This is a genomic window from Candidatus Poribacteria bacterium (genome assembly GCA_026706025.1).
Taxonomy (GTDB): domain Bacteria; phylum Poribacteria; class WGA-4E; order WGA-4E; family WGA-3G; genus WGA-3G.
Window position 1 is genome coordinate 1 of record JAPOZO010000103.1, and the last position, 55,317, is coordinate 55,317.

A 55,317-nucleotide genomic window follows, 5' to 3' on the forward strand; every position below is an offset into this window, starting at 1 on the left:
TTGGCAAGCTCTTCAACTCATGAAAAAAGTACATTATGAAAACTGAATGGCTCTGGACAAATTCTGGAATGTATGGAATTATAATAGCATATCTATTAAGAATTCGTATCCATAATGCAAATTCCAGACTACTATCAAATCTTAGAGATCAAGCGGAACGCCACCGCCCACGAAATAAAGAGTGCCTATCGGAAACTCGCAAAACGCTACCATCCTGATAAAAATCCGGAGCAGACCGCTTTTGCAGAAAAGATGTTTCGCGAAGTCTGTAATGCCTATAACACGCTCCACGATGAGAAACAGAAATCTGATTACGACCGGACGCTACAGACGATTGAACGGCAGCAGAAATCAAACGGCGCGTATTTCGACAGACTGAGTAGACTTGACCAGAACTATGCCAAGTTAGAATTGCTGTTGCATGCGCTGCTCCATCAAAATTATGAAACCGGTGTTTCTATGTATGAGCAGCTACGCCATCACTCCCAAGAAATCGGGGAAGAGTGGTGTATTGACGAATTCCTCAGTTACGAAGAGAGCCGTGATTGCGAGTTTCTCATCGCCGAAGCCTATCAGAAACTTGGATTTTCCAATGGAGACGCGTCTTCCACCCTTGAGCGGCACCGAAAAATTGAGCAAGCAATGCTAATGTTTGAGTCTCTGTTGTCTGCTGAATCAAGACGTCCGTGTTTCAAGCACTTCATTCGAGAAGTTAAAGAACGCCTCAAATTCATTTATCTTTATCATTTTAGTGTTAAAGGTTACGAGGAAACGAGTCACATTCCGTTGACGAAAATTCGCGCCCTAAAACTTCCCAAACGAGAAACTGCATGGATGTACAAAAAAATAGCCGAATTTTATGTTGAGATCGACCAATTTCCAGAAGCGCGAACTGTTCTGAAAATGGCATTTGAACTGCAACCCCGCCTTACCGGTGCCAAAAAAATCTGTAAAACCTTGAATATGGTATATTAGTCATCAGTTGTCAGTTGCCAGTAAGAGATGATTTTCAAACGAAAGCCATCATCCTTTAACCGAAACCTTTTTAACTGATAACTGGAAACTATTGATAACTGACAACCACTCAAAAGGGAATCTGTATGCGAAAAGAGGTACGCTGGGAACGGATGTTCCCTGACGAATTAGAAGCCGCGTTCAACGAATGTCCCGCCGTCTATTTCACCTATGGACTCTGCGAACCGCATGGACCACAAAATACGGTCGGACTGGATGCGCTGAAAGCACACGCGATTGCTTGCCGTGCGGCACATACGCACGGTGGTATCGTCGCGCCGCCTGACTATTGGCACATCCACGAACACGGCATGTATGCGAATTGGGCACATCAGAATGTCGGCGAAGCACGGAGCTGGCTCACTGCCATGCCAACGTGGCAACACTTCAAAAATGTGTGTTATCACGCCCGCGCTGCTGATGCACTCGGATTCCACGCTGCTATCTTTCTCACCGGACACTACGGACCGAATTGGCAGGACCTCAAGACCCTTTTATCTTTAATCCAACCGTACTTCGCTATGCGACTTTATGGACTGCCTGACTTCGAGGCGAATACACCCGGGTTTGATCGTCAGGGTAACGGTGGCGATCACGCTGGCAGAGTTGAAACTTCGCTCCTCTGGGCATTGGAACCGGAATGCGTTGATATGTCGCGGATGCCTGCTGCGGATGCAGAAGGACCACACTTTGCGATGGGAGCAAACGCTCCTGACTCAGATCGGCGCATTGGAGAACGTATGGTGAACGATGAAGTCAAATGGCTTGGCGAAAAGATGAAAGCGTTGCTGGCTGATTACGCAGAACTGGATATTTCTGAACGCTGCCCTGTAACCTTTCAGGAAGTCGAACAGATATGGACAGAGACAGTATCACCTGCCTTGAAGACCTTTGAGACGATGAAAAATCCGAATGAATCACCACCGGAAGATTCACAATGGTTTCGACAGTGCGAACTTCCGAAACTCCCTTAAAAGAGGATATCTCATGGAAACGACAAACGGACAACTCCTCGAAAACTACCAAAAAGACGGATTCTTGACCGGTATCCACATTGCCGACGAAACTGAAGCAACACGCTACCAGGGTGCTTACAATGCATTAGAAGCAGAAGTTGGCAAAGAAAAATGCGAAATCGGTCTCATTGACTGGCATTTCGACTATCAATTTATCTGGGAACTCGCCACACACCCGAAGATCGTAGATGTCATTGAGGCACTCATCGGTCCCGACGTGATGTTGTTAGCGACGCATTTTTTCTGTAAATACGGACCTCGTGAGAAGTTCGTCGCATGGCATCAAGATGTAACGTATTGGGGACTTGAACCCCCAGATGCGATTACCGCTTGGTACGCCATAGACGACAGCGACACAGGCAACGGCTGCATGCAGGTGATCCCCGGCAGCCATCAGCGTGGCATACAAGAACACGGAAAATCTGAACAAGAAGGCAACCTACTGAGTATCAATCAGGAAGTACCTGTTACCGAAGCGGAAGCAGAAACCGCATTTGATTTGGTGTTGAAAGCGGGTGAAATGTCCATCCACCACGGGCAAATGATACACGGCAGTCTCCCGAATCACTCGACCCGCAGGCGATGCGGTTTAACCGTTCGCTACATAGACCCGTCAGTGAGGCAGGCAGAGGATAATTCATTGAAACGTCCTTGGAAACCGATTCTGCTGCGCGGTGAAGATCGCTACCAGAATTTCACGACTGTGCCAAATCCTTTTCCACTTCATGGGTAGTACACCCGTAGGTTGGGTAGAACGGTGTTAAGAGAGCAGATGTTGGTGTTTCAAACACACTTCAAATCCAATAGTCGGGATATGGACGCAAGAACATAGTGAAACCCAACTTCATACCGTCAGAGTTCCCAGCAGCTCACAACAAAGCGTTGGGTTTCACTCGATCTCTGGTTGATGGACGTGTATGAAGAAAACTCCGTTTTTCTATGACCTTCACGGCTTTGGTGGCATCCGTTCAACCTAACCTACGGAAATTTTACGGGTACCCAAAGCAAGAGTAAACAAGGAATAACATGAACGCTCACATCTACGATGTAATCGTCATCGGTGCTGGCGGGATGGGCAGCGCGACCGCATATCATCTCGCTAAATCGGGTGCCAATGTGCTCGTTTTAGAACAGTTTCAACGCGGACACACATTCGGTAGTTCGCATGGCCCAACCCGCATTATCCGTTTCTTCTATGATAAAGTTTTCTACACTGAATTGATGAAAACCGCCTACGCTGAATGGCGTGATCTTGAATCCGTATCGGGGAAACCGCTGCTGTTCATCACAGGGAGCGTGTGTCTCGGTGTCAGCGGGAATCCGTACGGACGCGCTGCGCGGCAGAGTTTAGATACCGCTGGCGTTGAATCCGAGTGGTGGAGTGCGGCGCAATTGAGGGAACGTTTTCCGCAATTCCGAGTGTCGAAGGATATGGACATCCTCTATCAGAAAGACACCGGTTTCCTTCATGCTTCCGAGTGTGTCGCTATGCACTTGCAATTGGCTGAACAGCACGGTGCAACAGTCCGAGAAGATACCACCGTAACCGACATTAATTGGCAGACAGATGTCCCAACCGTCCGTACCGAAAATGAACAATTTCACGGTAGAAAGGTCGTTGTAACCGCAGGTGCGTGGACAGGGAAACTCTTCTCAGAACTGAATCTTCCTTTCACCGTTACAAAACAGCAGGTGTGCTACTACCAACCGACAGACATGAACCGTTTCCAAGCAGACAGGTTTCCAGTCTTCACAGAAGCAACCGAAGACGGCGAATTCCTCTACGGCATCCCCGCATTTGGCTCTGGCGTAAAGATGGCACGTCACGGAAGGGGGCCAGTCGTTTCTCCGGATACATGCGAACGCACACCGGACACGGACTACATTGCCCATATAGATGCATACATACAGGAACGCATTCCGGAACTTGGAAAAACCACGCACGCCGAGGTCTGCCTCTATACTGAAACCCCCGATGAGGACTTTATTATCGACACACATCCCGACTGTCCAGATTTACTGATTGCGGCAGGTTTTTCAGGCCACGGCTTTAAGTTCTGTTCTCTTGTCGGACGCATTATGAGCGAACTTGCCTTGGACAGCGAAACCGTTTTCGACATTCACCCGTTTCGTATTGATCGGAAACCAGAAACCCCAAGTGGTATTCCAAGGTTACAGTCATGACGGAACGAAAAAAATAATTGTTGGTGCGGTTCCAGTTGGCTGAGATAAGTCTTAATTCCTCACAAGTTTCGCATTAAGGAGAGTAACCCAATCAAGAACACCAAAAACCAAGCCTGAAACGAAGTGGAGGGCGATTCAAACACGGAAAATGTTAAAGCCTCAGATTCCGTTGTTTATCCGCAAGGAAAGTTAAAAAAATGCAAACAACTCTTAAAGCAGGGAGCGCGACCGCGAATATCACACCGTCGCTCGGTACAAGGATACCCGGAGGTTTCCGACCGAGATACGCCGAAAATGTTGATGATGAACTCTTTGCAAAAGCCGTTGTCATCGATAACGGGGCAACGCGTATCGCAATCGTCACATGCGATCTCATCGCTATACCGGAGAAGGTAGCAAACGCAGCTAAAGCACGTATTGCTGACAGGTGTGGCATCCCGGCAGCGCACGTTATGGTGAACGCGACGCATACCCATACCGCCGTCGCTGTTGCCGATCTGCTCGGCGTTGATGAGGATACAGGTTACACCGAATGGGTGCCACTGAAAATCGCCGATGCGGTTGAACTCGCAGTGTGGCGACTCAAACCTGCCCGCATAGGATTCGCCAGTGTCAATGAAGAACGTATCACCTTTAATCGACGGTGGCACATGAAAGATGGTACCGTCCGTTTTAACCCTGGTGTCAATAACCCAGATCTTGTGGAACCTACCGGCACAATTGATCCAGAGTTAGCGATGATGTTCGTTGAAGCTGATGACGGCACGCCTATCTCCGCCGTCGCTAACTTTTCACTCCACTACATCGGTACGGATAACGGCAATGCCCTCTCCGCCGACTATTTTGGGCATTTCGACCGGCTCATGCAACACTATTTGGGGGATACATGCATCTCACTTCTCTGGAACGCCGCATCGGGACAGATTAACAATACCGACTTCAGTGGGCAGACGAAATGGACAGCGAGCGGACATCGACAAGCAGTGAAAATGGCGAACGTCCTTGCGGGGCATTTTATCACTGAAATGCAGTTTATGGAGATGCACGACACGCTCAACCTCAGTGGCAACCTTGCCACGCTGACATTTCAACCCAAACAGATTACCACTGGAGATCTTGAAGTTGCCGAGCAGGTGCTGTCCGTGCCGCAAGGAACTTACGATGCCTACGAGACAGGTCCATTTAGTTGGGTCGTTGGGCAGCCGATACCGCAGGCACTGGTTGATGTCTATGCGCGTGAATGCCAACGTCTGGCGAAGTTACCAGCGCAGATGAGCGCGCCTGTTCAGGTGATACGTCTCGGTGAAGCGGCGATTGTCGCACTGCCCGGAGAGGTATTCGTTGAGACGGGAATGAACATCAAATCGGTATCTAATGCGAATCCGACGTTCCTCGTCAGCCTGGCGAACGGGTATATCGGTTATATTTGCACAGACAAGGCGTTGACAGAGGAAGGTGGTTATGAAACTTGGGCGGCAATGTCATCCCTACCGGCTGTCGGAACAGTAGCAGCAATGGAAACGCTCGTGGCTTCGTTATTGGATTAGTGCGCAGCGGGAGTATGCCTTAAAAAATAAAGAGACGGGCATGGGGACCCGCCTCCAGGGGAAAATAGAATAGAGAGTTAAACAGCGGCAGGCCCTCTTTCACCTGTACGGATACGGATAGTTTCATCGATGGGCAGCACGAAGATTTTGCCGTCCCCGATCTTGCCGGTGGAGGCAGCCTGTTGCACGGCTTCGACGACTTTGTCAACATTTTCTTCCGCGACAACGATTTCGATTTTTAATTTCGGGACAAATTCGATCGTGTATTCGCTACCGCGGTACAATTCGGTATGCCCACGGCTGCGCCCGAATCCACGAACTTCGCTGACTGTCATGCCCCGAACACCCACACTGCTGAGTGCCTCTTTTACCTCCTCCAACTTGAAGGGGCGGATAATACATTCTAGCTTTTTCATGCGGTTCTCCTTGGGAAAAATGAACAGTTGTCAGTTATCAGAGGAATAGTTGTCAGTTGTCAGTTGTCAGTTACAAGAGACCTCTTAACTGAAAACTGATAACCGATAACTGATAACTATTAAAACCGATAACCACTTCTTAATCAGGGCTTACAATCTTTGCCCTCAAGGTTATAATACAAGTAGGATGGGCGGATACGCGATCCGCCCTATAGAGCGTTCTCAAAACCTCGTTCACACGATCTAAATATCGTGATAGAGGAAGAATTCATACGGATGGGGCCGCATGTTTATTGCATCGACCTCATTTTCACGTTTATAATCAATCCAAACATCCAAAACATCTTGGGTGAACACGTCGCCCTTGAGGAGATATTCGTGGTCTTCCTCTAAGGCATCCAAGGAATCGCCGAGGGAGACTGGCGTGGACTCAATGTCTGCCAACTCTTCCGGCTCGAGGTCATAAAGGTCTTTATCAAGCGGATCACCCGGATGGATGCGGTTCTGTATACCGTCAAGCCCTGCCATGAGCAGTGCGCTGAAAGCGAGGTAAGGATTACAAGATGGATCCGGTGTCCGGAACTCAACCCGTTTCGCCTTCTCACTCTTTGAGTAGACAGGAATACGGACACATGCGCTACGGTTCCGTTGCGAGTAAGCGATGTTCACAGGTGCTTCATACCCTGGGACCAACCGTTTGTAAGAGTTCGTTGTTGGCGCGATGATTGCACAGAGCGAGCGGGCATGCGTCAGCAAGCCACCGATGTAATAGAGAGCGTCTTCACTGAGAAGCGAATATCCCTGTGGATCGTAGAAGATATTCTTTCCATCTTTCCAGAGACTCTGGTGGACGTGCATCCCGGAACCGTTGTCTTGGAAAAGCGGTTTCGGCATAAAGGTGGCGACCAAATTGTTCGCACGCGCCATATTTTTGATGATGTACTTATATAGGGCAAGCTTATCGCCTGTGTCCGTGAGGGTACCAAAGCGAATATCAATCTCACCTTGACCTGCGGTTCCCACTTCGTGGTGGTGAACTTCTACATCAACGCCAGCTTCCATGAGCTTAAGGCAGATCTCCGAACGGAGGTCTTGAAGCGTATCTGAAGGCGGCACTGGGAAGTAACCCTCTTTATAGCGCGGTTTATAACCGAGGTTCGGATTCTCTTCGCGGCCCGAATTCCAACTGCCTTCAACGGAATCAACATGATAGAAACCAGAATTCTGGTTCTGTCCATAGCGGATATCATTCAGGAGATAGAATTCTGCTTCAGGTCCCCAGAAACTCGTATCAGCAATCCCTGTGGACTGTAGATAGGCTTCCGCCTTCTGTGCGATATGCCGTACGTCGCGTGTGTAATTTTCCAATGTGATTGGGTCTTTAATGTTACACGTGATACTGAGCGTCGGCACCTTGCAGACTGGATCAATCAGCGCAGTTGTTGGATCCGGAAAGAGCAACATGTCGCTCTCGTTAATCGCCTGGAAACCACGGATACTCGAACCATCAAAACCTGCTCCTTCTTCAAACAGGTCTTCGGTCAACTCCTCTGCCATCATGGAAAAGTGTTGCCACATGCCCGGCAGATCCATGAATTTGAGATCGACGATCTTTATATCATTCTCTTTTGCAAGTGCAACCACCTCACTTGGTGTCATTCACATATCCTCCTATTTCGGCATAACTTGGGAGCCGAAATTTGCTATCAAAACTCAAAACTCCTCGATCCAGAGACCGAGACTACAATCTGATGAAACGGCACAGGAAAACGAGGCATAAAAGTCCAGAGGCTTCCCTGAAATCCCGCTTCAATAACTCAGAAAAATGTCCTTGATTCGTCAATTGAATGCGCAACTCATACCATTTGACGAGTGTCTTACCGAATAGGTAAGCAAAATTTATGCCAATCAACAGTGATTAAACATAGGACAGCATTAATTGACGAAAATAGACAAATTTTCGTGTAAACCTACGAATTACAGCGACCTAAGACGGAAAGGTGGCGTGAAATGGTCTGCTGTTACGATGTTTTGTCACGCCGTATATCAAAAATTCCGAAATCTTGCTAAATTATTAGGCATAGCATTGCACATTTTTTGCGCATAGCCCCCTACATCCATCAAAACCGCGACTTTGGAGCTATTCCTCCGAGAATTCAATATCTCTGGCGAATCGGCTCGTTTCAGGACCGTCCTGCCCGGCATATTTGTTCGCCGGTTTGAGTTGATACGGTACACGTGCAGGTGAAGAAAGCCGCGCAAAGGTAAACGCACAGATCCGCATACCTGGGTATAATTTGACCGGCATACGCCCAAGATTTCCTAACTCCAAAGTGGGAATACCAATCCAGCCTGGGTCAAAGAGACCGGCAGTACTATGGACAATAATGCCGAGCCTCCCCAAACTACTTCTGCCTTCAAGCCGTGCCATCACATCATCTGCCAACTCAAGTTTCTCCTGCGTTGCTGCCAAGACAAACTCACCCGGTTGCATTGTGAAAGCATCACCATCAGGAACATCAACCTTCCGCATCAAATCGTCGGTATCAATCTCTGTGCCGAGATCAATATACGGGTACTTGCTATGTTCAAACACACGGAAAGTATTGCTCAATCTGAAATCAATGGAACAACTACCGAGTTGTGTTTCCAAATCAGGCGCGGGGGAGATTTTAATCTTCCCTTTGTCCATATAATCAATAATATCTTTATCTGATAAAAACATTCTTTTTAAATTACTTTGCAGTTCGGTCAGATGAATTTGAAGCGTCTCTTCCGTATATCCGCCCGCGCCTGCTTCGCAGTGAGAATGCAGGCTACGTTTTCGCGGCTAATTTTAACACAAAACAACTTATATTGACGTTCTCTCACATAGAACACTTCTTTCACTACTGCTCAGGCAAAAAATCCTCCGGGGCGATACCACGATAGGCATAGTCTAAGAGATTCACAGGATGCATCGCCTTCATAGACAATCCATGTTTCTGAATACCGAGTTGAATCTGGAGCAAGCAGCCTGGGTTCCCCGTTGCAACGATATCCGCATCGGTTTCAGCGATGTGCGCCATCTTACGTTCCAAAATCTCTTGCGAAAGTTCCGGTTGTGTGATGTTATAGATCCCTGCACTTCCACAGCACCATTCGGATTCGGTTAACTCAATTAACTCAAGCCCCGGTATCGACGCAAGGACTTTACGAGGCTGGACCTTCACACTTTGTCCGTGAAGGAGATGACACGGTTCATCATAAGTAACACGCTTTTCGATTTTTCCTGTCGGTGGTATCATCTCAATTTCGGCTAAGAATTCACTGATGTCACGCATTTTATGACTGAAACGTTCCGCTTTCGCCGCGTAGGCGGTATCGTTTTCTAAGAGTGCGTCATATTCTTTAAGGGTTGCCCCACAACCGGCAGAGTTAATAATAATCGCGTCTAAATTCTCCTCTTCAAATGCATCAATGTTCTGTTTAGCGAGAGCTGAAGCGACATCTCGCACGCCGTTATGAAGGTGTAGCGCGCCACAACAGGTCTGCTCTCGTGGCGTAACGACCTCGCAACCGTTCTGTGCTAAGACCCGAATAGTTGCGAGATTCGTCTCCGTGAAAACCTGATTCATAATACACCCCGGTATGAATCCGACACGATACCGGGTTTCACCTTCGGCGGGTGTAATGTCCCGTATTGTATATTTTAGGTGCGGCGGTGGGATCTTCGGCAGTAACGATTCCATTTGTCCGAGTTGTCCCATCAGTTTCAGGATACCTGTTTTCTGGACAAGCCATCGGATACCGAGCCGCTGATAGAGCCACATCAACTCAAAGATTAGGTCCAATCGTTCTTTATTGGGCAGAAGTTGTTTGAAGACGAGGTTCGTCCAGAAGCGATAAACCGCTGAGCGGGGGGCATTCTGTTCATAGATGGCACGCGCCTGTTCAAGAAGTTCGCCGAAATGGACCCCGGAAGGACAAGCGGTTTCGCATGCGCGACAATCTAAACACCGGTAGATGTATTCTGACCATTCTTCGCTGAGTGGAGTGGCATCCTCATCTTTGAAGGCACTCCCCATGAGGTATAGCCGACCTCGTGGTGAATCCGTTTCTAAACCTAATTCTCGATACGTTGGACAGGTGGGTAGACAAAGCCCGCAGTGCGTGCAGGCATCCCATTTCTTCCAACTGAAGGAATCTACGCCGATAAGTTGTTGTGTTTGTTGGTTGGACATGTTAAATTTTTTACGGTTTATGAGTTTTCTTTACAGCTTGGGCAGCACCCAAAAAACTCCAAGAAAGAAGATCAAAATCAAACAGATCATAACTAATGTTACGTAAACAGGATTTGCTTTGCCTGCAAAACTTTTCTTCAGGCTTTCGGTACCACTGTCCCGAATTTTTCCTGTTAGGACTGCTTTTTCGCTTTGTGTTAACCCTTTCTTTCCAAAGAGGGGTTCAGTCGAAATCAGAGGTTGCTTACGCTGCCGCCGCCATCTTGGTAGAACAAGACCAAGAAGTAAAATAGAACCCACAAAACTCATTATATGGACCGGATATGCCACTATAACCGCTATAACACCTTTCAGGTCGTACATTTCTGTGCCTCCGATGTTTTAGTTAGTCCACTGCTTGCAGGTTTCTGATATTACGAAGTCGTGACTCCCTCGTTGAGGCTTCCAGAACGATACCCCTGCAAGTCAAGCGTGATATGAGAATATCCGAGTGTTTTAAAGTGTGTACTGATGTCGTGGCGTACGGTTTTTGAAAGCAATCTCGAAATTTCCTGCGCCTCCAACTCAATTCGGGCGAGGTCACCGTGGTGTCGGACACGGAATTGTCGAATCCCCAAATCGTAGAGAAATTGCTCGGCGGCATCTACCTGTCGTAGCAACTCACGAGTGATACGCATGCCGTAAGGAAACCGAGATGAGAGGCAGGCAAACGCCGGTTTATCCCATGTCGGGAGCTCCCACGCCTTTGAAATCTCGCGAATCTCTGCTTTCGCCAAGTTGACATCAATCAATGGGGCTTGGATACCCATCCTCTTTGCGGCATCCATTCCGGGGCGATGGTCGCCGACATCGTCTGGGATCGCGCCGTAGACGATCGTTCCGACATCATATTTTTCAGCGATGGGACGCAGCTTATCGAACAACTCCGTCTTACAGAAAAAGCAGCGATTGGTCGGGTTGCTTGCGTACCCCTCAAGGTCTAATTCTTGCGTGTGAACGGTCTCGAAGCGGATCCCGATCTGTTTGGCAATATCTTGCGCGGCTCTCATTTCCCGGATCGGATACGAGTCAGAAATGGCGGTCACAGCGAGTGCATTATCCGCTAAGGCATGCTGTGCTGCCTCCGCGAGAAATGTACTATCAACGCCACCAGAGAAAGCGACGATAACCTTTTCATAACCACGCAGACATGCATAAAGTCGGTCAAGTTTCGCCTGTAGGGTAGGTTCAAGTTTCTGTTTTAACATAAATTTACCTCCGCAGACAGTGCGCAGGTTTTAGCATTAAGTGGGGCGTTCAGCTTGTTGTATTCTCAGCAATTCGTCTTTCAGCAATTGCCGTTTTAATCCACTAATCCGGTCAATAAAAAGCACACCGTTAAGATGATCAACTTCGTGTTGCAGCACACGCGCCAACAAGCCATTGGCTTCAATGCGAACTGCTTTGCTCTGGACATCAATTCCCTCAATGACAATCTTCTCGGGACGTTTCACCTCCGCCGTCACATCAGGAATACTGAGACATCCTTCGTCAGCGACGATTTCTCCCTCAGAACTCAGAATTTCCGGGTTAAATAGCACTAAAGGCTCGTATGCCTCATCGTCTTCTTCACCTATGTCAACAATGATAAGCCTTCTCAAAACGCCGACTTGTGTTGCCGCAAGTCCGATACCGTTGCCTGTCGCGTATAACGTCTCTAACATCTGTACAGCGAGTTGGCGTTCTGCCTCTGCGATCTCGGGGACCGGTTCGGCTCTTTTGCGGAGGACCGGGTCACCATAATAACGCAGCTGCAAAGGTGTTGTTTCGCGCAGCACAATATCATCTTCGTTGCTCACGTCCGAGGTAGGTATGTTCTTGGGCTTTCTTTTCCGTTTTGGCATGTATCAGGAACTTCTCCGATTTCTAAGAAAATAACCTTTAATAGGTTAACACTTATTGCAAATTCTGTCAAGAAAAAGTTTTGCGCGTAGAGGCATTCAGTTGTCAGTTCCATCAGCGGTCAGTAATCAGCGGTCAGCAAAGCACCGAGTATTATGACTCGGCAAGTGTGCACGCCAAGCATTAGTATCAAGGAGATGGCATTAAATAGAGATAGAAACCTTCGTCTCTAACGGTTGAACCGGTAAATTTAACTAAGAACGTGAGATTGTGCTGTTCACGCCGTTTAGCACTTAAAGAGCGATTCAAAATAATTAGCACGTCCTGAGTATTCTGACGACTCAACTTCAGTGCTTCTTCAACGATAAGTTTACTGGGCGCACTGTGGGAGCGCGCTTTGTCCCATCTGACAAAAGAGCCAAGTCGACTCCCGCGTGGATAGTAGACCTGCCGTTTCGGTAGATAGCCGACAACAGTGCTCGCAGCGGAATCCTTGTCAGCAACTATCGGATGGTCCTGCATGCCTTGCGACTTGATATATTCGGCTGTGAGTTTGCCGTACGAGAAAATATGGCGGTGCTCCATTCTGACGGCTGTAATACCACCAAGCGCATGGCAGATAAGCAGCACCGTCACAAACACCGTCCCTGCCTTATTGAAAACCCGATCTATCAGAGAATCCGTATCCTGTTGCTCAGCCTTACCGAGATTGACCGCAGAACTGTTTCGGTAAATCCAACAGCACATCAGAAACGTAAGGAACAGAAAACCGTGATGTCGGATACTGCCGTGATACTTGACATAGAAAAACGTCAAAAGCCCAAATGTCGAGATGAGATAGGTAAGCAACGCAGTCGGTCGTTTAAAAAATAATAGCATACTGAAGAGCATCAGGAAATAGCAAAGCAGCACTTGAATTGCTTGGAAAAAGGGATCGGTTATTAATATGTTTGAACCCCAAAAACTGCGTGTGGGTATGGTAACTGGGAAATACGCACCGGAAATCAATTTGACAATATTATTCACACGTTTCACTTCAAAGTTAAAATTCCACGCAACGGCGAAACCTGTATCCGAGGGCGGATTGAGTTGTAAAACCGCTGTAATAATGCCGACACCGATCAGTGCGAACCCGATCCAGATGGGTCTTTTATTCTCTATAGCCTCAATCTCTTGGTTAAGAGGTTGAAAGAATCGACCGCCAAAGAAGTATTCGCAACAGAGGGCGATGCCTATCGCTATGGCAACGATCAACGCATGGACACTTGTATGCGCAAGCAGAAATAGCACACAACCCACCGAAATAAAGCGTTTGTAACGTTCCCTGAAAAGCACACAAAAGACGGTTATCAGCAGCAGCCCAAGGGCGTAGTTTCGGGCGACAATCGCGTATTCATAGATGACAAAATATCCGAAACAGAAGAGAAGTTTCTGGAACCAGTTGAAAGGCGCGTAGCGAACGAAAAGGTAGACGGTAACACCCGTAATCAGGAGATGGAACATCTGCATAATAACAGGTGAGTGTGTTATACGACTCAGCGGCATGAGGCAGAGATGCCATAAACCGGGATGGCCTTCATATTTGAGATTCGCGAAGAGATTAAAGATTGAAGTGCTGTCTCGTGCCAGAAGCCACGCCTGAATCTCATCGCGCCACATCTCATGGTGGCTTGCAGTAAACGCACCAACTGTGAGAAAAAGGAATGTTAAAACAAGAGCGTAGCGTTTATCCTTTCTGTCCATCGTTTACATCGCAACCTTATGAACTGTGTCACGGTGGAGGCATTAGATAGAGATAGAAACCCTCATCACCAACAACTGAACCGGTAAATTTGGCTACGGAAGTAAGATTATGCTGCTGACCCAGTTCATCACCCAAAGCGCGGTTCAAGATGATTAGCACCTGTTTATTTCTCTCGGCACCCAATGTTTTCGCTGCTTCAATAACGAGGGCATTGGAAGCATCGTGCGTGCGTGCCTTATCCCATCTGATAAAAGAACCGAGTCGGCTGCCGCGTGGATAGTAAACTTGCCGAGGTTTTTCTAAGTACCCGACAACTGTACTGGCAGCATAATCAATTTCGCCAACCATCGGGAGGTCTTGCATACCTTGCGACCTGATATATTCGGCTGTCAGTTTGCCATAAGAGAAAACATGGCGGTACTCCATCCTGACGGCTATAATACCACCGATCGCATGACAGATCAGGAGCAATGTTACAAGCACCGTCCCTACTATACTTAAAACCCGATCTATTGCTGAACCTGTCTCCTGCTGCTCAGCCTTACCAAGATTGATCGCCGGACAGTCTCGGTAAATCCAACAGCACATCAGAAATGCGAGGAACAGAAAGCCGTGATGCCGGATGCTGCCGTGATACTTGACATAGAAAAACGCCAAAAGCCCAAATGTTGAGATGAGATAGGTAAGCAACGCAATCGGTCGTTTGAAAAATAACAGCACGCTGAAGAGCATCAGGAAATAGCAAAGCAGCACTTGAATTGCTTGGAAGAAGGGGTAAGTTGTTAATATGTTTGAACCCCAAAAACCGAGTCCAGGTCTCGTAACTGGGAGATACGCCCGGGAAATTAGCTTGGCAATATCGTTCACACGTTTCACTTCAAAGTTAAAATTCCACGCAACGGCGAAACCTGTATCCGAGGGTGGATTGAGTTGCAAAACTGCTGTAATAATGCCGACACCGATCAGTGCGAACCCGATCCAGATGGATCTCTTATTCTCTATAGTTTCAATCTCTTCGTTGAGAGGTCTAAGAAACCGACCACCAAAGAGGTATTCGCAACAGAGGGCAATGCCTATCGCTATGACAACGATCAACGCATGGACACTCGTATGCGCAAGCAGAAATAGCACACAACCCACCGAGATAAAACGTTTGTAACGTGCCTTGAAAAGCACACAAAAGACGGTTATCAGCAGCAATCCAAGGGCGTAGTTTCGGGCGACAATCGCGTATTCATAGATGACAAAATATCCGAAACAGAAGAGAAGTTTCTGGAACCAGTTGAAAGGCGCGTAGCGAACGAAAAGGTAGACGGTAACACCCGTAATCAGGAGATGGAGCATCTGCATCATGACTGGGGAATGTGTGATTCGACTCAGCGGCATGAGGCAGAGGTGCCACAAGCCTGGATGCCCCTCATACTTCAGATTCGCGAAGAGATTAAAGATCGAGGTGCTGTCTCGCGCCAGAAGCCATGCCTGAATTTCATCGCGCCACATCTCGTGATGGCTCGCAGTAAACGCGCCGACTGCGAGAAAAAGGACCGTTAAACCGAGAGCGTAGTGTTTATCCTTTTTCCCCATCGTCTGTAGCCGCAATCTTTCGATCAAGACTCTCCATTGGGTTACTGGACCGTGAGACTTGAAATCGGCAGCCATAAACCACCGGTACTTTTCGCTATGAATTTCTGGAAGGGTTCATCACGACCGATAACATCTACTTTGATTCTGGAAGTCTTCATCTTCATCACCACATCCATAGAGGAATACGCGCCACTTACATACTCATCTGTGACAAAAATAAAGTGGACTTCAGCGGCGCGTCGGAATTTCACCTCATCAGCGGCGCGAATCAGAGCGTCCAACCCATTCTCATCGCCCCGGAATTTCAATTGCGACAAGACTTTTTTAACTTCAGAAATAGAGCGCGTCTGCGGAATTACCTCAAAGTCCAACCCGAGAAGACCGTACCCGGTACCGGCGCGAAAGGCAACGACCCCAATAGTGAAGTCCATCCCGGCATTATCAAAGAGACCCGTCATATTATTGAGATGTTCTCGTACAGCATCAATATCGTTTTTCATACTGCCACTACCATCAACAACAAAAACGATATCAACGAGATCAGTGCTACGGTTTGCGACGATATGTTTGCCAACCTTGGTCAGGGCTAAGTCCGGGAGCGTAAGTCCTTCAAGATTGGACTGAGGTTCACCGCCTGTTCCGTCTAAGAACCCGCGCCCAACACCTCCGAGCCTCCCATTCCCGGAGACGCGTGAACTTAATCCAGCACCAGTGCCACCGGTGCCTGATCCACCCACAGGTTTAGCCTGTAAGCCTGTCTCATAGGCACCTTCGTCTGAAGGGACGGGTGAGGAAAGTTCCGGTGTCTGCAATTCGACCGTCGCATCTGGATACGATACAAGTGTTGCCGATGTCTTAAGCGATGGGGGTTCAACCTTAACAGTCTTCATCTGCTGCACATTCTCCGCGGATGCCGAGGGTTGAAAGGAAAAACGGGGGAGTCTTCTGTCTATATGCAGGGACTTTCGTGAGTGGATCTTGAGGATCTCAATCTCAGTAACCGGCTTAGCATCCCAGTCAGTTCTGTGTCGATACAAGGTCCCAAGCAGAAGAAATAGGAAGATATGAAGCCCAAGAGAAATAATTAGAGCATTTGGGATATTCTTCTTAAAGAGAGTTTTCATTTCTACATGTTCCCCAACTCAATAATGCACTAACACATCACCTGTAAGTCCGTAGTGAGAATTATTATACCACTACGTCTATGTTCATTTCAAGTATAGAAAAAAAGTTGACGAAAATGTAAAAATCTGGTATCCTATAGAATTAGGATGGATGGAGGCTAATTTAAAAAATCGCTCCATTCAAACAAGCATAATGTTTTGTTATGATTATCCACGTCCCGCCGTTACTGTTGACATCGTTGTTTTCAGTGGCGATGCCTCGGATGTGCTATTGATCCAACGTAAGCATCCACCCTTTGAAGGGCACTGGGCACTACCGGGCGGTTTTATTGAGATGGAGGAATCTCTTGAGACCTCGGCACGTCGCGAGTTAGCAGAGGAAACAGGGGTTACCGATGTAACACTCACTGAGGTGGGTGCTTTCGGGGCAACGTTCCGCGATCCACGTGGACGGGTGATTACCATCGCCTACGCTACGGTCATTGAAAAGTCCACAGTAAACGTTAAAGCCGGTTCTGATGCATCAGCAGCCGCATGGTTTCCAAATACGGACCTACCGAAACTCGCGTTTGATCACGATGAAATCATCCGAAAAGCACTGGAAAAAGTAAAATGAAACACTACGGTCTAACATTGAACCTAAAAAACGATCCGTCCGTTATAGAAAAATACAAAGCATATCACCGAGATGCCTGGCCTGAGGTCCTCGCTGCGTTGAAATCTGTCGGTATCACAAAGATGAATATTTATCTGCTCGGGTGCCGTCTGTTTATGGCGATGGAGACTGTTGACACATTTGATATAGAGCGCGACTTTCCACGCTATCTTGAAGAAAATCCAAAGTGTAAAGCCTGGGATGAATTGATGCGCACTTTCCAAGAACCGGTGGCAGAAGCACAACCAGACGAATGGTGGGCACACATGGAACCCGTTTTTGAATTATACTAAAATGAATACATCCCCCCAAAAGTCCACAACCTTTCTGTCAATTGGTCACTTCTGTTACGATGTCTCGCCAAAGGGTTACATTCTTGGTGGATCCGCCTCATACTCAACATTGACTGCGCGGAACCTTGGTCACCGTGCCCGCGCGGTTACGGCTGTCGGTGCCAACTTTGACCGGCGAAATTCGTTGTTAGACGGAATAGAAACGGTTTATCATGAATCCCCTGACACAACGATTTTTGACAACCAATACGACGAAAAGGGACATAGACAACAATTTATCTTAGGAATCGCGCAGCAACTCAAAGGGAACGATGTCCCTGCTGAATGGCGTAGAAGCAATATCGCGTACTTGTGTCCGATCGCAGATGAAGTTTCTGCTGAAGTCGTTCACTGTTTTAGCGCGGACACATTAATAGGTGCAACACCACAAGGTTGGCTTCGGCAATGGGATGCCAACGGTAGAGTCACAGCAAAGCGGTGGGAAACAGCGAAAGAGATTTTACCTTATATTGATGTACTAATCCTCAGCGATGAAGACCTTCGGAGCTATCCCGATGAATTAGAGAAATATATTGGCTTAGCACCTATTGTTGTGCTAACGCAGGGCGCACGAGGGGCAACACTTTTTCAAAACGGCACACAGTTTGAATCCGAGGCATACCCTGTTACGGAGGTAGACCCGACGGGGGCAGGTGATGTTTTCGCCGCCGCTTTTTTAATTAACTATTATCAAAACCGCTCAGTAGAGGCAGCCCTTAACTTCGCACACTGTGTCGCATCCTTCGCCGTAGAAGGTGCTGGCACCTCTTGTATTCCAAAGTTCGTAGAAGTTATGTCAAGACTACAAATATAGTGCGTCAGAGCCTTTCAACTTCGGTTTTCCGGTGCTTTTGTCAAGGAAGTCGCTATTCGGAGCGTGCTTCTACAGTGAAGAATGTAGAACCGACAGTCTAAAATTTCGGAAAACTAAATGGCCCTGCATAGTTCGTGAAAATTAGAGAGGATCGCTCTTAAAGAAAAAACACATTCGTGGGAAAAATTTATGGCAATTAACTACGACTTCATTGCATACTGCAGTAAAACATCACCGACGCATTGGATCATCGGGATGAAAACTATTCAGGGAGAAGTGCCCCTGGATATCGTGATACCTGACGAACAGGCACCTCCGGAAGATCCTGACAACCCCGAAATCATCGGTGTGTTGACGGCGGAGGGATTAGAACGAGAGAGCACCGATGGATTTGAACTCTACCGATACCTTCGACAGTTAAACCCGAAAAAAAGTGACGCATTTGGCTACAACGAGGTCGTAATTCGGAATATACATAGTCGTCTAAGAGCCCTGCGGGTTGGTGAAGAACTCCAAGCGCAAGTCACATACACCGAGCGGAAAGAACCGTATAGATCGTTTTCGTACCATATTAAATTAATAGGCACCTTTGCAACCTCAGATGCGGAGTCGCCTAATCTCGCCGGAACTGAACTTGGTACGTCACACACTCCAGACGAAGATACGCAGCCTCCAGAACAAATAAGTCCGGATAACCGTTCAGAGCAGCAGGTTCATAATTCAGAGCAGCAGGTTTATAAAACGACCAACACCTTAGAGAAACTCATCGCCTTCACGCAAAACCTACAACAAGAATTGAAACAGACAAAAAGAGATCTCGAGTCAACGGTAGATAAGGTTGAACAATTAGAGAACGAGTACCAAAATTTTCGTGAAATGCAAGAACTGATTCAAGAGGTACTTGATCGGCTGACCCGCTTAGAAACTATGGATTCGCGAATTCAATATCTTGAGGCGGATCGACAGCGACTCCAAGACCTGCAACAACTCTTACGGAAATTCTTTGTAGCCTTGAATCAACAGACCAAGACCCTGCTTCAAGAACATGAGGATCAGACTCCAATTCAGTAAATAACCAGACTTGAAAAACGCCAGTAGATGATTTCGTACGCCACTCGGCGAAAAGGAGAAAATTTTCATGATGAAATTGGGGACCATGTCTCTGAATGTGAGAAATACGACTGCGACTGCTTTCGCACAAATAGTCTACGATCTCGGTTTTGACGTTATCGAACTGCATTCAAGCGCGTTTGAATCCACCGACGCTGACTACCTACGAAACCTAAAAATGAATCTCATGCGGAAAGGGCTGCCGTTAGGTTACATCGGTGTTAGCAATAACTTTGGGAAGCCTGTTGCTGAACATCCGGAACAAATTGCACTCATCAAGCAGTGGATCGACGTTGCGGCTTTTATGAGCTGCCCGATCGTCCGAGTGTTTGCCGCCTATGTGCCGGAAGATTGTGAAGATGAGGAAACTTTGTGGCCACCTATGATTGAAGCTTTCAAGGAGGTCGCTGAGTACGGTTATGAATCCGGGATTCTCGTTGGACTTCAGAACCACAACCACAACAATGTTACACGCGACGGTGAGGCCGTCCTGCGTGCTTTGAATGGAACGGATCATCCTTACTTCACACACATTTTGGATACCGGTCAGTATGCAGGGTCTCCTGGCGCGAGTGGACACCGCGGGTCTTCACATCCGGGCTACGACTGCTATGCCAGCATTGAACAGACAGCACCGCATGCTGTTTATGTCCGAACCAAGTTTTATGAAATAGATAGCGGTGTTGAGGAATGGCTGGATTACCCGCGCGTCTTGGACATCCTGCGGGGTGTCGGCTATAACGGCTGCCTCTCAGTCGTATATGAAGGTCAGTCTGATCCGATTGAATCAATGCGTAAAGCGAGAAGTTATCTGGAGTCTTTGTTGTAGACGTGAAGGGAGCGAAAAATGAAAACGCTTGCCGCTGTTATGTATGAACATAACGAACCGGTCGTCGTTGAGGAACTTGAATTAGATGAACCGAAGGCAAACGAAGTCCTCGTCCGCACTGCTGCGAGTGGGGTCTGCCACTCAGACCTGTCAGTCGTCACGGGTGCTATCTATTACGATGCCGCTGTCGCCCTTGGACATGAAGGTGCGGGGATTATTGAACGGGTTGGCGCGGATGTAACAGATTTTCAGCCGGGCGACCATGTAATCTTGTCTTTCGTCAGCTATTGCGGCGGTTGTCGCATGTGTCAGATGGAAAAAGTCTGTCTGTGCGAAAGTTACGATGTCCCGCGCGGGTTCCAATTGGACGGCACGTATCGTCTGCATAACGGATCGGGAGACGGTATCCTCCAGATGGCACGAATTGCGACGATGGCGGAATACATGGTTGTACCACAACAAAACCTCGTGAAAATCGACAAGGATTACGCGTTAGAAAAAGCAGCACTCGTGGGTTGTGGCGTAACAACAGGCGTTGGAGCAGTACTCAATACCGCGAAGGTAGAACCCGGCAGCTCCGTAGCGGTTATCGGGACAGGGGGCGTGGGTCTGAACGCTATCCAAGGCGCGGTACTCGCACAAGCGGAACAGATTATTGCCGTCGATATTGCTGAGAAGAAACTTAACTTTGCGAAAAGTTTTGGGGCAACGGCTGTCGTCAACGCGGCAACGTCTGACCCAGTCGAAGCGGTTCGCGAATTGACCGATGGTCTTGGGGTAGACTACGCCTTTGAAGTCATCGGAAATCCGAAGACCATCGTGCAAGCGTATAAGATGGTGCGGGCGGCTGGCACTGCTGTTATCGTCGGCATGGCACACCACGAGATGGATGTTAGTATTCCGGCACAGCACCTCGTCTCAACGGAGCGGCAACTGATCGGTTCGTTTTACGGTTCGTGCCACCCACGGGTGGATATGCCAAAACTTTTGAGATTGTACACGGAAGGCAAACTGAAATTAGACGAACTCATTACACGGCACTATCGGCTTGAACAGATTAACGAGGCGTTCGCCGATATGGAAGCCGGCGAAAATGCGCGCGGTGTTATTGTTTTCAATTAACCCTTCCTATAGTCCTACAGGCCGGTTTGAAAGCAGCGAAACTCAACACATCGCATTTCGGAGACAGGTTATAACTCTCAACAATTGGTTTTTAGAAAGAAATCGTCTTAACTGACAACTGATAACCGACAACCGAAAACCAACTAACATGAAGTCCATCCACACAGCCGTTCGAGAACAGTTTAGCCAGCACGCAGACTATTACGCACAGAGCAGCGCGCATGCGAAAGGGGATACGTTAGATGTCATCCTCGACTTTGCGGAGCCGACAGGGACAGAGCGGACGTTAGATGTTGCGACAGGTACAGGTTTCACAGCGTTCGCGCTTGCACCGAAGGTTGCATACGTAGTCGCCACGGATCTGACCCCAGAAATGGTGGCAAAGGCAGCTGAATTGGCGGAGGCACAAGCAATAGAGAACATTACGTTTTCTGTCGCTGCTGCGGAGTCTCTGCCGTTTGCGGCTGCCTCGTTAGATTTGGTGACCTGTCGGCTTGCCCCCCACCATTTTCAAGATGTCCCGAAATTTTTGAGCGAGGTCCATCGGGTGCTACGAACAGATGGACTTTTTTGCCTCGCAGATTCCGTTTCCCCTGAATCAGAAAAGTTAATAGCGTGGCAGAACCGTGTAGAGGCACTTCGGGATGATTCGCACGTTTATGGCCGTCCACCCTCGCAATGGGATACGATGATTACGGATGCTGGGTTCTCACTTGAAAAGACAGCACACGTCCGCAACGCCCAGATGTCGTTTCTGTGGTGGGTACGTCCAGAGCAAAACCCACCGGAGGTCGTGCAGGGGATCCGTGATGCATTTGCACAGCTCTCACCTGATGAGGCACGAGAGCATTACACATTTGAACCTGCCGGTGATGATTTCTATTTCTCCTGGCCCATGTACGCCGTTAAAGCGAGGCGTGTGTAAAATCTGTCAGCGGTAGACGTTATTGCGGTCTATTTTTGACACCTTCATAACGGACCATCAGTTGGCCTCCAATTATTCTCCCGGGACCCATAGACCAACTTAAATCACATTATAATCAGGACCTATGCAAACTTCTTCGCTGGCAAGGTTTGTAGCCTCGCCAGCAGCCGTAATATGTAAGTCTCATGGAAAAATTGCGTAAGTCCTTGTCTAAACTTCTTTACGCTATAGTGTTTAAAAAGCCTGGGTCAGACGTACCATTGACAAACGTCCAATTTCTGGAGATCCGATAAATTGCTGGTGCTTACGGTTCAGAAGATTTTGCACAGTGAATGAAAGCCGTGGTCTGGGACCGATCGGTATTTCATAACCGGCATTTAAATCAATCGTATAATACGATTCAATATCACCGACGTAAACCCCTGATCTCACAGGGAAGCCTGCCACAAAACGCGTCCGCAGTCCTACCCCGAATCCAAGATCGGTATTAAGGTACTGAACGTTTGCCCCAAATTTATTTTTAGGCGCGTTGAGCGCGATATCGCCGAGTCCATCAACATCTTCAAAAAGATCTTTACTGACAAACGAATAATTTGCACCGAAACTCAAACTCGGATTGAGGTAATAGGTAAATGTCAGATCTAACCCGTTGAGCGAAATATCGCCATAGTTTCGATAGGTCAGCATAATCGCATTTGGATCTGCTGCCTGTTCGGGTGTGACCGTGCCAAAGGGTATGAAAGCAGAACCGTTGTTTTCAGTGCCCGCTACAAACAATTTGACCAACTCATCAACAGGCGAACCATTGCCGTTACCACCTTGAGCAGGCGCGTCAAACGCAAGCAGTGCTTGCTTAAGCCCTGCATTTACTGGATCCGCTAACGCCACTATCATCTGTTCACCTAAGGAGGCACCTAATGTTACTGGATCCAAAAAAACATTTGGGGTTTCGACGACCAACGGACCGACGAAATCGTTAATTCTTGAATGGTAGACATCGGCGGAAAACGCCAACTTATTCATGAGAATCCCTTTGTAGCCGATCTCATACGTCTGCGTAATCGTCGGCTTAAGCGGGTTAACATCATTTACACCTTCAACGTCAATAAAGTCTCCTGCCTGCGGATCAAGCGAGCGTAAAACATTTTTCACACCCGTCACCTGTTTTGGAATGAGATTATCAAATCCATCGGCGAGGGCTGCGATTACGGGGTCTTGGAACCCTCCTGCGGTTAAACCTGCTTTAAAAGTTGGGAGTGCTGCACTCATGACAGCACTTCTCCCGACGTTCCACATAACGTTAGTAAAAACTGGATCATCAAGTGGAATGTAAGCCTCTGCTGGCAAATCCGCTAACGGTGAGAAGGGAGAACGAAACTCCGGGCGACCATCCGTACTTCTTTTGAAGGTGAACCCTGTTTCGGAGCGGACCCCTTGTGCCCGTATATCAATATTCGGACTGAAGCCTAACGCTGGTTGAAAGTTAGCACCTAACTGAAATGGGTCTTTTGCCGATAAAATATCAAGAAATAGGTCGGAGGTTCTCGGCGTATTGAAGGCACGGTTATAGGTTATTCTAAAGTTATGGTCGTCATTGGGTTGCAACGCAAGTGCGACGCGCGGGGAAAGGACGTAGTCTTCAAGTTGATTGTGGTCATCAATCCGTCCGGCAGCAATGAACTTTAATTGTGGAAGGAGTTTGGTCTCTGACTGCAAATAGGCACCTATCTCGTTAATGTTGTCGTCCTCCTCATTGATACCATTAATTGTCATTTCCGTATCGGGACGGGTCAACAACACATCCAGCCCATAAGTAAAGCGTTGCCGATTGCCAAAACTATAGCCGTGCTGAATCTGCCCGACATACAGGTCAGAATTGTCAATAGTCGGATCACCGCTCCGCACGACATAAGTATCCCCAGCGTTGCTCCGATTCCAAAAGGCTTGCGCAAAGAGATCTTTATGAACGAACCGTCCTTGGAGGTAACCGTATGTCCAATTTTGGGCTTGACCGGCACCGATCCCTGTCAGTTCAATACCGGTGGCTTGCGTGAAACCGCTGGCAATAATGGCAGTTGTGTCAGCGTTTGGACTATAATCAACCCGAAATTCGCCACTCGCTTTGTAAGTGTCAAATATCAGTCCACCTGCCCCTTCAATATCCTCTTTTGCGCGTCCCTCTTCCCAATCGCTTCCCCGAAAATAATTGCCCGAAAACTTATAGCCGATCGTCTCGTTGATAACGCCCGCATGTCGAAGCGATCCCATAAGTATACGCCGTTCACCACCGCCAATACTAACGGTTGTACCTTGGGATGTAAATGGTGAGCGAGTGATGATGTGCATGACCCCGTTGGCACTATTTGGACCGTAGAGTGCCGCACCAGGCCCCGAGACGACTTCAATCTGTTCAATATCTTCGCTTGTAGTAGGAATGAAACTGTAACTATTGACCCGCAGTGAAGGCACACTTGCAATCCGATTATCCACAAGTGACAGGAGTGACCCCGAAAAGACATTGTTGAAACCACGGACAACAACATACGATGCCCCGAGTCCGGCACTAACAACATCCACCGCACGCACTGATTTTAAGTGCTCGGTAACACTCGGTGCGACTCGATCCTTTATCTCCGAATCTCCTACAAGGGCAACTGATGCGGGTGCCTCAAGTACCTTTTCTTGACGGCGCGATGCCGTAACGGAGACCTGCTCAAGTTGGATAACCTTTGAAGAGAGCGCAATTTCTATAGACTTCGTTTCGTCGGCGGCAAGCGCGATATTTGTCACAACTGCATCGGCATAACCCGGTGAAGATGTTGTAATTGTGTAGACACCTGCAGCTAAATCTGTAATTTCAAGCGTGCCTTTTGTCCCGCTCACGCCTGTAGTGGCATCACCAGTCTTGGGTGTGACGGTAACGGCAACACCGTTCAGTCTATTACCCGTTTGGGTATCTCCTACAGTGATGTTCAAGGTAGCGGCTTCCACCGATCCCACAGCGACCAAAAAAATAATGCATAAGGATAAGACAACAAATAGGCTTAATGATTTCACGATATGATCTCCTTTATATATAAATAGCATTTACTTTTTACATGCGCCAAACAATATTGTTTAAAGGTAGCGACTTCGGTTACTTATAGGAAATTTTCAATCTCAGAATGCGTTGGCAGCGAAGGAATCACGCCGACTTTCTGGATCGCTAATGCGCCAGCAGTGTTCGCATATCGCATGATAGGATCCAACTGATCTTTTTCAAGCGCAGTAAGGTCCATATACTGCCTTAATTGTGTGAGCATGGCAGCGACGAAGGCATCCCCCGCCCCAAGTGTATCCACCACGTTAACTGTAAAGCCGTCGACAAAACCGTCAGCAAAACCGTTTGTGTAATAACATCCGCGTTCACCCAATGTAACAACGAGCAACTTCACACCGAGTCTAAGGATACGTTTAATGCCTCGTTCCAAATCTGCATCACCTGTAACAAATTCCCACTCCTCATCTGAAATTTTGACGACATCGGCGTAGGGCATCACCTCCCAGATCCAACGTTTGGCATCTTTGGCATTGTCCCAAAGCATCAATCGCAAGTTCGGGTCATAGGAGAGGCGTGCGCCGCCCGCTTTTGCTGACCGGATCGCATGGAGCGTTGCTTCTCGGCTCGGTGAATGACTGAGGCTAACAGAGCCGTAATGGAACAGTTTTGCAGATTGAACATAACCGGTATCAATTTCATCGGGAGAGAGTTGAATATCGGCACCCGGGTGCCGATAGAAGGTTATGTCCTTCATACCGTCGGAACGCGTGGCAACGAAGGCTAAAGTCGTCCGAGAGGTTTCGCCTGCGATGAGATGAGCGGTATCAACACTGTTCTGTTGGAGGGTTTCACGTAGAAAATCACCGAACGCATCCGCGCCGACTTTGCCGATGAACCCAGCATCCACGCCAAGTTTGGCTAAACCGACGGCAACATTGGCGGGCGCGCCACCGGGGGCTTTGACGAATCCAGGTGCTTCGGCGAGTGTTACATCAGGTGTTGTAGAAACAAAATCGATAAGAAGTTCACCAATACATAAAGCTTCTGGCATAAGGTTATATTCCTTCAAAATACGTGTCTGGGTACCGCTGGCGAGGTTTCCAACCTCACTACTTTTGCCCGCGTTCTAACAGTTTAAAATGTAGTGCGCAAGTCTTGTGCTTGCCCTGCTTCTGCTGACCGGTAGCCAGCATCAAAAATCTCTATGACATGCCGGGCATGCTCTGCAGTGACAATTGTCGGTTTATCCTCGCGTATCCAGTCTACGAGCTGCATAATATCCTCATAGACGTGTGATTCCTGAATGTTACGATGCGGTCCCACGACGTGCGGTAGCTCCCTTTTTGGAGCATCAATTGGTTCTCCATTAAGGGCACTGCCTTCAATTGCTCCGGCTGTTCCATGAATCGCTAACCCGCCTTTGATAGCGTGTCCTGCTGCGGCACCGTAGATAAAACCGAAGAAGGCATCGCCGAAATCAAGGAGAATAAAGGTGTTATCGTCCATATCGCAGGGAAGCATCTCACCTCGGAATTCACGTTCCTTGACGCGAACGCCAGAGAACGCGGTTACACGCTTGGCAGGTCCGAGGATACCCGTCATCGTGTGCAGACCGTAGACAGTCATATCGTAGAGCGGACCGCCGCCCGGTTTGCGGAAATACCATGCTGGATTGATATTAGAAAGCATGTCGTCGCCGTGTCTAACGGATTCGTTTTCGTGGTATCGTCCGAAAGAGGAGCCCGTGGCGGCCCATGTCAATGTTCCGATGGCACCCTCGTTAATGAGTCTGCGAATTTCTTGATGGATTGGACGGAGCATCTGCCCAGGGGAAGCGACTAACTTCACGCCTTTACGTGCTGCTGATTCAATCAGGTCGTCCGCTTCATCGACGGTAGTTGTCATCGTCTTGTTGAAATGCGCGTGCAGCCCGTGTTCAATTGCGAGTTTGCCCTGTTCGTAATGCAAACCGATGGGTGAAGCAATCGTAACGGCATCTACATGTCCATCCGCTAAGAGTGCTTCGTAGGTTTCATACGCGTATGGGACATTGAATTTTTCAGAGGCGGCTTGTGCCCGACCCGGAACAGGGTCACAGACAGCGGTTACCTGTAATCTATCTTGCACATCGTCTTGTGTGAGATGCGGAAGGATGCCACGCACCGAGATACTTCCTACACCGATGACACCGATGCGTACTCTGTCACTATTTGACATAATATTTCCTCCAATTTTGGCTTTCGGCTGTCAGCAATCGGATTTCAGCAATTAGCCATTGGCTATCAGCCTTCAGCCTTCAGTAAAAGAGGTTTCTGATTAAATCAAACACTTCTTTGCTGTCTGCTGATGGCTGACTGCTATTTACCGCCATGATGTTTCGTGTTGCCATCCTACAGCATTTTTGAGTTTGTCGCAATTGATAAACGATTGATGCCCCTGAAGCGCTCTCACTTTTGGAAGGAATTCGGGTTTAAAACGCGCAACGAGTTCTTGAGAAGGTTCCAATGCCGAAGTATCATCTGCGTTTAGAAAATAGACATCGTGCGGCGACAGCATGTCTGCCTTTTCCATAATCAGGCGGTGCGCGCTGGCAACATCTTCACTGCCTACCCAACACCAGAGCCACGGTGTCCAAGCAGTTGTCGGTTTGGCATTTTCAGCCATCTGCTTTCGCCGTTCCTCTGGACTGATACCTGCCGGACGTGTAATATATGTTCGGATACCGTACGCACGGGTATAACTCGCCAACAAATCCTCGCCGCAGCGTTTAGAGAAACTATAAGAATCTTCAGGGTAACACGGATGGTCTTCATCTATCGGCAGATAGTCTATGGGAATGTGGGTTTTGCTGATCCGAAACCCGTGTCCTAATGCGCAATTGCTGCCGGACATCACGACCGTTTGGACATCTGCCTCAATCGCGGCTTGCATGAGGTAGTAGGTGCCGAGCATGTTCGTTTTGAAGGTTGCATCGAAGGGGATACCCCTCTCTTCAGCACTTGCCCGTAAATCTGGGTGGTCTACGGGGCCCGGTTGTGCCCCGAGGTGTTGGATAGCGTCCACACCTTCAACGGCACGCTGACAGTCCTCAAAGTTGTTCAGATCGCCTTGAATAAAGGGCAGATGTGAGAATTCGTCGGGTGGCGTTCTGCGCGACATTAGTACCAGCGAGTGTTCTGTTGCCAATTCTCGGATCACATACTCGCCGAGTCTACCGCTTGCACCAGTTATCAATACTTTCATAAAACATCCTTTCATTATCTTATTTCGGTGTGATGTCCCACAATAACACTGTGCCGTCCCAACCCCCGCTGGCAAGCGTCTGTTCATCTGGACTAAACGATACGCTATTGACCTGACTGGTATGCCCGGTGAGCGTTCGCAGGACATAACCAGTTTCGACATCCCACAAACGGATCGTGTCGTCAAAACTCCCACTGGCAAGCGTCTGTCCGTTCGGACTAAACGATACGCTTTTAACATCATCCGTATGCCCGGTGAGCGTTCGCAGCAGCCCGCCACTTCTAACATCCCATAAACGGATCGTATCGTCATCGCTCCCGCTGGCGAGCACTTCACCATCAGGACTAAACGATACGCTACTGACACAATTCGTATGCTCCGCGACGGTACGCAGAAGATTCCCAGTCCCAACATCCCATAAACGGACAGTTTCGTCCTTACCCCCGCTGGCGAGCACTTCACCATCAGGACTAAACGATACACTAATGACATAATCTGTATGTCCGGTGAGCGTCCGCAGGAGATCGCCAGTCCCAACATCCCACAGACGAATAGTTTTGTCAAAACTCCCGCTGGCAAGCGTCTGACCATCCGGACTAAACGATACGCTATTGACATGATCGGTATGCCCGGTGAGCGTCCGCAGGCGGGTACCAGTCCCAACATCCCATAAACAGACAGTTTCGTCCCAACCCCCACTGGCGAGCATTTGATTATCAGGACTAAATGACACACTAATAAGACTACTCGTATGTCCGATGAGGGTCCGCAGGAGGGTACCAGTCCCGGCATCCCATAAACGGATAATTTTGTGATAATTCCCGCTATCTGCGAGCATCTGGCCATCCGGACTAAACGATACACTACTGACATGATACATATGTCCGGTGAGCGTCCGCAAGAGATTACCAGTCCCGACATCCCATAAACGAATAGCTTGGTCACCACTCCCACCGGTGAGCAACCACTTGTGTTTGCTGACAAGCGTCTCACCATCCGGACTAAACAAAACTCTAACGACACTTCCTGTCTGCTCCGTGAGCGTCCGCAGGAGGGTGCCAGTCCCAACATTCCATAAACGAATAGTTTTGTCAAAACTCCCGCTGGCAAGCGTCTGACCATCCGGACTAAACGACACACACCTGACCTGACCGGTATGCCCGGTGAGCGTCCGCAGAAGATCGCCAGTCTCCACGTCCCATAAACGGATAGTTTTGTCTTTATTTCCAGCACTGGCAAGCACCTCACCATCAGGACTAAACGATACGTTTCTGACCCAATCTTTATGCCCCGCGAGGGTGTGCAGAAGGTCCCCGGTGCCGACATTCCATAAACAGACAGTTCCATCTTTACTCCAACTCGCAAGCACCTCACCATCAGGACTAAACAACATGCTTATGATTGAATCTGTATGCCCTGTGATTGTCCGCTGGAGGCCGCGCCTTTTTACATTCCATAAATGGATAGTTTCCGCACTATTACTGGCGAGCATCTGCCCATCCGAACTAAACGAGAGACTAACGATACTACGTAACGAATACTCAGTGAGCGTTCGCAAGGGACCACCATTCTTTACATCCCATAAACGGATAGTTCTGTCCTCACTCCAGCTGGCAAGCACCTCACCATCCGGACTAAATGATACACTTCTGACCCAATCCTTATGCCCCGTGAGCGTGTGCAGGAGATGCCCACTCTGGACATCCCATAAACGGACAGTTTCGTCAAGACCACAACTGGCAAGCATCTGACTATCCGGACTAAACGAGATGCTATTGACATAATCTGTATGACCTGTAAGCAGGTTGCGTTCTTCACCGGTGTGTGCATCATATAGCCAAATACCAATGGTCCCCGATACCGCAAGGAGCGTGCCGTCCGGAGAATACTCGACATCAATTATTGAGCCTTTATTGAGGCGCGCTTTGACCCCTTCGGGTAGACCCCACGTCGTATGGGAAGCGCGAGCTTTCATAACACCCTTCTGTTCCTTGTGGACCGAAACGGGACCCACACAACCCACAAAGTGAAACAGTATGAACAAAAGGGGTAATAACGCAACTAACAACCTGCTTGATTTCAGATAGCGTGCTCGGATTTTCATAAAATTTCCTTTAATGTTTTTTGGTGCGTTTGAGCAACTTCGTCAACTCCAGTTGCGAATGATACCAATCTGCGTATTTACCGTAGATGCGGTAGTATCGCTGCTCCAATGCGATAAAGCGGTTACGAACATCGCCAAGTTCATCAAACAGGTTACCCAAACGTTTGTTTTTCGGATAGATATGTATCTTATACTTGTTGGTTCGTATACTATCAGTATATCATATTATCGACTGAATCACAAGTCATAAACACAATGGCAACGCGCTTTTCTTCGCCTGTTAAAGCAGAGACTCCAGTCCAAAGAAGCTGATGAGTCGTTTGTGTTTTTTGCAGAACGGTTTTGCGAATTGAATTGACAAGGATAAGAGTGTCGTCTATGATTGTGGCATTACAGCAACATTGCAAATATTATCAATCGGATTGAAATTTTTTATGGGGGACCAAACAGTGTACAACGCTGAAACACATTTCAAGAACCTATATGACACCGTTCCGAGGCAGTATGAATTTCAGGCGACTACACAAGAAGAGTTGGTGGCATGGCAAGCCAACTTTCGTCCAGAATTGAAGAAGATCCTCGGTTTAGATAATATGGAATCCGATTTAGCAGGGTATGTCCCGAAAGCCGAACAACTCGAAGTCTTGGATATGGACAACCACTTCCGCGAAAGCTGGTATCTGTGGGTAGAACCGACGGTCCCGCTGCCGTTTTATCTGCTTCGTCCGAAAACGATTGAAGGCAAACTGCCGTTGATTCTTGCACCACATGGACATAATCATCCGCATATTTATGCAGGTATCGCTGGCACAGAAGCAGAAGAAAAACATATGCTGGAAGGTGAGCGCGACATTGCACGGCAGGCGGTTGTTGAGGAAGGTTATATTGCCATTGCACCGACAACGCGGGCGTTTGGTGAAACACGCACTGATGCCGATAAACAAGCCGATAATACGCACTCCTGCCGACACCAGTTGGTTCATAGCATACTTGTTGGGCGCACCCCAATCGGTGAACGGGTGTGGGACATGTCGCGCCTCATTGATTGGGCAATCAAAGACCTGCCGGTAGATGCCGAACGGATCGCGATTACCGGTAATTCTGGTGGCGGGACAGTCTCGCTTTTCGCGGCGGCATGCGAGACGCGCATCTCAGTTGCCGTGCCGAGTTGCTATTTCTGCACATTTGAAGGGAGCATCGGCATGATCCGCCATTGCGAATGTAACTATGTGCCGGGAGTCATGCGGCTTGGAGAGATGTATGATGTCGCAGGTTTAATCGCGCCGCGTCCATTTTGCGCGGTTGCAGGACGCGATGACGGAATCTTCCCAATAGACCACGTTGAATTCGCTTATGAACGGTTAAAAGAAATCTATACAGTGGCAGGTGTCGAGGATAGGTGTGAACTTTTTATTGGGGACGGTGGACACCGCTATTACAAAGCGGGTGCATGGCCCTTTGTGCGTCGGTACTTCGAGAAATAAACAGAAGCTATCGCTAACCTTTTTTGATTGCCCATAACGTTTTCAAAATGATCTTGATATCCAAGGCGAGCGACCAATTTTCGATGTAGTACCGGTCATAAGAGATCCGCTCTTCAAGAGAGGTGTTGCCCCGCAAACCGTTGACTTGTGCCCAACCGGTCATACCCGATTTGACGCGCTGCCGTGCGAGATAATGCGGAATCGATTCACTGAACGTGTCAATCAGACCCGACATCTCTGGTCTCGGTCCAACGAGACTCATATCGCCCTTGAGGACATTGAAAAATTGAGGCAATTCATCTAAACTCCAGCGTCTGAGAAATTTGCCGAGCGAGGTCTGTCTCGGATCGTCGGTTTCTGCCCAGACATGCCCCACTTTGTACTCGGCATCGGCGCGCATAGAACGGAATTTGTAGATATTGAAAGGCTTTCCGGCTCTGCCGACCCGTTCCTGCCGAAAAATCGCTTTGCCGGGCGATGTCAGGCGTATAATAACCGCGATTGCTAACATGAGCGGACTTAACACTATCAAGGCAAACAGACTGAAAACGATGTCTATCAGACGTTTGACGATACCGCTCACGCCCTGCATCGGTGTCTCCCGCAATTGTAGCACCGGTATACCCTCAAAAAGAGTGATAGCGTTACCGCCGATGATAAATTCGGAGAGTTCCGGTAGAACATTAATTTGGATAGGGACGCCTTCGCAGACGTGGAGGATTTGGAGGATAGCGTCATTCGGCACCGCAGGCGATAAAATAAAGAGTGTGTCAAGCCTATGTTTTTGCACGATTTCAAGTATATTCTGACCTTCAAGGTACTGGACACCCAAATCGTCAGCGTCTGCTGTTTCGGTGACGATCCCTACCAATTCGTATCCACTATTCGGTTTCGTCTGCAAAGTATTGATAAACTGCTCAGATCGTGCGTCATAACCGATGAGTGCTACACGACTCACACCGACACCTTGTGCATGAATTGCCTGACGAAAACGATGGAGAACGAGTCGCCCGAAAAACAACCAAACGAGACTGAAACCAGCGGCGAGCAGCATGACCCAACGTGAGTAGGCATCATGGTGATAGATGAAAAAGAGGGCGGCTAACGTGGCAATGAGCGCGATACCAGAGGCTTTGCAAAGTGTCCAGAACGCTGAAACGGTCGCGTTGCTTTCGAGTCGATAGAGTCTTAATGCCTTCAGCGTCGTCAACCAGATAATCGCCATCAACGGAATGAGTCGGAAATAGTCATCAAGTGGCGGGGTGCCGCCTTTATGTAACGCGAGGGTTTCAGGTATCCAACCGGATTCAAACCGAACCCAATACGCGACAACAATTGCGGTGGCAACGAAACAGAGATCAAATAAAACTGTAAGCGCGATTAGCAAATGATCGAGCGTTTTCTTGTTCATTGACGGAATATAGGTTGGAATTTGCAAACCCATGTTGAAGTATGGGCTGCCTCAAGTTACCTCTCATATCTATTGGGCATTGACTCTCTGAAAACTGGTTGAAGTCCGCAACAGTGGTGCGCTTGCAGACGGGTTAAAGTATAGCAGATTTGTGCTGCGTTGGCAAATTAAAATAGGCACTATCAAGGATTGAGACAACATCAAAGTTGATGATAAATTATACATAACGTGCTATGCTATCATTATAGACTTTGGGAGCGCAAGTTTTGGAAGTTCGGAAGTTACGCCGAAATCGGAGGAGATACACAATGGCGAATCAACTGAAAGTGGGGATTGTTGGTGCACATCGCGGCAGTTCTTATGTCGCGCCTTTTAAAGCGATCGCAGAAACCGAGGTGACGGCGTTCTGTGACCTCAATGAAGACACGCTTCAGGGCGTCACTGAACGGTTTGATGTCCCGCAGCAGTTTACAGATTATGGAGCAATGCTGGACGCGGTGGATCTTGTCGTGCTTGCAACACCGGAAAATCTGCACGTACCGCAGTCGATCGAAGCGTTGGAAGCCGGAAAACACGTCATCAGCGAAGTAACTGCCGCTGTCAACTTAGAGGAATGCTACGATTTAGTGCGGGCGGTTCGGAAGGCATCTGCGAAGTATACGATGGCTGAAAATACGTGTTATTCTAAGTCCAATGTGCTGATCCGCAGCATGGTAGAGGCGGGTATGTTCGGGGATGTCTATTTCGGAGAAGGCGAATACCTCCACAACATTAAGTCGCTCCATCACGATGCAGAAGGCAATCCAACATGGCGTTATTACTGGCAAGTCGGTATTAATCGGTGTAATTATGCAACGCATAGCCTCGGTCCAGTACTCCAATGGTTTGGCAGTCGTGTTGCGAGTGTTTCTTGTCTCGGTACTGGCGTTAACACTGACCCTGAGCATGCGATGGAAGATACGGTGATGATGCTGTGTAAAACGGACTGTGGTGGGTTAATTAAGATTCGGATTGATATGCTCTCGAATCGCCCAGCAAATTCCTATTTCAGTTTACAAGGGACAGACGGGTGTTATGAGAGTTCGCGTGGACTCGGTGCAGCGCCGAAACTCTGGTTAAGCGAGTTCGGCATAAGTGAACAGTGGCGACCACTCTCCCAATTTGAAGACTGCCTACCCGAACGGTGGAAAAATCCGCCTGCTGAGGCTGAAAATGCTGGCGACCTCGGCGAGTATTTCAAGGTGCGGGACTTCGTTGATAGTATCCTGACTGATACAAATCCGCCGCTGGATGTTTATACGGCGATGGATTTCACGGTGCCGGGCTTGGTCTCAGAGCAATCTATTGCGAACGGTGGTACGCCGATAGAGGTTCCAAATTTCCGAGAGATTGAATGATAAATGGCAATTGATCAGCGTGCATCGTCTGCATCACGTCTGCGCCGAAGAGGTAGTATTGCAAAAGATGCACTATGATTATTTTCACTGGTGTGGCAATTTTTTCAAGATGGCTTCAGCGGATTGAATATAATTTTTATTTTTCCCTTGTTCAGCGACCCGCTGTAGATACATTTGTGCCAGTCCCGCTTCACCACGATAATAGAATGTTAAGCCTATGTAGAATTCATAGGTCTCAACATGGATGTCGAATGCTCCATATTTTTCTCCTTGAATCAGTTTATCGCGCCACTTTAACCTACTTCTTTCATACAGCAGATGACGATTATACAGCCGCAATAACTGAATGAGGAACTCGTCATTGTCGACATAGAATTTTGCGTTATTCAAGACATACGCGATGCCATCCCAGGCATAGCAATTTATCCATGTCGGACGCTCCAATGTAGTGTCCAGATAAATTCCGTGGGGAATTTTGATTTCGTAAATGCCGTCGTTATCCAAGTCAACGTAGCCTTTAGCCAGATCTCCATGATACCCGTAGCGGCTGAAGACTACCCGGAACTCGCCTTTCTGAAACGAAATCACAGCAACGGCATTACCGGCAAATTTAACCCATAAGTCTAAAGTGCCATCACCTGTCAAATCCACAACTTCAAAGGAGGCACCCCTATGTCCGTGACTATCTTTCGGCGGTTCTCTGAAAGTGAATGCGGGACTATGAAGTTCAATGGCTTTCGTTGGCACCTCAAAATCATGCTTACTCGTCTCAAAAAATGTAAAAAAATCTTTTTTCTTCGGAATCCCGCCCGTCCCAGTTTCATCAGCAATCAGCAGAAAGGCTTGGCCCCAGTCGTCCGTGTCTCCGCTCGTTCCTGTCTCAGCAAGGATTAGAACAATGGTTTCTTTTTCGGGGGTGTCATCAATATTCGCGGTGGCTTTCATCCAGGTATTGTAAAAGTGTCCTTTTGGTGCTGGGGTCGGAAAAAAGCGGTGATACTCTCGACCTTCAGAAAAATTCCATCGCGGATATCGTTGATACTCGACATCAGAGGTTTCGGGCGTTGAGGGGGCAGCACTGACTGCCCAACCGCTCAGCATCAACGCGATAGAAAGCACCCAAAGGCAGCTTTGAGTATGTTTCTTCATAATTATTGGCTCCCATATTTTCATTTTGGTGGTGACGGCAATTTTTTCAAGATAGACTCAGCGGCTTGAATATAATTTTCATTCTTGCCTCGTTCAGTGACATGCCATAGGTACGCGCGCGCCCTTGCCTCATTGCCACCATAATAGTGCGCTAAGCCCATGTAGAATTCACACGTCTCAGCATAGAAGGCAAATTTTCCAGACTTAATGAGTTCAATCCGTTGAGGCGTCCACTTTGAGATCTCTCTTTCTCGCCTCAGCCAAGCGTTATAGTGTATCATGAGTTGAATCAAGATGTCATTACCACGTGTATAGAATTTGGCGTTATTCAAGACATACATGTTTCCATTCCACTCATAGAGGTTTATCCATGTGGGACGTTCCGTTTTAGGATCGCGCGGGTAAACACTGTAGGGCATCTTGATTTCATAGATGCCATCATTATCCAAGTCAACGTATGTCTTAGCCAGATCTCCATGATCCCCGTAGCTGCCGAAAATTTGCCTGAACTCGCCGTTCTGAAACGAAATCACAGCAACAGCATAGCCAAATTCAACCCATAAATCTAAGGTGCCATCGTCCGTCAAATCAATGAGTTCAAAGGAGACACTCTGAGCTTTATGAGAATCTTTCGGTGGTACCCAGAAGACGAACGGAGGGTTCTGAAGTTCAATGGCTTTCGCGGCTGGCACCTCCAACGCATGCGTCCCCGAATCAAAAAGTTTGAAAAAGGCCTTTTGATTCGGCAGACCTTCCTCGGTCTCAGCTTCAGTAATCAGGAGAAACATTTGTACCCAGTTGCTGGAGAACACGTCCCTGCTTGTAGCAGCAACCACTATAACAACGCTCTCTTTTTCAGGCGTATCATCAATATTTGCAGACGCTTGGATCCGGGTATCGTAAAAGAGTCCCTCTGGTGCCGGGGCAGGCAAAAAACTGTGATACTTTTGACCATCAGGATCATTTGGGGACTCGTAATAATAATACTCGACTGCAGAATTTGTCGTCTTAGAGGTATCCGCATTTACAGCAAAAGAACTGAGTAGCAGCGAAATACAAAGTGCTAAAAGTGTGGTTTGAAGATGCGACTTCATGGTTTTTGTCTCCGATTCGGTTGTCTGATGTCGGTTTATTTTCATCTTTGCGGCGGTGGTGATTTCCAGATAGATTTTATGGCTTGAATGTAATCTTGATTCTGTCCATGTTCAAGGATCCACTGTAATTCCGATGGCATTCCGTCCAGATCATGGTAGCGTATCAACTCGTTTGCCACGCTTGAGAAACTTATTTTGCTCTGACGATAGTAGTGTACCAGCCCTAAGTAGAATTTGTATGTCTCGCACAAGTTGATAATACTTCCATGTCGCAGCAGCGTATAATTATATTCGTTCAATAGGCGAATGAGGAACTCGTTATTATCGGCATAGAATTTTCGGTTATTCAAGACATAATCGGTGCCATCCCACTCGTAAAGGCTCACCCACGGCAGGTTAGGCGCGCCAGGAACCTCGTCAACAGGTATGCTATAAGGTATCTTGATTTCGCAGGTGCCATCATTATTCAAGTCAACGTACTCAGCATTAGGCAAAAGCCCGGAAACCGTGTAGCAGCTGAAGATTACCTTGAACTCGCCATCCTGAAACGAAATCACAGCAACAGCATAGCCGAATTCAACCCAGATATCTAAAGTGCCATCGCCCGTCAAATCAACGAGTTTAAAGGTTGCAGCATTGCGAGACTTCAGAGAATCTTTCGGCGGCTCAGTGAAGACGAACGCCGGACTCTGAAGTTCAATAGGTTTTGCGGCTGGTACCTCCAACGCATGCGTCCCCGAATCAAAAAGCTTGAAAAAGGCTTTTTTCTTCAACACGCCTGCCTCGGTTTCATCAGCGATCAAGAGAAATGCTTGGACCCACTTGCCTGCGAATGGGTAGTACTCCGTTGTAGGAACATCAAGCAGCATTAAAACAACGGACTCTCTTTCGGGGGTGTCATCAATATTAGCGGCGGCTTTCAGCCGAGTGTTGTAAGAGAGTTCTTTCGGTGCAGTGACCGGAAAAAAACGGTGATACTTTTGACCCTCACGCCAAGAATACCGTTGATACCGGATATCAGAATTTGTCGTTTTAGAGGTATCCGCATTCACGATAGAAAAAGAACTGAGTAGCAGCAAAATATAAAATGCTAAAAGTGTGGTTTGAAGATATGGCTTCATGGTTTTTGTCTCCGATTTGACCGGTCTGATGTTAAACGCGGGCAGTTAATTTTTTCAAACCCAATCTATCTTCGTGGTTTCGCCAGTTTTTTCAAGAGGAACTCAGCGGCTTGAATATAATCTTGTGCTTTATCCATTTGGGTATACTTTCGCTTCTCAGCATGTTCGACGACCCATTGTAGGTGCTTTCTCGCCATTACTGCATTGCCGCGATAATAGAATACCAATCCTAAGTAGAAACTGTATGGCTCATATCTTCCATATCGAACCAACAGATCATTGTACTGGTCCAATAATGCAATGAGAAACTCGTCATTCTCGGCATAGAATCTTTCGTTATTCAAGACGTAAGTGTTTCCATCCCACTCGTAGAGGCTTATCCATCGCACATATCGCACCCCCGGAAGATCGACCATATGTATGCTGTATGGAAGCTTGATTTCGTAGACACCATCATTATCCAAGTCAACATATTCTGGACTCTGATGCCTAGGGTTCATATAGTAGCTGAAGACTACTTTGAACTCGCCATTCTGAAACGAAATTACAGCAATAGCCTCACCAAGGTCAAACCATACGTCTAAAATGCCATCGCCTGTCAAATCTACGAGGCTAAAGGGGACACCGTGCCCCGGATAACTCCCTGAGGCAAAGACGAAGGGTGGCTTCTGAAATTCAATGGCTTTCGCTGGATCATTGAGATCAGAAGTGGCTGAACCCAAAAATTTAAAAAATGCTTTTTTCTTCGGCACACCTGTCTCGGTTTCATCAAGAACCAGCAGAAACGCGTGTGACCAGTTGCCCGCGAATGCATCATGTCCTGAATCAGCAACTATTGAAACAATGGTCTCTTTTTCCGGGGTGTTATCAATATTTGCAATGACTCTCTGCCGAGTATCGTAAAAGAGTCCTTCTGGTGCCGGACCAGAAAAAAAACGGTGATACCTTTGCCCTTCGGGATCACTTGGAAAATCGTAATAGTGAGACTTGACCTCAGAAGTTTTAGGGGTTGCGGTATCAGCACTGACTGTCCAACTGTTGAGTATCAACCAGATAGAAAGCCCGAAAAGAAGGGGTTGGATGTATTTTGCCACAATTTTTTCTCCTATACATTGTTAGATTTCAATCCGTGTGATGTCAGACAAAGTAGGTGTCGGTAAACTATTGACGTGAGTTCGGTATAAAATACACAAAAACTCGGATTTCATGAAATTCAGTCAAAAACGGATTCCGGTGTGAGTCCCCACAACAGCACTGTGCCGTCCGGACTGCCAGTAATGAGCGTCTCTCCATCCGGCGAAAACGCAACGCTATTGATGCCCCCTGTATGCCCTGTGAATATGCGGACGCGGAGACGGTTGGCGGTGTTCGCATCCCATAAACGCACTGTACGATCCTGGCTGCCAGTCGCGAAAATCTCTCCATCCGGCGAAAACGCAACGCTATTGACCCAATCAGCATGCCCTGTGAGTGTGCGGATCGGATTGCCCGTGTTGGCATTCCACAAACGCACCGTATTGTCACGACTCCCGCTAACGAGAGTCTCCCCATCCGGCGAAAGTGCCACACTATTGACCCAATCCGTATGCCCTGTGAGTGTGCGGAGGAGGGTGACAGTGTCCGCTTCCCATAACCGGAGTGTCTTGTCCCAACCGCTGCTAACGATAGTCTCCCCATCCGGCGAAAACGCAATGCTACGGATCCTACTTGTATGCCCCGTGAATGTTCGGAGGAGTTTTCCGGTGTTCGTCTCCCATAACCGGAGCGTACTGTCCCGACTTCCGCTAACGATAATCTCCCCATCTGGTGAAAACGATACACTACCAACTCCATCCGTATGCCCTGTGAATGTTCGGACGAGGTCACCCGTGTTCGCATCCCATAAACGCACCGTATTGTCACGATCCCCGCTAACGATGGTCTCGCCATTGGGTGAAAACGCAACACTATTGCCACCATCCATATGCTCTATGAGTGTGTAGAGAAGGGCACCGGTACTTGCATCCCATAAACGCACTGTATTACTCACACTAATGATCGTTCGTCCATTGGGCGAAAACGCTACGCTCTCGACCCAAGAATGTCCATACCTCCCGAATGCTCGGAGGCGTTCGCCCGTGTTCACATCCCATAAACGAAGCGTATCGTCCTGAGTCCCACTAACGATGGTCTCTCCATCCGGTGAAAACGATAAGCTCTTGACCGAACTGTTATCCTTTGTGAATGTTCGGACGAGATCGCCGGTATTCACATCCCATAAACGGATATTGTAATGACTCGCGCTAGCGAACGTCTGTCCATCCGGCGAAAACGCTATACTCTCGACTGAATTTGTATACTTTGTGAGTGTTTGAATGAGGTTGCCAGTGTCTACATCCCATAAACGGATTGTATCGTCACTACTACCGCTAACGATTGTTCGTCCATCGGGTGAAAGGGCTACACTATTGACCCCATCTGTATGCCCCGTAAATGTTCGGACGATGTGACCGGTGTTCACATCCCATAAACGCACCGTACTGTCCCAACTCGTGCCAAGGATTGTTTGTCCATCGGGAGAAAACAATACATTATCAATCGAACTCCTATACCCCTCGCGTGTGTGAATGGGGTTACCGGTGTTCGCATCCCATAAACGGAGGGTGCCGTCCCACCCCCCGCTAACGAGTGCCTGTCCATCCGGCGAAAACGCTATGCTCTCAATCGAACTCGGATATCCCGAGCGTGTTCGGAGGAGGTTGCCTGTGTCCACATCCCATAACCGGAGCGTATCGTTCCGACTGGCACTAACGATCGTTTTTCCATCGGGTGAAAACGATACATTCTCGACCCAATCTACATGCCCTATCAGTGTTCGGAGAAGTTTGCCCGTGTTCGCATCCCGTAACTGGACTGTCTTGTCCTTGCTACCAATAGCGATCGTTCGTCCATCAGGTGAAAATGCTACGCTAAGGACCGGACGCATATCCTCTCTGAATGTTCGGAGGAGGTTGCCCGTGATTGCATCCCATAAACGCACCGTACGGTCCTGACTCCGAGTAGCGATCGTTCGTCCATTAGGCGAAAACGCTACGCTAAGGATCCAACCTGTATGCTCTGTGATTGTGTCGATGACGGCGCGGGTATTTACATTCCATAACCGGACCGTTTTATCGCTACTGCCACTAACTATCGTTCGTCCATCCGGCGAAAACGCTACACTATTCACTGAATCTACATGCCCTGCGAATGTGTGGAGGAGATCGCCGGTCTCAACAGCCCATAAACACATCGTCCTGTCCCGACTCGCACTAATAACTGTCTTACCATCAGGCGAAAACACTACGCTCTTAACCGAATACGTATGCTCCATGAGTGTGTGGAGGAGTTTGCCAGTATCAACATCCCATAAACGCACCATCCTATCACTACTGCCGCTAACGAGCGTCTCACTATCCGGGCTAAAGCCTACGCTACTGACCGAAGCCCTATGCCCTGTGAATATACGGACGAGGTCGCCCGTGCTGGTATCCCATAACCGGACCGTCTTGTCACTACTGCCGCTAATGATAGTCCCTCCGTCTGGACTAAACGCTACGCTATTGATGCCCCCCGTATGCCCTGTGAATGTCCGGACGGGATTGCCAGTGTTTGTGTCCCATAAACGGACCGACTTGTCCCGACTCCCGCTAATGATAGTCTCGCCATCCGGACTAAACGCTACGCTATTGACCACATCCGTATGCCCTACGAGCAGATCGAGTTCTTCACCTGTCTCCACGTCATAAAGCCAAATACCGACACTACTCGCCACAGCAAGGCGCGCACCATCGGGGGCGTAGGCAAGCGCGGAATAAGCGGTTTCGCTTATCCAGCCTTTACCGAGACGCGCTTTCGCACCCTCAGGTAGACGTAGTTGCATATAACCCTCATACTCGGCGAAGGTTTCCGATAAGGACAGCGTTGAAATCAAAATAAATGCCAAAAAAATCGAAAACAACTTTGCTTTCATGGAAAGTCTCCTCTTTTTAACGATGGACGAATTGATTGAATCGGTAAACTATTGACGTGAGTTCGGCATAAAATACACAAGGCTCAGATCTCATGAAATTCATTCAAAAACGGAGCCCGGTATGAGTTCCCACAACAAGACTGTGCCGTCTGAACTCCCGGTAACGAGCGTCTCTCCATCCGGCGAAAACGCAATGCTATTCACTTCACGCGTATGCCCCGTGAATATGCGGACACGGAGGCGGTTGGCGGTGTTCGCATCCCACAAACGCACCGTACGGTCCTGACTGCCAGTCGCGAAAATCTCTCCATTCGGCGAAAACGATACGCTATTAACCCAATCAGCATGTCCTGTGAGTGTACGGATCGGGTTACCCGTGTTTGCATCCCACAAACGGACTGTATTGTCTCGACTCCCGCTAACAAGCGTTTGTCCATCCGGCGAAAACGATACGCTCTCGACGGAACTCGTATGATCCGTGAGTGTCCGAATGAGGGTGACGGTATCTGCTTCCCATAACCGAAGTGTCTTGTCCCAACCGCTGCTAACGATAGTCTCGCCATCAGGTGAAAACACAACGCCACGGATCCTACTCGTATGCCCCGTGAATGTTCGGATGAGTTTTCCGGTGTTCACATCCCATAAACGGATCGCCTTGTCCCAACTGCTACTAATGATCGTTTGTCCATCCGGCGAAAACGATACGTTATTGACACCATTCGCAAGTTCTGTAAATGTTCGGATGCGTTTGCCCGTATTCGCGTCCCATAAACGAATCTTATTGTCTCCACCACCGCTAACGAATGTCTCTCCATCCGGCGAAAACGATACGCTATTGACACCATTGGTATGTCCCATGAGTATGTGGAGGAGGTCGCCGGTAGTCGCATCCCATAAACGGACCGACTTGTCTGGACTCCCACTAACGATCGTTCGTCCATCCGGTGAAAACGATACGCTATCGACCGAATGCCAATGCGCTGTGATTGTTCGGATGAGTTTTCCGGTGCTCACATCCCATAAACGGAGGATGCCGTATCTGGATCCATCCTCCCCGGTAACGAGAGTCTCTCCATCCGGCGAAAACGATACGCTTCTGACCGAAGACGTATTTTTTACAAGCGTTTGATTGCCCGTATTCACATCCCATAAACGGATCGTACCCTCCCTACCGCCGCTAACGATTGTTCGTCCATCCGGCGAAAACGCTACGCTATCGACTGCCTTCTTATGCCCCGTGAGCGTTCGGAAGAGGTTGCCGGTGTCTGCATCCCATAAGCGGATCGTACCGTCCCTACTGCCGCTAACGATTGTTCGTCCATTCGGCGAAAATGCTACGCCACTGACCCCATCCGTATGTCCTATGAATGTTCGGATAATGTTGCCCGTGTTCGCGTCCCATAAACGGATACTGTTCCAACTCGCGCCAAGGATCGTTTTTCCATTCGGCGAAAACGATACATTATCAATCCAACTCCTATACCCCTCGCGTGTGTGAATGGGGTTACCAGTGTTCGCATCCCATAAACGGAGGGTGCTATCCCAACCCCCGCTAACGAGTGCCTGTCCATCCGGCGAAAACGCTACACTCTCAACCGAACTCGGGTATCCGGAGCGTGTTCGGATGAGTTTTCCGGTGTTCGCATCCCATAAACGGAGCGCATTGTTCCGACTCGCGCTAACGATCGTTTTTCCATCCGGCGAAAACGCTACACTATCGACCCCATCCGTATGCCCTATGAGTGTTCGGAAGAGTTTGCCAGTGTTCGCCTCCCATAACTGGACTATCTTGTCCTGGTTGCCAATAGCGATCGTTCGTCCATCCGGAGAGAACGCAACGCTAAGCACCGGACTCGTGTGCTTCGTGAGTGTTCGGATGAGTTTTCCGGTGTTCGCATCCCATAAACGGAGTGTATTATTCTGACTGCCAGTCGCGATGGTTTTTCCATCGGGCGAAAACGCTACGCTAAGGACCCAACCTGTATGCTCTGTGAGTGTGTCGATGACAGCGCGAGTGTTCACATTCCATAACCGGACTGTTTTGTCGCTACTGCCGCTAACTATCGTTCGTCCATCCGGCGAAAACGCTATGCTATTCACTGAATCCACATGCCCTGCGAATGTATGGAGGAGATCGCCGGTCTCAACAGCCCATAAACACATCGTCCTGTCCCGACTCGCACTAATAACTGTCTTACCATCAGGCGAAAACACTACGCTCTTAACCGAATACGTATGCTCCATGAGTGTGTGGAGGAGTTTGCCAGTATCAACATCCCATAAACGCACCATCCTATCACTACTGCCGCTAACGAGCGTCTCACTATCCGGGCTAAAGCCTACGCTACTGACCGAAGCCCTATGCCCTGTGAATATACGGACGAGGTCGCCCGTGCTGGTATCCCATAACCGGACCGTCTTGTCACTACTGCCGCTAATGATAGTCCCTCCGTCTGGACTAAACGCTACGCTATTGATGCCCCCCGTATGCCCTGTGAATGTCCGGACGGGATTGCCAGTGTTTGTGTCCCATAAACGGACCGACTTGTCCCGACTCCCGCTAATGATAGTCTCGCCATCCGGACTAAACGCTACGCTATTGACCACATCCGTATGCCCTACGAGCAGATCGAGTTCTTCACCTGTCTCCACGTCATAAAGCCAAATACCGACACTACTCGCCACAGCAAGGCGCGCACCATCGGGGGCGTAGGCAAGCGCGGAATAAGCGGTTTCGCTTATCCAGCCTTTACCGAGACGCGCTTTCGCACCCTCAGGTAGGCCTAATTGCGTATAGCTTTCATATTCAGCGAAGGTTTTGGGTAAGGACAGCATTGAAATCACAATAAGTGCCAAAAAAACCGAAAACAACTTTACTTTCATGGGAAGTCTCCATTTTTTAAGGTTACCCAAGATAGGTCACTGATATTTTTATTGAGGTGTTTGTTCCGAACCGTCAAAGGCCCGTGCTGGTGTGAGTTCCCACAACAGCACTGTACCGTCATGACTCCCGCTAATGACAGTCTCGCCATCAGACGAAAACGCCACGCTATAAACCAAACTCGTATGTCCTGTGAATGTGCGGATGATGTCGCCAGTGTTCGTATCCCATAAACGCACCGTATTGTCAGCACTCCCGCTAACGAGCGTCTCGCCATCCGGACTAAACGCTACGCTAAGGACCGGTCCCGTGTGCTCCGTGAATGTACGCACGAGGGTGCCCGTCTTCGCATCCCATAACCGGAGCGTATTGTCATGACTCCCGCTAACGATAGTCTCGCCATCCGGAGAAAATGATACGCTACGGACCGAATATGTATGTCCCTTGAGTGTGCGAATAAAGTTGAGGGTGTTTGCATCCCATAATATGATCGTCCTGTCATCACTTCCGCTAACGAGTGTCCCGCCATCCGGACTAAACGCGACGCTAAGGACCGAACCGGCATGCCCTGTGATTGTACGGATGAGGGTGCCCGTGCTCGTATCCCATAAATGAAACATCGTGTCGCGATGCCCACTGCTAACGAGTGTCTCGCCATCGGGAGAAAACGATACACTATCAACCCCATAGGCATGCCCTCTGAACGTGCGAATAGAGTTGCCGGTGTTCGCATCCCATAACCGGAGCGTCTTGTCAGCACTCCCACTTACAATAGTCTGTCCATCGGGTAAAAACAATACGCTCTTGACTGAATCCGTATGCCCCTCGAATGTGTGGAGGAGGTTCCCCGTGTCTGCATCCCATAACCGGAGCGTCTTGTCAGCACTCCCACTAACGAGCCTCTCTCCATTGGAAGAAAACCCAACACTCTTGACTGAATCCGTATGCCCTGTGATTGTTCGAATGAGGGTGCCCGTGTCTGTATCCCATAACCGGAGCGTTTTGTCATCGCTCCCACTAACGACAGTCTGTCCATCCGGTGAAAACCCAACGCTCTTGACATGATCCGTATGCCCCTTGAATGTGCGGAGGAGCTCGCCCGTGCTTGCATCCCATAAATAGATTGTATGGTCCCAACTATTGCTAACGATCGTCTGTCCATCGGGAGAAAACGCTACATTCTCAACCCAACTCTTATGTACGAATGTGCGGAGGAGCTCGCCCGTGCTCGCATCCCATAAACGCGCCGTATTATCCTCACTCCCGCTAACAATTCTCTCTCCATCCGAACTAAACCTCACACACTTGATTGAACCCATATGTCCCATGGATGATACACCCCTGATTGGACCCATATGTCGCTTGAATTTGCGTATGAGATTGCCCGTATTCGCATCCCATAAATAGAGTCTCTTGTCATAACCGCCGCCAACGATAATCCGTCCATCAGGTGAAAACGCCACACTATTAATCCAGCTCGTATACCCGGTGCGTGTTCGGATGAGGTCGCCTGTGTCCGCATCCCATAAACGGATCCTACCGTCCGAACCGCCGCTAACGAGCGTCTTTCCATTCGGAGAAAACGCTACGCTACTGACCAAATACGCATGCTCTGGAGGTGTGCGGACGAGGCTGCCCGTGTTCGCATCCCATAAACGAATCATACTATTACTTTCGCTAACGATAGTTTTTCCATCTGGCGAAAACGCTACGCTATTGACCTGATTCGTGTGTTCTGTGAGTGTTCGGATGAGGTCGCCCGTGCTCGCATCCCATAAACGCATCGTATTGTCCGAGTTTCCGCTAACGAGCGTCTTTCCATCCGGAGAAAACGCTACGCTATAGACCGAACTCGTATACCCTGTGAATGTGTGGATGATGTTGCCCGTGTTCGCATCTCGTAAACGTACTGTATCCTTCAGAACGCCAGGATAGGTAGTTCGTCCCATCTTTGAATTTAATAAAAGGAGCGTATCGTCCTGACTGTGAGTAGCGATAGTGCGTCCATCGGGTGAAAACGTCACACTATAGACCGAACGCATCTCCTCCGTGAATGTGCGGATGAGGTTGCCCGTATTCGCATCCCATAAACGCACCGCGTCGTCCCCACCTCCACTAACAATACGCTCTCCATCGGGTGAAAACGCCACGCTATTGACCGAACTCAGATGCCCCTTGAGTGTGCGGATGAGGTTGCCCGTATTCGCATCCCATAAATGGACCGTTGAAGGGTTCCAACCTCCGCTAACAATAGTTTCTCCATCGGGAGAAAACACTACGCTATAGATCGAACCTTTATGGCCTGTGAGTGTGCGGATGAGGTTGCCCGTGCTCGCATCCCATAACCGGACCGTCATGTCCTCACTCCCACTGACAATAGTTTCTCCATCTGGCGAAAACGCTACGCTACGGATCCAACTTTTATGGCCTGTGAGTGTGCGGATGAGGTCACCCGTGTTCTCATTCCATAACCGTACCGTCATGTCCTCACTCCCGCTCACAATACGCTCCCCATCTGGACTAAGGGCTACGCTCTTGACCTCCCCCGCATGCCCTGTAAATGTTCGGATGGGATCGCCCGTGTTCGCATTCCATAACCGTACCGTCTTGTCCCCACTTCCGCTCACTATATGCTCGCCATCTGGACTAAAGGTCACGCTATTGACCACATCCGTATGCCCTACGAGCAGGTCAAGTGCTTTACCAGTCTCCACGTCATAAAGCCAAATACCGACACTACTCGCCACAGCAAGGCGGGTGCCATCGGGGGCGTAGGCAAGCACGACATCTGCGATATCGTTTATCCAGCCTTTACCGAGACGCGCTTTCGCACCCTCAGGTAGACCTAATTGCATATAACTCTCATACTCAGCGAAAGTCTTGGATAAGGACAGCGTTGAAATCACAATAAGTGCCAAAAAAATCGAAAACAACTTTGCTTTCATGGGAAGTCTCCACTTTTTAAGGATGGACGTATCAAAAATAGAACTTACGCATTCCGTCTTAAAGTCCCCCTGATAAGGGGGATTTAGGGGATTTAAAGGACGAAAATTCCTGCTTTTTACGTCTAAATGTCCGATATTTGCGCAATTTGCGTAAGTCCTAAAGAAAAGAAATTTTCTCTGAATCTACACAATTCTCAGGAGAAAGGTGGTAACTTAACGCAAATATTATAAAAATAATAAGCAAGAATCATACCAACGCAGAAATGCGAATAAAATGGACAGATAATTTGGGAAAATGTGTGTTATTCAACACAATAGGGAAGGGATATTCAGGGAACTGTATCAAATTGAAAACACATTGATACGGTTCATCAGCGGCATATTTGCTTTGTTAGAAAGGTTTAGTCAAACATCGCAGGGATACTCGGTGGTACGGGATGTTTCAACAGGTTCGCGGTATTCTAACAGATCACGGACTTCTGTTTCGACGCTTTGGCGACGATACGTTTACTCATCTTCTTCGACAGGCGTAAAGACGAGTCCACAACTGCTGCATCGATATCCGCTCTCTGGTTTCGATTCCACAACAGGGAAAAGCATACCACAACAGATAGGGCACGGTTCGTCAATTTCCATTTCGGCTTGTTCCATTTCGCCTGAGCGATTTTCAAATTCAACGATCACGGGTATCCTCCTTTTAATGAACAACACCAACGCGCCTATAGATGTCATTCAAGGACATCTTAGGGGTGAAGAGGGTTTGTGCTGGAAGAGATGCCATACGTATTTCCTTGAATAGCAATCATGTTAGCAATATAATACCGCATTTTTAGGCAAAAGTCAATCTTTTTCGCTATGCTGTTCAGGAAGATTTAGTATCTCGGTAGGTTTGGATCAATCTCGGCTGCCCACTGGTCGATCCCGCCGATGAGGTTCTTTGCGTCCGTGAACCCATTTTGCTGTAGATAGGCGACAGCGTAAAGGCTACGTTGTCCATGATGGCAGTAAACGACGATCTCTTGGTCTGATGGGAGACTGTCTATATGGTGTGGCAGTGTGTTAAGGGGGATTAAACGAGCGTCTTCAAGATGCACGATGTCGTATTCGCTCGGCTCGCGAACATCTAACAACAAAACAGATTCATTTTCATCGAGTTTTTGTTTCAATTCTTGTGGTGAAATTTCGGGGAATTCGGTTTGCATCGCTTAGTTTTCTTTCTCCAGTTGGATAGGCGGTAGCGGTGCGCATTCTGGACAGGGACACGTCTCACGCAGGACTTCAAACGGGTAGATGCCGGTGTCGTGTCCATCGTTCCAACTGAATTGGAGCGCGTAGCGACCGACTAACTGAACATCAAGGGGTTGAATATCGTCCGGGACCTCAATCAGTGTTACATCTCCGTCGCCTTGCGGTGCAAAGAGGGAATGGATATCCCTACCTTTATGCCGGATGATGGAACATTCAGCACACGGACACATCTGCCGGAGATAGGTGTATGGATACCAACTCGCATGCCCATCCTTCCATTCTACCTGAAAGGCGGTGTCATGTTTTTTGAGGAGTTTCGGACTTTTGCTAACTACATGCATGTTACTAATCGTGGTAATTCGGTGAGGTTAGAAAATCTTGCCAGCAGAAACTACGCCCATAGGGAGCTTTCTCTGCATTGTAACGTACTTCGCGTAAACCCGGCCCCGATTTCATCAGAAACCCGTTTTCGGACAACGGACGAAAACGAGCAGAAGCCCCATAGTTTAAAAATTAAAAAATACCGAGTTCGTCCCTTGCGTCCTCAGTCATCATTTCAGGGGTCCAACGTGGATCCCACACAACATTGATGTTAACTTCGTCAACACCGTCGAGTTGCTGTGTAACGTGCTGTGCGCCATTGACAATCTGTCCACCAGCGGGACATCCCGGACTCGTTAAAGTCATCGTAATATCAACAGTGGTTTCATCGATATCCACGCCGTAGATCAGTCCCATATCAACGATGTTAATACCGAGTTCTGGGTCGATAATGTTTTCTTTGATAGTTTCCAATACAGATTCTTCAGATACCATTGGGATTTCCTCCTATAAGATAGATAACCAATCAGTCAACGGTAATTAAAATATCATCATCCTCAATTTTGACGGTGTAACATTCAATGGCTTCAACAGCAGGCATACAGAGCGGTTCTCCGGTTCTGACGCAAAAACGTGCGCCGTGTCGTGGGCATTCTATCTCATCGCCGTTGAGAAAACCTTCAGCCAAAGGACCGCCATCATGCGTGCAAACGTCCTCCATCGCATAAAATTCACCATCAACATTGAAGAGTAGCACGGGGACAAAATCAACTTCAACTAACTGTTTCGTGCCGGGTGGCACTTCACTAACCTTCGCAACTTTATAGAATTCTGGCATATTCGTGTTCTTTTCCTCTCATTCATTCCAAATCTCTTCGTGAGTGTGAAACTTCAATTGCCCGGTTTCTTTACGTTCAAGAATATCCTTCATATCCTCATAAAGTGGAGATTCTTTATCAAGATGGAAAATCCCGAGTTCTTGCGCTGCAAACTCCTCCAATTCTTCACGCACTACCTTACGAATCAGGCTTTCTAACTGCTGAACACTCAGTGTAACTTTAGTTTCTTGTGTTGCCGTTACATTGTCACTCATTGTATTGTACCTCCTATTCATCTTCCTCACCGGGCCAGCAGTTGATGCCGTAGGCACCGGCTTTGAGGACTTTGAGAGCCAATAACGCACATTTGAGGCGAACAGGCCCCAAAGGGATACCGATCATATCCAAAATGTCGTCTTTCGAGAGTTTCTTAACTTCGTCAAGGCTTTTGCCTTCAATTCTCTCAGTCAACATAGAGGCAGACGCGAGACTAATCGTACAACCGTGACCACAAAAACGCACCTCTGTAATCGTGTTGTTTTCAATAAGTAGGTCAATGCGAATCTGATCACCACATAACGGATTGTCTTCCTCGTGCGAAATATCAGGATTCGGCAACGTCCCGTAGTTGCTCGGATTTTCGTAATGGTCAAGCAGTTCTTCCTGATATATGTTCATTATTTTCTCCGAGCCATGAGTTTTTGTGTTCTACATAGCCCTTCGGACAATCGGTCTACGTCTTCAACTGTATTATAGAGGTAAAAACTGGCGCGGGCAGTGGCAATAACATCTAACCGCTTCATGAGCGGTTGTGCACAGTGGTGTCCTGCGCGGATAGCGACACCGTGCGTATCCAAAATTCCTGCCACATCATGCGGATGGATGCCCTCCAAATTAAAGGAAATAACACCCGTTTTTTGATGCGGTGCAGACGGTCCGTAGAGGGTAATGCCTTCGATTTCTTTTAAGCGTTGATGTGCATATTTTAAGAGTTCTTGTTCATGAACGTGAATTGCTGCTAAATTTGCCTGCGTGATGTAGTCCACGGCGTGTCCAAGTCCGATAGCCTCAGCGATACTGGGGGTGCCTGCCTCAAACTTAGCTGGGAGTTCTGCATAACTTGATACGTCACGCTCAACACTCCGAATCATCGAGCCACCACCGAGGAACGGAGGCATCTCTTCAAGCAGTTCCATTTTACCGTATAACACACCGATGCCGGTTGGTCCACACATTTTGTGTCCTGAGAATGCGAGAAAATCACAATCGAGTTGTTGGACATCGACCTGAAAATGTGGCACCGATTGTGCTGCATCAACGACGACTTTCGCGCCAACAGCGTGCGCAGCGTCAATGACAGACTGAATCGGATTGATGGTCCCAAGTACATTAGAAACGTGTCCCATAGCAACAAGTTTCGTCTTTTCAGTGAGACAATCGCGGAGTTGCGTGAAGTCAAGCAACCCTTCATCGGTGATCTCAAGGAACCGTAGCACCGCACCTGTCCGCTGTGCAAGCAGCTGCCAAGGCACGAGGTTGCTATGGTGTTCCATAACGGTGAGGACAATTTCATCACCTTCCTGAATATTTGCAGTTCCCCAACTATAAGCGATGAGATTAATGGATTCTGTTGTATTCCGCGTGAAGATGACTTGGCGCGAGCGGGGTGCGTTAATCAGTTCTGCCACCTTTTCTCTCGCGCGCTCGTACTGCTCCGTCGCTTCCTCTGAGATACGATAGATACCGCGATGGATATTGGAACGATAGGTATCGTAATAGGCATCCATCGCCTCAACGACTGGACGTGGTGTCTGCGTCGAAGCGGCGTTATCAAGGAAAGCCAACGGCGGTTCTGTCGCGAAGATCGGGAAATCTTTGCGGATGCCTTCCACATCAAGCGGACGAAAGTGCGCAGTATGCATTATGTTTATCACCCTATGTAGGGCAAGCACACTCTTTTGAGCGTGCCCGCCATTGGAGATCCATTCAATACACTATCGGCTCGGGAAACCAATATTAACAGCAGATGGTCCGTGGTCCTCACACGCCTGATCCGTTGGTACATCGGTTTCAGCATCGCTGGATTTGACGATCCCTTCCGAAACCAAATAGTGTTCCACTTCATCGCCACTGACATCGGCAAGCATCACGTCGTCAATTTGGACGCATGGCTGATAGGGTTGCCGCGTCTTCTGAACCATTTCACGATAGTTGTTTTCGTTGTTAATGATGTCTCTATCTTCATAGTCTAAACCGTATTTGGCGAAGATCGCACGGACACCATTGCTCCATCCGCAGACGGGCTTCATGTAAGCGATAATTTTCGGTTGACTCATGATGAGTTTCTCCTTTTTTTATGGTTTTCAGTTGTCAGTCTTCAGTTATCAGTCAATTTCTCGTGGATGGTTGGTTTGATGTACCTGCCACAACACACTTCTTGTAACTGAGCACTGATAACTATTCGCCGAAAAGTGTTAGGTAAACCCAACGCCTCTTTAACTGAAAACTGATAACCGTTAACTGGTAACTAATTTGCGCGTAATAGATGTACCCAATTCTTCGCGCACAGATTCTAACGGGATACGTTCCATGACAGGTTCAAAGAACCCTTCAACAATTAGTTTTTCTGCTTCTGTATAAGGCAAACCACGACTCATTAGGTAAAAGACCTGCTCGGCATCAATTTTTCCGGCAGTTGCGCCGTGTGTACAACGCACCTCATGCGCCTGAATCTCTAATCCGGGCAAAGTATCGGCATGCGCACGTTCACTGAGCAGGAGATTATCGTTTTTCTGATAGGCATCGGTATGGTTCGCTGACGGATAGACGTATATATTTCCACCCCATGCAGCCTGCGCTCTGTCTTTGAGGACAGTCCGATATAATAGATCGCTGGAGGTATGCGGTGAAACATGCTCCTGTGCGGTGCTAACATCTAAGTGTTGACGGGCATCCGTAAAAGCGAGTCCTAACATTTTTGCGTTACACCCGTCACCCTCCAAAACAACGGCTTGATTTATCTTGTTGAGCCTACCACCAAAGGTAGCGGTCACCCAGCAGAGATGTGCGTCTCTGGCAACCATCGCGCGGTGCGAGGCGAAATTCCAGACGTGCCGGTTCCAACGTTGTGCCTGTACGTATGTCACGTTCGCATTCTGCCCAGCGAAAATTTCGACAGCTCCGCTATGTAATCCGCTTGCCGCTGCGTTCGTAGATAAATTGTCCTCCAAAACGACGACCTGACTGCCCTCTTCAGCAATAATGAGTGTATGTGACAAGTCAGCTTGCTCCGCTTCGGACATCCTGATATAGACGCGCAGGGGTGCTTCAACCCTTACACCTTTAGAAACGTGTAAGAGATAACCGCCCTGCCAAAATGCGCCGTGAAGTGCATCAAACTTATTATGTTGCGCGATATTCCCACTTTTTAACGCCGTCTCTAAGGTCACTGCCCTGTTCATGAAGTAAGAACGGAGAAGTTCCGGCTGCTCTCGTAATGCTGTGTGGAGATCCGCAAAGTATACGCCTTTTTCTTTCAGTATTTCAGTATCGGAGATATGTTGGCGTTGTCCATCAATTTGTACAAGCACACCCGCGGTTTCCGATTCACTGTCGTCAACACATTCGGAGGATACTGTGCCGTTAGGGACACTCGGATGATACTTTTCAACAGCGAAACCGCGGAGATACCGCCGCGTGCGTCGCCAATAATCTTGGGTACGCATATCAACGGTACGTCGCCAGACATCATCTTTGGTCGTATGCGGCATCGGTAAAGACTCGTAATGTGCGTAAGCCTCTAACCGTTTATCACGCATCCACTGTGGTTCAGTTGCTGCTATTTTTTGAAGAAATTCTTTTGAAAAATCACCTTTTTGCAATTTGTTTGATCCTTTATTAGTTATCAGTTGTCGGTTATCGGTTAAGAAACGATCTGTAAAAGTTTATTGAGTCTGATATACGCCAAAGGTGCCTGAACTGCTACGAGAAACGCTTTTAACCGATAACTGAAGACCGAAAACTGACAACCATTTTAACCCACTGAACCTTCCATTTGAAGTTGAATGAGACGGTTCATTTCCACAGCATATTCCATTGGAAGTTCCTTAACAAGAGGCTCAATAAACCCGTTGACAATCATTGTAGAGGCTTCCTCTTCCGAAAGCCCACGACTCATCAAGTAGAAGAGTTGTTCCTCGCCAATTTTGCTGACGCGTGCCTCGTGTTCAATATTGGTATCGTTCTCACCAATCTCAATAACTGGATAGGTGTCCGAACGGGAGTCCTTGTCAAGGATAAGGGCATCACAAACGACGTGCGATTTGCACCCTTTTGCCCCCTTTGCAACATCCACCCACCCGCGATAACTCGATCGACCACCATCTTTACTGATGCTCTTAGAGGTTATCTGGGAAGTGGTGTGCGGTGCGCAATGATAGACTTTCGCGCCTGCGTCTTGGTGCTGTCCCTTGCTGGCGAATGCGATAGAGAGGATGTCGCCACGTGCACCCGGTTCCATCATATAGACACTCGGATACTTCATCGTTAAC

The 55,317-nt window shown here is 48.3% G+C and carries 49 protein-coding genes; 14 read left to right on the forward strand and 35 right to left on the reverse strand.

The genetic code is table 11. The annotated features are described in order from the left end of the window. Window positions 1–114: 114 nt before the first annotated feature. The 5 genes from OXH00_26250 to OXH00_26270 all read left to right on the forward strand — a co-directional run bounded on the left by OXH00_26250 (window position 115) and on the right by OXH00_26270 (window position 5,761). Window positions 115–975, forward strand: a complete 861-nt coding sequence (locus tag OXH00_26250; protein ID MCY3744534.1) for a DnaJ domain-containing protein — start codon at window positions 115–117, stop codon at window positions 973–975. A 125-nt stretch (window positions 976–1,100) separates the two neighbouring features. After that, window positions 1,101–1,988, forward strand: a complete 888-nt coding sequence (locus OXH00_26255) for a creatininase family protein (GenBank protein MCY3744535.1) — start codon at window positions 1,101–1,103, stop codon at window positions 1,986–1,988. Window positions 1,989–2,001: 13 nt separating this feature from the next. Further along, entirely contained in the window at window positions 2,002–2,763 is a 762-nt protein-coding gene (locus tag OXH00_26260) for a phytanoyl-CoA dioxygenase family protein (GenBank protein ID MCY3744536.1), read from the forward strand. A gap of 293 nt (window positions 2,764–3,056) precedes the next feature. Next, the gene (gene solA, locus OXH00_26265; protein ID MCY3744537.1) at window positions 3,057–4,214 is read left to right on the forward strand and encodes an N-methyl-L-tryptophan oxidase; all 1,158 of its coding nucleotides are present in this window, start codon (window positions 3,057–3,059) and stop codon (window positions 4,212–4,214) included. A gap of 197 nt (window positions 4,215–4,411) precedes the next feature. Next, window positions 4,412–5,761 carry a hypothetical protein gene (locus tag OXH00_26270; GenBank protein ID MCY3744538.1) on the forward strand — a complete coding sequence of 450 codons (1,350 nt, stop codon included), beginning with the start codon at window positions 4,412–4,414 and terminating at the stop codon, window positions 5,759–5,761. A 77-nt stretch (window positions 5,762–5,838) separates the two neighbouring features. Here OXH00_26270 and OXH00_26275 read toward each other — a convergent pair whose 3' ends face one another. The 10 genes from OXH00_26275 to OXH00_26320 form a co-directional block, all read right to left on the reverse strand. Continuing rightward, complete coding sequence (locus OXH00_26275) at window positions 5,839–6,177, reverse strand: P-II family nitrogen regulator (protein ID MCY3744539.1); 339 nt, start codon at window positions 6,175–6,177, stop codon at window positions 5,839–5,841. A 243-nt stretch (window positions 6,178–6,420) separates the two neighbouring features. Further along, window positions 6,421–7,836 carry a type I glutamate--ammonia ligase gene (gene glnA / locus OXH00_26280; protein ID MCY3744540.1) on the reverse strand — a complete coding sequence of 472 codons (1,416 nt, stop codon included), beginning with the start codon at window positions 7,834–7,836 and terminating at the stop codon, window positions 6,421–6,423. Window positions 7,837–8,317: 481 nt separating this feature from the next. Beyond that, complete coding sequence (dcd, locus tag OXH00_26285) at window positions 8,318–8,902, reverse strand: dCTP deaminase (protein ID MCY3744541.1); 585 nt, start codon at window positions 8,900–8,902, stop codon at window positions 8,318–8,320. Window positions 8,903–9,065: 163 nt separating this feature from the next. Then, window positions 9,066–10,400, reverse strand: coding sequence for a (Fe-S)-binding protein (locus tag OXH00_26290; GenBank protein ID MCY3744542.1), 1,335 nt, complete (start codon window positions 10,398–10,400; stop codon window positions 9,066–9,068). 30 nt (window positions 10,401–10,430) lie between these two features. Then, the gene (locus tag OXH00_26295; protein ID MCY3744543.1) at window positions 10,431–10,763 is read right to left on the reverse strand and encodes a hypothetical protein; all 333 of its coding nucleotides are present in this window, start codon (window positions 10,761–10,763) and stop codon (window positions 10,431–10,433) included. 50 nt (window positions 10,764–10,813) lie between these two features. Then, the gene (larE, locus tag OXH00_26300; protein ID MCY3744544.1) at window positions 10,814–11,647 is read right to left on the reverse strand and encodes an ATP-dependent sacrificial sulfur transferase LarE; all 834 of its coding nucleotides are present in this window, start codon (window positions 11,645–11,647) and stop codon (window positions 10,814–10,816) included. Window positions 11,648–11,683: 36 nt separating this feature from the next. Beyond that, complete coding sequence (def, locus tag OXH00_26305; protein MCY3744545.1) at window positions 11,684–12,283, reverse strand: peptide deformylase; 600 nt, start codon at window positions 12,281–12,283, stop codon at window positions 11,684–11,686. Window positions 12,284–12,470: 187 nt separating this feature from the next. Then, window positions 12,471–14,024, reverse strand: a complete 1,554-nt coding sequence (locus tag OXH00_26310; protein MCY3744546.1) for a hypothetical protein — start codon at window positions 14,022–14,024, stop codon at window positions 12,471–12,473. 28 nt (window positions 14,025–14,052) lie between these two features. Beyond that, window positions 14,053–15,636, reverse strand: a complete 1,584-nt coding sequence (locus OXH00_26315; GenBank protein ID MCY3744547.1) for a hypothetical protein — start codon at window positions 15,634–15,636, stop codon at window positions 14,053–14,055. 14 nt (window positions 15,637–15,650) lie between these two features. Then, window positions 15,651–16,733, reverse strand: coding sequence for a VWA domain-containing protein (locus OXH00_26320; protein ID MCY3744548.1), 1,083 nt, complete (start codon window positions 16,731–16,733; stop codon window positions 15,651–15,653). A 193-nt stretch (window positions 16,734–16,926) separates the two neighbouring features. Between OXH00_26320 and OXH00_26325 the strand changes: the two genes are divergently transcribed. From OXH00_26325 to OXH00_26355, 7 genes are all read left to right on the forward strand, one after another. Further along, window positions 16,927–17,349 carry an NUDIX hydrolase gene (locus OXH00_26325; GenBank protein MCY3744549.1) on the forward strand — a complete coding sequence of 141 codons (423 nt, stop codon included), beginning with the start codon at window positions 16,927–16,929 and terminating at the stop codon, window positions 17,347–17,349. Further along, window positions 17,346–17,681, forward strand: coding sequence for an L-rhamnose mutarotase (locus OXH00_26330; GenBank protein ID MCY3744550.1), 336 nt, complete (start codon window positions 17,346–17,348; stop codon window positions 17,679–17,681). The genes OXH00_26325 and OXH00_26330 overlap by 4 nt, the downstream gene beginning before the upstream one ends. 1 nt (window position 17,682) lies before the next feature. Continuing rightward, complete coding sequence (locus OXH00_26335; GenBank protein MCY3744551.1) at window positions 17,683–18,534, forward strand: PfkB family carbohydrate kinase; 852 nt, start codon at window positions 17,683–17,685, stop codon at window positions 18,532–18,534. Between the two features lie 189 nt (window positions 18,535–18,723). Further along, window positions 18,724–19,605, forward strand: a complete 882-nt coding sequence (locus OXH00_26340) for a hypothetical protein (protein MCY3744552.1) — start codon at window positions 18,724–18,726, stop codon at window positions 19,603–19,605. A 67-nt stretch (window positions 19,606–19,672) separates the two neighbouring features. Next, window positions 19,673–20,473 carry a TIM barrel protein gene (locus OXH00_26345; protein ID MCY3744553.1) on the forward strand — a complete coding sequence of 267 codons (801 nt, stop codon included), beginning with the start codon at window positions 19,673–19,675 and terminating at the stop codon, window positions 20,471–20,473. An 18-nt stretch (window positions 20,474–20,491) separates the two neighbouring features. Then, complete coding sequence (locus tag OXH00_26350) at window positions 20,492–21,595, forward strand: Zn-dependent alcohol dehydrogenase (protein ID MCY3744554.1); 1,104 nt, start codon at window positions 20,492–20,494, stop codon at window positions 21,593–21,595. Window positions 21,596–21,743: 148 nt separating this feature from the next. Next, window positions 21,744–22,520 carry a methyltransferase domain-containing protein gene (locus OXH00_26355; GenBank protein ID MCY3744555.1) on the forward strand — a complete coding sequence of 259 codons (777 nt, stop codon included), beginning with the start codon at window positions 21,744–21,746 and terminating at the stop codon, window positions 22,518–22,520. Window positions 22,521–22,754: 234 nt separating this feature from the next. Here OXH00_26355 and OXH00_26360 read toward each other — a convergent pair whose 3' ends face one another. The 6 genes from OXH00_26360 to OXH00_26385 form a co-directional block, all read right to left on the reverse strand. Further along, window positions 22,755–25,577 carry a TonB-dependent receptor gene (locus OXH00_26360; protein ID MCY3744556.1) on the reverse strand — a complete coding sequence of 941 codons (2,823 nt, stop codon included), beginning with the start codon at window positions 25,575–25,577 and terminating at the stop codon, window positions 22,755–22,757. Window positions 25,578–25,660: 83 nt separating this feature from the next. Further along, window positions 25,661–26,611, reverse strand: a complete 951-nt coding sequence (locus tag OXH00_26365) for a PfkB family carbohydrate kinase (GenBank protein ID MCY3744557.1) — start codon at window positions 26,609–26,611, stop codon at window positions 25,661–25,663. 83 nt (window positions 26,612–26,694) lie between these two features. Then, window positions 26,695–27,777: a Gfo/Idh/MocA family oxidoreductase gene (locus tag OXH00_26370; GenBank protein ID MCY3744558.1), complete on the reverse strand. Its 1,083-nt coding sequence runs from the start codon at window positions 27,775–27,777 to the stop codon at window positions 26,695–26,697. Between the two features lie 144 nt (window positions 27,778–27,921). Continuing rightward, window positions 27,922–28,803 (reverse strand): NAD(P)-dependent oxidoreductase, encoded by an 882-nt coding sequence (locus OXH00_26375; GenBank protein ID MCY3744559.1) that lies wholly within the window; start codon window positions 28,801–28,803, stop codon window positions 27,922–27,924. Window positions 28,804–28,822: 19 nt separating this feature from the next. Further along, window positions 28,823–30,778, reverse strand: a complete 1,956-nt coding sequence (locus tag OXH00_26380) for a hypothetical protein (protein MCY3744560.1) — start codon at window positions 30,776–30,778, stop codon at window positions 28,823–28,825. Between the two features lie 139 nt (window positions 30,779–30,917). Then, window positions 30,918–31,067 carry a hypothetical protein gene (locus OXH00_26385; GenBank protein ID MCY3744561.1) on the reverse strand — a complete coding sequence of 50 codons (150 nt, stop codon included), beginning with the start codon at window positions 31,065–31,067 and terminating at the stop codon, window positions 30,918–30,920. 274 nt (window positions 31,068–31,341) lie between these two features. Between OXH00_26385 and OXH00_26390 the strand changes: the two genes are divergently transcribed. Next, entirely contained in the window at window positions 31,342–32,391 is a 1,050-nt protein-coding gene (locus tag OXH00_26390; GenBank protein MCY3744562.1) for an acetylxylan esterase, read from the forward strand. 13 nt (window positions 32,392–32,404) lie between these two features. Here OXH00_26390 and OXH00_26395 read toward each other — a convergent pair whose 3' ends face one another. Further along, the gene (locus OXH00_26395; protein MCY3744563.1) at window positions 32,405–33,835 is read right to left on the reverse strand and encodes an undecaprenyl-phosphate glucose phosphotransferase; all 1,431 of its coding nucleotides are present in this window, start codon (window positions 33,833–33,835) and stop codon (window positions 32,405–32,407) included. Window positions 33,836–34,110: 275 nt separating this feature from the next. Between OXH00_26395 and OXH00_26400 the strand changes: the two genes are divergently transcribed. After that, window positions 34,111–35,199 (forward strand): Gfo/Idh/MocA family oxidoreductase, encoded by a 1,089-nt coding sequence (locus OXH00_26400; protein MCY3744564.1) that lies wholly within the window; start codon window positions 34,111–34,113, stop codon window positions 35,197–35,199. Window positions 35,200–35,283: 84 nt separating this feature from the next. Here the strand turns inward: OXH00_26400 and OXH00_26405 are convergent, their stop codons facing one another. The 18 genes from OXH00_26405 to OXH00_26490 all read right to left on the reverse strand — a co-directional run. Then, the gene (locus tag OXH00_26405) at window positions 35,284–36,348 is read right to left on the reverse strand and encodes a hypothetical protein (GenBank protein MCY3744565.1); all 1,065 of its coding nucleotides are present in this window, start codon (window positions 36,346–36,348) and stop codon (window positions 35,284–35,286) included. A gap of 20 nt (window positions 36,349–36,368) precedes the next feature. Beyond that, window positions 36,369–37,442 carry a hypothetical protein gene (locus tag OXH00_26410; GenBank protein ID MCY3744566.1) on the reverse strand — a complete coding sequence of 358 codons (1,074 nt, stop codon included), beginning with the start codon at window positions 37,440–37,442 and terminating at the stop codon, window positions 36,369–36,371. 41 nt (window positions 37,443–37,483) lie between these two features. After that, on the reverse strand, window positions 37,484–38,563 hold the full coding sequence (locus OXH00_26415) for a hypothetical protein (protein ID MCY3744567.1): 1,080 nt from the start codon (window positions 38,561–38,563) through the stop codon (window positions 37,484–37,486). Window positions 38,564–38,628: 65 nt separating this feature from the next. Next, window positions 38,629–39,657, reverse strand: a complete 1,029-nt coding sequence (locus OXH00_26420) for a hypothetical protein (GenBank protein ID MCY3744568.1) — start codon at window positions 39,655–39,657, stop codon at window positions 38,629–38,631. Window positions 39,658–39,776: 119 nt separating this feature from the next. After that, the gene (locus OXH00_26425; GenBank protein MCY3744569.1) at window positions 39,777–42,554 is read right to left on the reverse strand and encodes a hypothetical protein; all 2,778 of its coding nucleotides are present in this window, start codon (window positions 42,552–42,554) and stop codon (window positions 39,777–39,779) included. Between the two features lie 99 nt (window positions 42,555–42,653). After that, complete coding sequence (locus OXH00_26430) at window positions 42,654–45,437, reverse strand: WD40 repeat domain-containing protein (protein ID MCY3744570.1); 2,784 nt, start codon at window positions 45,435–45,437, stop codon at window positions 42,654–42,656. 48 nt (window positions 45,438–45,485) lie between these two features. Further along, on the reverse strand, window positions 45,486–48,380 hold the full coding sequence (locus OXH00_26435; GenBank protein MCY3744571.1) for a hypothetical protein: 2,895 nt from the start codon (window positions 48,378–48,380) through the stop codon (window positions 45,486–45,488). Window positions 48,381–48,887: 507 nt separating this feature from the next. After that, entirely contained in the window at window positions 48,888–49,064 is a 177-nt protein-coding gene (locus OXH00_26440; GenBank protein ID MCY3744572.1) for a hypothetical protein, read from the reverse strand. A 188-nt stretch (window positions 49,065–49,252) separates the two neighbouring features. Beyond that, entirely contained in the window at window positions 49,253–49,582 is a 330-nt protein-coding gene (locus tag OXH00_26445; protein ID MCY3744573.1) for a rhodanese-like domain-containing protein, read from the reverse strand. A gap of 3 nt (window positions 49,583–49,585) precedes the next feature. Further along, window positions 49,586–49,969 (reverse strand): DUF971 domain-containing protein, encoded by a 384-nt coding sequence (locus OXH00_26450; protein ID MCY3744574.1) that lies wholly within the window; start codon window positions 49,967–49,969, stop codon window positions 49,586–49,588. Between the two features lie 172 nt (window positions 49,970–50,141). Continuing rightward, window positions 50,142–50,444 (reverse strand): metal-sulfur cluster assembly factor, encoded by a 303-nt coding sequence (locus OXH00_26455; GenBank protein ID MCY3744575.1) that lies wholly within the window; start codon window positions 50,442–50,444, stop codon window positions 50,142–50,144. 31 nt (window positions 50,445–50,475) lie between these two features. Beyond that, window positions 50,476–50,787, reverse strand: coding sequence for a non-heme iron oxygenase ferredoxin subunit (locus tag OXH00_26460; protein MCY3744576.1), 312 nt, complete (start codon window positions 50,785–50,787; stop codon window positions 50,476–50,478). 18 nt (window positions 50,788–50,805) lie between these two features. Beyond that, window positions 50,806–51,042, reverse strand: coding sequence for a hypothetical protein (locus OXH00_26465; protein ID MCY3744577.1), 237 nt, complete (start codon window positions 51,040–51,042; stop codon window positions 50,806–50,808). A 13-nt stretch (window positions 51,043–51,055) separates the two neighbouring features. Next, complete coding sequence (locus tag OXH00_26470) at window positions 51,056–51,448, reverse strand: SUF system NifU family Fe-S cluster assembly protein (protein MCY3744578.1); 393 nt, start codon at window positions 51,446–51,448, stop codon at window positions 51,056–51,058. Beyond that, on the reverse strand, window positions 51,445–52,689 hold the full coding sequence (locus tag OXH00_26475) for a cysteine desulfurase (protein MCY3744579.1): 1,245 nt from the start codon (window positions 52,687–52,689) through the stop codon (window positions 51,445–51,447). The genes OXH00_26470 and OXH00_26475 overlap by 4 nt, the downstream gene beginning before the upstream one ends. Before the next feature lie 72 nt (window positions 52,690–52,761). Continuing rightward, window positions 52,762–53,103, reverse strand: a complete 342-nt coding sequence (locus OXH00_26480) for a glutaredoxin (protein MCY3744580.1) — start codon at window positions 53,101–53,103, stop codon at window positions 52,762–52,764. Window positions 53,104–53,283: 180 nt separating this feature from the next. Continuing rightward, on the reverse strand, window positions 53,284–54,648 hold the full coding sequence (gene sufD / locus OXH00_26485) for a Fe-S cluster assembly protein SufD (protein MCY3744581.1): 1,365 nt from the start codon (window positions 54,646–54,648) through the stop codon (window positions 53,284–53,286). A gap of 152 nt (window positions 54,649–54,800) precedes the next feature. Then, on the reverse strand, window positions 54,801–55,317 hold a 517-nt coding region (locus OXH00_26490; protein MCY3744582.1), incomplete at its 5' end, for a SufD family Fe-S cluster assembly protein.

Bases quoted from the DNA above. Each gene is read 5' to 3' on its own strand.
- OXH00_26395 (MCY3744563.1), bottom strand. From the start codon at position 33,835: ATGGGTTTGCAAATTCCAACCTATATTCCGTCAATGAACAAGAAAACG.
- OXH00_26370 (MCY3744558.1), bottom strand. From the start codon at position 27,777: ATGTCAAATAGTGACAGAGTACGCATCGGTGTCATCGGTGTAGGAAGT.
- OXH00_26250 (MCY3744534.1), top strand. From the start codon at position 115: ATGCAAATTCCAGACTACTATCAAATCTTAGAGATCAAGCGGAACGCC.
- OXH00_26325 (MCY3744549.1), top strand. From the start codon at position 16,927: ATGTTTTGTTATGATTATCCACGTCCCGCCGTTACTGTTGACATCGTT.
- OXH00_26405 (MCY3744565.1), bottom strand. From the start codon at position 36,348: ATGAAGAAACATACTCAAAGCTGCCTTTGGGTGCTTTCTATCGCGTTG.
- glnA (MCY3744540.1), bottom strand. From the start codon at position 7,836: ATGACACCAAGTGAGGTGGTTGCACTTGCAAAAGAGAATGATATAAAG.
- OXH00_26415 (MCY3744567.1), bottom strand. From the start codon at position 38,563: ATGAAGCCATATCTTCAAACCACACTTTTAGCATTTTATATTTTGCTG.
- OXH00_26350 (MCY3744554.1), top strand. From the start codon at position 20,492: ATGAAAACGCTTGCCGCTGTTATGTATGAACATAACGAACCGGTCGTC.
- OXH00_26295 (MCY3744543.1), bottom strand. From the start codon at position 10,763: ATGTACGACCTGAAAGGTGTTATAGCGGTTATAGTGGCATATCCGGTC.
- OXH00_26320 (MCY3744548.1), bottom strand. From the start codon at position 16,733: ATGAAAACTCTCTTTAAGAAGAATATCCCAAATGCTCTAATTATTTCT.
- OXH00_26445 (MCY3744573.1), bottom strand. From the start codon at position 49,582: ATGCAAACCGAATTCCCCGAAATTTCACCACAAGAATTGAAACAAAAA.
- dcd (MCY3744541.1), bottom strand. From the start codon at position 8,902: ATGTTTTTATCAGATAAAGATATTATTGATTATATGGACAAAGGGAAG.
- OXH00_26390 (MCY3744562.1), top strand. From the start codon at position 31,342: ATGGGGGACCAAACAGTGTACAACGCTGAAACACATTTCAAGAACCTA.
- OXH00_26375 (MCY3744559.1), bottom strand. From the start codon at position 28,803: ATGAAAGTATTGATAACTGGTGCAAGCGGTAGACTCGGCGAGTATGTG.
- OXH00_26450 (MCY3744574.1), bottom strand. From the start codon at position 49,969: ATGCATGTAGTTAGCAAAAGTCCGAAACTCCTCAAAAAACATGACACC.
- OXH00_26455 (MCY3744575.1), bottom strand. From the start codon at position 50,444: ATGGTATCTGAAGAATCTGTATTGGAAACTATCAAAGAAAACATTATC.
- OXH00_26435 (MCY3744571.1), bottom strand. From the start codon at position 48,380: ATGAAAGCAAAGTTGTTTTCGATTTTTTTGGCACTTATTGTGATTTCA.
- OXH00_26365 (MCY3744557.1), bottom strand. From the start codon at position 26,611: ATGCCAGAAGCTTTATGTATTGGTGAACTTCTTATCGATTTTGTTTCT.
- OXH00_26340 (MCY3744552.1), top strand. From the start codon at position 18,724: ATGGCAATTAACTACGACTTCATTGCATACTGCAGTAAAACATCACCG.
- larE (MCY3744544.1), bottom strand. From the start codon at position 11,647: ATGTTAAAACAGAAACTTGAACCTACCCTACAGGCGAAACTTGACCGA.
- OXH00_26475 (MCY3744579.1), bottom strand. From the start codon at position 52,689: ATGCATACTGCGCACTTTCGTCCGCTTGATGTGGAAGGCATCCGCAAA.
- OXH00_26480 (MCY3744580.1), bottom strand. From the start codon at position 53,103: ATGAGTCAACCGAAAATTATCGCTTACATGAAGCCCGTCTGCGGATGG.
- OXH00_26430 (MCY3744570.1), bottom strand. From the start codon at position 45,437: ATGAAAGTAAAGTTGTTTTCGGTTTTTTTGGCACTTATTGTGATTTCA.
- def (MCY3744545.1), bottom strand. From the start codon at position 12,283: ATGCCAAAACGGAAAAGAAAGCCCAAGAACATACCTACCTCGGACGTG.
- OXH00_26310 (MCY3744546.1), bottom strand. From the start codon at position 14,024: ATGGACAGAAAGGATAAACGCTACGCTCTTGTTTTAACATTCCTTTTT.
- OXH00_26330 (MCY3744550.1), top strand. From the start codon at position 17,346: ATGAAACACTACGGTCTAACATTGAACCTAAAAAACGATCCGTCCGTT.
- OXH00_26410 (MCY3744566.1), bottom strand. From the start codon at position 37,442: ATGAAGTCGCATCTTCAAACCACACTTTTAGCACTTTGTATTTCGCTG.
- OXH00_26345 (MCY3744553.1), top strand. From the start codon at position 19,673: ATGATGAAATTGGGGACCATGTCTCTGAATGTGAGAAATACGACTGCG.
- OXH00_26270 (MCY3744538.1), top strand. From the start codon at position 4,412: ATGCAAACAACTCTTAAAGCAGGGAGCGCGACCGCGAATATCACACCG.
- OXH00_26380 (MCY3744560.1), bottom strand. From the start codon at position 30,778: ATGAAAGCTCGCGCTTCCCATACGACGTGGGGTCTACCCGAAGGGGTC.
- OXH00_26275 (MCY3744539.1), bottom strand. From the start codon at position 6,177: ATGAAAAAGCTAGAATGTATTATCCGCCCCTTCAAGTTGGAGGAGGTA.
- OXH00_26335 (MCY3744551.1), top strand. From the start codon at position 17,683: ATGAATACATCCCCCCAAAAGTCCACAACCTTTCTGTCAATTGGTCAC.
- OXH00_26255 (MCY3744535.1), top strand. From the start codon at position 1,101: ATGCGAAAAGAGGTACGCTGGGAACGGATGTTCCCTGACGAATTAGAA.
- OXH00_26260 (MCY3744536.1), top strand. From the start codon at position 2,002: ATGGAAACGACAAACGGACAACTCCTCGAAAACTACCAAAAAGACGGA.
- OXH00_26425 (MCY3744569.1), bottom strand. From the start codon at position 42,554: ATGAAAGCAAAGTTGTTTTCGATTTTTTTGGCATTTATTTTGATTTCA.
- OXH00_26460 (MCY3744576.1), bottom strand. From the start codon at position 50,787: ATGCCAGAATTCTATAAAGTTGCGAAGGTTAGTGAAGTGCCACCCGGC.
- solA (MCY3744537.1), top strand. From the start codon at position 3,057: ATGAACGCTCACATCTACGATGTAATCGTCATCGGTGCTGGCGGGATG.
- OXH00_26465 (MCY3744577.1), bottom strand. From the start codon at position 51,042: ATGAGTGACAATGTAACGGCAACACAAGAAACTAAAGTTACACTGAGT.
- OXH00_26290 (MCY3744542.1), bottom strand. From the start codon at position 10,400: ATGTCCAACCAACAAACACAACAACTTATCGGCGTAGATTCCTTCAGT.
- OXH00_26355 (MCY3744555.1), top strand. From the start codon at position 21,744: ATGAAGTCCATCCACACAGCCGTTCGAGAACAGTTTAGCCAGCACGCA.
- OXH00_26400 (MCY3744564.1), top strand. From the start codon at position 34,111: ATGGCGAATCAACTGAAAGTGGGGATTGTTGGTGCACATCGCGGCAGT.